Genomic DNA, 57,671 nt, shown 5'->3' with positions numbered 1-57,671 from the left:
GTCGATCCTGATTCCTACCCGGGACCAGTTGCCACTGTTGCAGCGCTGCGTGGAAAGCCTGTTGTCGAAGACCCGCTACCCCTATTTCGAGATCATTCTGATCGACAATGGCAGCGAGACCGAAGAGGCACTCACCTGGCTGAGCGAGATGGAGTCGATTGGAGGTGACAAGATCCGCGTCATCCGCTTCCCCCATCCGTTCAACTTCAGCGCCATGAACAATCTGGCGGCCAGCCAGGCGCGCGGCGAATACCTGGTGTTGTTGAACAACGATACGGCAATCATTCGCGAAGATTGGTTGGACGAGTTGCTCAATCACGCCTTGCGCCCGGAAGTGGGGGTCGTCGGCGCCAAGCTGATTACCCCGGCGGGCACCGTGCAGCATGCAGGCCTGATTACTGGCCTGCGCGGCCCCGCCGGCAGCCCATTCACCGATCAGGCGGCCAACGGCGGCGGCTACATGCAGCGCCTGTTGGTCGACCAGAACACCAGCGCGGTCAGTGCGGCCTGCCTGATGATCCGCACAGCGATCTATCTGGAAGCCGGTGGTATGGACGACGCGCAGTTCCAAGTCACCTGCAACGATCTGGACCTGTGCCTGAAAGTGGCGAACCTTGGCTACCTGAATGTCTGGACACCCCATGCCGTGCTCTTGCATGAGGGTGAAGCGACCTGGTCAAGTGTCGGCAAGGACCCATTCAACCAGCAACGCTTCGCCATGGAACAAGAGCAGGCCTTGAGCAAATGGTTGAGTGTCTTGGCCAATGATCCCGCCTACAACAGCAACCTGTCGTTGCGCGGTGCCGGCTTCGAACTGGAAGCTATCAACGAGTTGACCTGGCGCCCGCTGTCCTGGCGACCGCTTCCGGTGGTGCTGGTACACCCTGCGAAGTCGGCAAAAGCCGCCAATCTGCGAGTTGTCGAGCCGTTCACTGCTTTGCGTGACTGCGGCAAAATCGAAGGCTGCATCAGCAATAGCCTTTTACCGGCAACGACGCTTGCGCGCTACAACCCCGATATCATTGTCTTCCAGCATCAGGCCGACCCGCTGCGTCTGGAGCAGATGCAGCGCATCAATACCCTCTCCAAGGCCTTCAAGGTCCTTGAGTTGGATGCGCTGACGCCAGCGATCCCTGGGTGGGCGACTTCACTGCAACAAGCGGCAAGCCTGGTCGACCGCATCATTGTGGCGACGCCTGCGATGGCTCGAGCCTGTGCCGGACTGCACCACGATATTCGCGTCCTTGAAACGCGTCTGGATGGCAGATGGCGCAATCTCCCCAATGTGCGCCAGGCGTTTGACATGCCTCGCATAGGCTGCGATATCGATCCGGCGCAACCCTTCGTTCAGCCGTTGATCATCGAGCTGATGCAAGCGCTGGCCGGTCAGGTGGAGTGGGTACTGTGGGGTGATGTGCCGGCGTATCTGCAACCGCTGGCCAGCGAGGTTCATGATGACGTTCACGACAATCCCGATGTCATGGCAAGCCTCAATCTTGATATTGTCCTCGCGCCTCGGGGCTTCGGCCAGGCCGACGAAGGCGCAAGTTCACTGGATCATCTGCAGTACGCCGCTTGCGGCTACAGCGTGATCGGCAGCGATACCGCCGATTACCTGGGTGATCTCGCCATCACGCGCGTGGCTAACAGTCGAGAACAATGGCTGGAGGCAATTCGTGATCACCTGGCTGATCGGCAAGCCTCACGGCGCCAAGCCGCGCGACTGCGCGAGCAAGTGCTGGACAACTGGGTCTTCGACGATGCCTATGCGGCGCATTGGATCAAGGGATGGATGCCTGACTGACGCAGACCTCAGAGGCGGCAGGGGAGTGCACCCAGCCGCCCCGGGGGATCAAGGGCTGACACTTGCCACTTACCGGCATAACTGCGCCGGTTTTTCGTCTTTGATACATCCCCACAAGCTCACCACCCCCCTCAAGCCCTTTGTTTACAGGCCTGTGTGGCGTCAGGGAAAAGTTGGTCTGCAAATTGCTTAAGGCTGTGCAACACAGCAGTGGGCGGCAAACGTCCGGCATGCAGAGGAACGACAGTGGACAAGTACCTTTATGTGGCAATGACCGGCGCCAGCCAGAACGCCCTGGCGCAACGGGCCCATGCCAACAACCTGGCGAACATCTCCACCAATGGTTTTCAGAAAGACCTGGAGCAGGCGCGCTCGATGCCGGTGTTCGGTGACAGCTTTCCGGCGCGGGCCTTTGCCCTGTCCGAGCGTCCCGCTACTGACTTCACCCCGGGTGCACTGGTGGAAACCGGTCGTGACCTCGACGTCGCGGTGAGCGGGCCGGGCTGGATGGCCGTGCAGAACCCCGACGGCGGTGAAAGCTACGTGCGCACCGGCAGCCTCAATGTCGACGCCCTGGGCGTGCTGCGGGCCGGCAACGGCATGCCGGTGATGGGCAACGGCGGTCCGATCGCCGTGCCGCCAGAGCAGAAAATCGAAATCGGCCAGGACGGCACCATCAGCATTCGCGCCATGGGCGAAGGCCCGCGGGTGATGGCTGAAGTGGACCGCATCAAGCTGGTCAACCCGGACCTCAAGAACATGACCAAGGGCCTGGACGGTTCGATCCGTACCAAGGACGGCCAGCCGGCGCCCATTGATGCCAACGTGCAGTTGGTGTCGGGTTTCCAGGAGGCGAGCAACGTCAACGCCGTGGATGAAATGACTTCGGTGCTGGCCTTGGCCAAGCAGTTCGAGCTCCACGTCAAGATGATGAACACCGCCAAAGAAGGCGATGAAGCCATGGCTCGGGTCTTGCAGATCTAATCATTAATTACAGCGCTGCGCCGAAAAACAGGCGTACGAGGAGAATCGAATGCTTCCGGCTCTTTGGGTTGCCAAAACAGGTCTGTCCGCCCAGGACACCAACCTTTCCACTATTTCCAACAACCTGGCGAACGTTTCGACCACGGGTTTCAAGCGTGATCGCGCCGAGTTTCAGGACCTGCTGTATCAGGTAAAACGCCAGCCTGGCGCCCAGTCGACCCAAGACAGCGAATTGCCGTCGGGCCTGCAAGTGGGTACGGGTGTACGCATTGTCGGCACCCAGAAAAACTTCAACGCCGGCAGCCTGCAGACCACCGAGCAGCCGCTGGACATGGCCATCGACGGTCGCGGTTTCTTCCAGATCTTGCAGCCGGACGGCACCACGTCCTACACCCGTGACGGTACGTTCCACCTCGACTCCAACGGTCAGATCGTCAACGCCAGCGGTTTCGCCCTGGAGCCGGCGATCGTCATTCCGAACGATGCCCAGACCTTTACGGTGGGCCGTGACGGCACCGTGTCCATCACCGTGGCGGGCAACCCGGCCGCCCAGGTGATCGGCAACCTGCAGACCGCCGACTTCATCAACCCGGCCGGCCTGCAAGCGGTGGGCAACAACCTGTTCCTGGAAACCGCTGCCAGTGGCGCACCGCAAGTCGGCACCCCGGGCCTGAACGGTTTCGGCACCACGCTGCAGAACACCTTGGAAACCTCCAACGTGAGCACCGTCGAGGAGATGGTCAACATGATCACCACCCAGCGTGCCTACGAGATGAACTCCAAGGTGATCTCCACCGCCGACCAGATGCTCTCGTTCGTTACGCAGAATCTGTAATCGTCACAACGTCCGTCACCACGTAGACAGGGCGGCCCCAGGGTCGCCTGCAACACCAAGAGGTAGGGTCATGAAACGCTTCGTATCTGTTCTGGCACTGAGTGGCATCACCGCACTCGCGGGCTGTGTCGCGCCGACACCCAGGCCCAATGACCCGTATTACGCTCCGGTGTTGCCACGCACGCCGTTGCCGGCTGCCGCCAACAATGGCTCGATCTACCAGGCCGGCTTCGAGCAGAACCTGTACAGCGACCGCAAGGCCTTCCGGGTCGGTGACATCATCACCATCACCCTGAACGAGCGAACCCAGGCCAGCAAGAACGCCAACTCGCAGATCGACAAGACCAGCGAGACCAGCGTCGGCCTGACCTCGTTGTTCGGCTCCAGCCTGACCACCAACAACCCGATCGGCAGCAATGACCTGAGCCTCAACGCCGGTTACAGCGCCGACCGGGCCACCAAGGGCGACAGTCAGTCGGGCCAGAGCAACAGCCTGACCGGTTCGATCACCGTGACCGTCGCCGATGTGTTGCCCAACGGCATCATTGCCGTACGGGGCGAGAAGTGGCTGACCCTCAACACCGGTGACGAGCTGGTGCGCATCGCCGGCATGGTTCGCGCCGATGACATCTCTACCGATAATACTGTTCCGTCAACTCGTGTGGCCGATGCGCGCATCACCTATTCGGGCACCGGTGCCTTTGCCGATGCGAGTCAGCCAGGCTGGTTCGACCGTTTCTTCCTCAGCCCGAAGTTCCCTTTCTAGGTGGCCCAGTTGAATCTTAAGCAGCTGTTGATCGGTGTCCTGGTGATGTCCGCCGCCTTTACCGCTCAGGCCGAGCGTTTGAAGGACATCGCCAGCATTTCCGGCGTGCGTTCCAACCAGTTGATCGGCTACGGCCTGGTCGTGGGCCTGAACGGCACCGGCGACCAGACCACCCAGACCCCGTTCACCCTGCAGACCTTCAACAACATGCTGTCGCAGTTCGGCATCAAGGTGCCGGCCGGCTCTGGCAACGTGCAGTTGAAGAACGTCGCGGCGGTGTCGGTCAGTGCCGATCTGCCGGCATTCGCCAAGCCTGGTCAGCAAGTGGATATCACCGTTTCGTCCATCGGTAACTCCAAGAGCCTGCGTGGCGGTACGTTGCTGCTGACGCCACTCAAGGGTATCGATGGCAACGTCTACGCCATCGCCCAGGGCAACCTGGTGGTGGGCGGTTTCGATGCCGAGGGACGTGACGGTTCGAAGATCACCGTCAACGTTCCGTCGGCCGGTCGCATTCCCGGCGGTGCGTCGGTGGAACGTGCGGTGCCGAGCGGTTTCAACCAGGGCAACAGCCTGACGTTGAACCTCAACCGTTCCGACTTCACCACCGCCAAGCGCATCGTCGACAAGATCAACGACATGCTTGGCCCAGGCGTGGCCCAGGCCATCGACGGCGGCTCGATCCGTGTCACTGCGCCGCTGGATCCGAGCCAGCGGGTCGACTATCTGTCGATCCTTGAGAACCTCGAGGTCGATCCGGGCCAGGCGGTGGCGAAAGTCATCATCAATTCGCGCACCGGCACCATTGTCATCGGCCAGAACGTCAAGGTTTCCCCGGCCGCCGTGACCCACGGCAGCCTGACCGTGACCATCACCGAAGACCCGATCGTCAGCCAGCCGGGGCCATTGTCCAACGGCCAGACCGCCGTGGTTCCGCGTTCGCGGGTCAATGCCGAGCAGGAAGCCAAGCCGATGTTCAAGTTCGGCCCGGGCACGACCCTGGATGAAATCGTCCGGGCGGTGAACCAGGTCGGCGCGGCGCCGGGCGACTTGATGGCCATTCTCGAAGCCTTGAAGCAGGCCGGCGCGTTGCAAGCCGACCTGATCGTGATTTAAGGAACGCGGCCATGGTGGATATGCGCAAAGGCGCCTTGATCAGCGGCGATTCGGGGTCCTACTCGGATTTGAATCGCCTGAACCAGCTCAAGGTCGGCGACAAGAACAGCGACGGCAACCTGCGTAAAGTGGCGCAGGAATTCGAATCGCTGTTCCTCGGTGAAATGCTCAAGTCCATGCGTTCGGCCACCGAGGCCTTGGGCAAGGACAACCCGCTGAACACGCCGGAAGCCAAGCAATACCAGGAAATGTACGACCAGCAATTGGCCGTTTCCATGTCCCGCGAAGGTGGTGGTATCGGCTTGGCCGATGTGCTGCTGCGCCAGATGTCGAAGAACAAGCCACTGGCGCCCGGTGAGGCGGCGACGTTGTCGGCGGCCAAACAGCAAGAAGTACTGGACAAGGTCGCCAAGGCGCCGGTCCAGACACCAGTGGCGGCCGGGACCTTGCCCACCGATGGTCCGTTGTCGCGCACCAACGGCCAGCGTCCGTTGTGGGCTTCGCGGGCCGTGAGTGCGCCGCAAGGCGCCGAGGGCGTCCACCGCAACGACATGGAACTGCTCAACCAGCGTCGCCTGGCCCTGCCGCCGAAACTGGCTGACCGCCTGCTCGCCGGGCTGGTGCCTTCGGCCTCGGCCAATGCCGATGTCCCTGCGCAGAACCTGCTGCCGGATCGCGCCATCGCCGCCATCAAGCCGACCACTGGCGAACTGGCCAATGGCGACTGGCTGGCCGCGCTCAAGGCTTCCGAGCCGAAAGGGGACATGCAGGTCTATGGTCGCGCCGTGGCCCAGCCACCGCTGGCACCGGCGCGCAAGGCCTTCCGCGATGCCGATGAATTCGTCAACGCCATGCTGCCAATGGCCAAGGAAGCCGCCGACCGCATCGGTGTCGATCCACGCTACCTGGTGGCCCAGGCCGCCCTGGAAACCGGTTGGGGCAAATCGGTGATGCGCCAGCCCGACGGCAGCAGCAGTCACAACCTGTTCGGCATCAAGGCCAGCGCCAACTGGAAGGGCGATTCGGCGCGGGCGATCACCAGCGAATTCCGCAATGGCGCGATGGTCAAGGAGACGGCCGAGTTCCGTTCCTACGCCTCGTACCGCGACAGTTTCCATGACTTGGTCAACCTGCTGCAAAGCAACAGTCGCTATCAAGATGTGCTGAAGTCGGCCGATAACCCCGAACAGTTTGTACGCGAATTGCAGAAGGCCGGTTACGCCACCGACCCGCACTACGCCAGCAAGATTTCGAACATAGCCCGGCAGATGACGAGTTACCAAAACTACGCTTCGGCTGGTGCCACCACGACTTTATAAGGTCTGAACCATGAGTTTGCTCAATATAGGGATGTCGGGTCTGTCCGCAAGCCAGACCGCGTTGGTGACCACCGGTAACAACATTTCCAATGTCGATACCGCTGGATATTCGCGTCAGCAGACCGTGCAGACCACCAAGGCGTCGAACCAGTACGGCAACGTGTTCATTGGTTCCGGCACGACCCTGGCCGATGTGCGCCGGGTGTACAACGCCTTCCTTGAAGCGCAACTGAAAACCACCACGTCGCTCAACAGCGACGCGGCGGCCTACCAAGGGCAGATCACTCCGCTCGACTCCCTGCTGTCGGACAGCGGCACCGGTCTCAATGGCGCACTGACCAAGTTTTTCGCCTCGGTGCAGAACGTCAATGCCAAGCCGGGTGACGATGCGTCCCGGCAGTTGCTGCTCAGCGATGCCCAGTCTCTGAGCAACCGTTTCAATTCGATTTCCAACCAGTTGACGGAGCAGAGCCAGAATATCAATGGCAACCTGTCGAACATGGTCGATCAGGTCAACAACCTGGCGGCCACCGTTGCGCAGTTGAACAAGAAAATCTCCGAAGTTTCCAACGCCGGTGGCGCCCCCAACGACCTGCTCGATGCCCGCAGCGAAACCATTCGCCAACTGTCGACCTTCACCGGCACACAGGTTGTCGAGAACGGCAGCAGCCTGGACATCTACCTGGGCTCCGGTCAGCCGTTGGTAATGGGCAACATCGTCAATACCCTGGAAGCGGTGCCGGACAAGAACGATCCGGGGCGCATGGGCATCCAGCTCAACAGCGGTTCCAGCTCCATGGACCTGACGTCGGTGCTCACCGGCGGCGAGATCGGTGGCCTGATGCGCTACCGCAGTACCGTGCTCGACCCGGCCATGAACGAGTTGGGGCGCGTGGCCCTGGTGGTCGCCGACCAGATGAACAGCGTTCAGGCCTCGGGCATCGACATGAACGGGGCCTTCGGCTCCAACCTGTTCACTAACATCAACAGCGCCGCGCAGGTCAGCCAGCGCAGCGTTGCGTCGTTGAACAACAGCGCCGGCTCCGGCAACTTCAACATCGCCATCAAAGACTCCGGCAAGCTGACCACCAACGACTACAAGGTGACGTTCACCAGCGGCACGGACTACACCGTCCAGCGCCTGCCCGACGGCACCTCGATGGGCGCGTTCAACACCGCGACCACGCCACCGCCGGTGATCGACGGTTTTTCGATGACGTTCGCCAACGGCACCGCAGCCGCCGGCGACTCGTTCAAGCTCACCCCGACCCGCAACGCGGCGGCCAACATCAAGACCGAGATGACCGACTCCAAGCGGCTGGCGATTGCCGCGCCGTTGGGCGCCGCCATCGTGCCAGGGGGCAGCGGCACGCTGACCATCCCGGCCAGCGGTCAGCCAAGCATGACCACCAAGCTGGACATCTACGACGCAGCCACCACGACCATCATCCAGAACGGCATCAAGAACTCCATGCCGGTCAAGGTGGTGTTCGGCGCGACGTCCGCCGATGGCACCAGCCAGGCTTATCAATTGCTCGATGCCAAAGGTGTTCAGATCAGCAATGGCACGATCAAGCCCGGCGAAAGCAACACCTTGAGCCTGAGCGTTCCGCTCAAGGACGCCAGTGGCAACCCGATCATGGATTCGTCCGTGCCGCCGGTACAACGCACCGTCACGTTCGACATGTCCATTGCCGGTGCTCCATCCAACGGTGCCTCGATCAATGTCAGCCTCAGCCAGGCCGGCAGCCTGGACAACCGTAACGGTACTGTCCTGGCCGGTCTGCAGACCGCCAAGACCGTAGACACCGGCTCCAGTAGCAAGGGCATTTCCCTGAACGATGCCTACGGCAAGCTGGTGGAAGGCGTCGGCGCCAAGGCCGCCCAGGGCAAGCTCGACAGCGCCGCCACTGGGGCGATCCTGGACAACGCCAAGACCGCCCGCGATTCGCTGTCGGGCGTGGACCTGGATGAAGAAACCGGCAACCTGGTCAAGTTCCAGCAGTACTACACCGCTTCCTCGCAGATCATCAAGGCGGCGCAGCAAATCTTCAGTACTTTGATCAACAGTCTTTAAGGAGCCGTAGCCCATGCGCATTTCTACCTCTCAGTTCTACGAAAGCACGGCTGCGAACTACCAGAAAAACTTCGCCAAGGTGGTCAAGACCAGCGAGGAAGCCAGCAGCCTGGTGCGCGTGAACACCGCCGCTGATGATCCGGTGGGCGCTTCGCGTCTGCTGCAGTTGGGCAACCAGGCTTCGATGCTTTCCCAATACGAAGCCAACGTCACCACCATCAAGGCGACCCTGGGCACGACCGAAGCGGTCATGACCAGCATCGGCAACGTGCTGCAGCGCGCCAAGGAATTGGCCGTCAGTGCCGGTAACGCCGCCTACACCGACGCGGACCGTAAAGCGGTTGCCTCGGAACTGGGGTCGATCGAAGATCAGTTGCTGAGCCTGATGAACACCAAGGATGAAAACGGCAAATACATCTTTTCCGGCTCCAAGGGCGATGTCGTACCGTTCACTCGCAACGGCGATGGCACCTACAGCTACAACGGCGACCAGGTGACCCTGGACCTGCCGATCGGCGACACCATGTCGATGGCCACCAACAGCACCGGCTGGGAAGCGTTCCAACAAGCCGTCAACACCAGTCGCACCCAGGTCACCATGACCGCGCCGGCGGTGAATGACGGTCGCGTTGTGTTGAGCAACGGCCAAGTCTCGTCCAGCGTGACCTACAACAGCCAGTTTCGCAGTGGCGAGCCGTACACGGTGGAATTCGTCAGCGGCACGCAGTTGAAAATCACCGATTCGGGTGGCAACGATGTGACCGCTGAAGCCAGCAAGGGCGGTGTCATCAACCCCGACAGCCAGGCCGGGCAAAGCGTGATTTTTCGTGGCGTCGACCTGACCTTGAATGTCAACCTCAATGCGGGCGACGTTGCCGGCACGGTGCTGCCCGGCCACACCTTCACCCTGGCTGCCAAGCCTGACACTTTCACGCCGGCCCGCAGCCCGGGCAACGCCACCGCGACGCAGATCACCGGTAGCCAGATCACCGATCCGGTGGCCTACCACGCCAGTTTCCCGACGGGGGCGGCGGTGCTGAAGTTCACCAGCGCCACGGATTTCGACCTGTACGCAGCGCCGCTGACCGCTGACAGCAAACCGGTGTCCAGCGGCACCCTGGCGGGCAACGTCGCCACCGCATCCGGCGTGAGTTTCACGCTCAATGGTGCACCGGCTGCCGACGATCAATTCAGCATCGCGGTCAATACCCACGAGACGCAGAACATCCTGGACACGGTGAGCCAGTTGCGGACTGCGTTGAACACACCGGTCGATGGCGACAACATCGCCGGCCAGAAATTGAATGCGGCGCTGGCTTCAGCGATGGGTAATCTGGCTAGCGGCACTGATCATTTGACCAGTGCGTTGAGTTCGGTCGGCGGTCGCGGCCAGTCGCTCGATACCCAGAGCGATACCAATCAGAGCTTCGTCCTCGCCAACTCGCAGACCCAATCGGCGATTCGTGACTCCGACCCGGCCGAAGTGATGACGCGTCTGACCTTGCAGCAGACGATGCTGCAGGCATCGCAGTTGGCGTTCAGCAAAATCACTCAATTGGGATTGTTCAACAAAATCTGATCCAGGGCAGGGGCCGTGACACCATGAGCGGTCCCTGACCCGTTCCTTTATACGATTCAGGACGTCCTGCTCTCGCCTGAGTTGACGCCCACCGGTTGAGAGCCATGCGTGTGAAATCAGCTCCTCTTGTCAGCATTGCCATCCCCGCGTTCAACCCACGCTTTTTCCGCCTCGCCTTGCAAAGCGCGCTCGAGCAGACCTACGAGAACCTGGAGATTGTCATCTGCGACGACTGCCGCACCGATGGAGTCGAGCAGATTGTCCAGGAAGTTGGCATGGGCTCCGCTGTGGCGGTGCGCTACCTGCGCAACCCGACCCGGCTGGGATTCCAGCTGAACCTGTTGCGGTGTCTTGAAGAGTCCCGGGGCGAGTTCATCAAGTTCCTGTGCGATGACGACCAGTTGCTAGCGTCCTGCGTCAGTCAGCAGGCGTCCATCTTGCAAGAGCATGCGCAAGTATCGCTGGTGATCAGCAAGCATCATTTAATCGATGCAGACAATTATGCCTTGCCGGTCCGCGTTGAAAACACGGGTATCACGCAGTTCGATGCGATGTTCAATGGCACCGACCTGCTGGCGTATTTTGAAAAGACTACCCGTAATATTCTCGGCGGTTTGAGTGGCGCATTGATGCGCCGTACGGATGTCGAGGCCTTGCTGCCAGCGTTGACGCGGCCCGGCGAAGGCTTCGAGGCGGTCCTTGATTTCGCCTTGTTCATCTGCCTGTTGCGCCGGGGTAATCTGGTCCAGCTTTTCGCCGAGGGAAGTGGCCAGCGGTTGCATCCCGAGCGCCTCGAACGTCAGCACAAGATGGTTGAGGCGGCCGCGGTGGAACTGACATGGCTCAAGGAGATGCTCGCCCAGCGCAGTAGCGAACCGGCGCCAGCCAGCGGCTGGGTGCGTTACCAGTCCCTGGAGCCGAACAAGGAGCAAGGGGAATCCGAATGGGAAGAAATCAACGTCTATTCGATCATTGCGACTCGCCAGGGCGTCATCGGCTCGCAAGTCGGCACTGATATCGAAAGCTACGCGGATCTCTACGCACAATGGTTGACGTGTCGACGTTTCAGCCCATTGCGCAAGCAGGTCTTGTCCCGGCAAATCGCCCGCTGGGCCTATCGTCCAACGATCACCCCCATCATCATCGATGAGCAGGACGATCCTTATGCGTTGGGCATTACCTTGCAGAGTATCGCTGGCCAGGCGTATGCCTGCGAATCGGTGCTGTTGCTGTCCAATGGTCGCCAGGCTGTGGACAACCACGTCCTGCGCCTTGGGCTGCAAGCGAACTGGGTGCAGCAGCTCAACGGGCTGTTGCCTCAACTGGACGGCGCTGACTGGTTCTACCTGCTGCGTGCCGGCGATCGCTTGACCGAGTCTGCGCTCCTGATCATGGCCGACCGGATTGTCAGCTTGCCGGCTGCTGCCTGTCTCTACAGCGATGAAGGTGCGCTGTTGGATGACAAGTCGATGGCGCCGATCTTCAAGCCCGACTTCAATCTCGACCTGATGCGCGGTTATCCCTATGTAGGTCGGACACTGGCCTTCGAGCGTGCCCGAGTTCTGGCCTCGGGTGGATTCGATCCGAGCCTGGGCGAGTTGGCGCCCCATGATTTGATCTGGCGACTGGTGGAAACGGATGGGCCGCAGGTCATTGGGCACATTCCGGAAATCCAGGTCGAATCGACGTTTTCGTTTGCCCAATGGCTGTCGTTGCCTGAGGTCATCGAGCAAAACGCCCAATTGATCGGCGCTCATCTACAGCGTATCGGCGTGCCGCACCGGCTGCACCCAGGGCCTCTCCTGGCGTTGGTCCCGCGTATCGATTACCTGTTCGCCGAGCGCCCCCTGGTGTCTATCGTCATCAGCGTCAAGGATGACCTGGGCGCGCTGGAGCGTTGCGTCAACAGCCTGATCAGTACGACCGCGTATCCGCACTACGAGATCATCATCGTCGATAACGCCAGTGAAAACGCCGAGCTGCAGCATTGGCTGCGGGCCATGGCCGAGCTGAGCAGTGAAAAGTTGCGAATATTCTTGCACCCGGGAAGCGATAGCGAAGCGGTGATCCGCAATTTCGCCGTACAGCATGCCCGCGGCGAATACCTGTTGTTGCTCAACCCCAATTGCATCGTGCTGGAAGCCGCCTGGCTGGAAGAACTGCTCAATCATGGGCAACGTCCCGAGGTCGGTATCGTGGGGCCTCGCACACTCAACCAGCAAGGCCGGGTCATCGACGCCGGCATGATCATGGGACTGGGTGGGCTGGCGGGCAGGGCCTTCGTCAACGAATCGGTCACGTCTGGCGGCTATATGCAACGCTTGCAGACGGTACAGAACTGGAGCGCTGTCGGCGATCACTGCATGTTGGTGCGCAAGCAGGTTCTGAAGGAGGCCGGCGGGTTCGATGAGTCGATCACAACGCAGCGTATCAACGCTCTGGAGTTATGCCAGCAGGTCGGAAAAAACGGCTACCTGATCGTCACCACGCCTTACAGTGATGTCGTGCTGGTGTCCGGCGTGGAAGCCAGTCGTGATCCTTCATGGAAGCAGCGGCTGGAGCACGAACAAGAGGCGTTCTATCAGCGCTGGTTGCCCAGGATCGCCAACGATCCTGCCTACAACCGTAACCTGACCCTGACTGGGAAAAGCTTCAGCCTCGAGCCCGGACCACGCACCGGCTGGAATCCATTGATCACCCGCAACGTCCCTTCGATCCTGGGGCTGGCGGTCAATACCTCGGCGGTGGGGCATTACCGCGTCAGCCAACCGTTATTCGAACTGGAAGCGGCTGGGCGAGTCGTGGGACGTGTTGCCTACGATACGCCCTCGATCATCGACATCGAGCGCCAGTCACCGGATGTGATCGTGCTTCAAGGTCGCTATAACGTGGGTAAGTTCAAGGACATCGCTCAAGTCAAGACTTACTCCAATGCCATGCGCATCTACGAATTGGATGACTACATCGCCAGGGTCCCGGAAAAAAACGAACACCGCCGCAATATGCCGGACAATCTCGAGGACTTGCTACGCCAGGGGATCGGTCTGTGTGATCGGGTGGTAGTGTCCACTCATCCGTTGGCGGATGCTTTGTCGAGCATGCACCACGATATCCGCGTGGTACCGAACATGCTGGCTGCCGGCCTGTGGAACCAGCTCAGAAGCCAGCGTGCGACCTCCAGCAAGCCGCGTATCGGCTGGGGCGGCGGCACCAGTCACCGTGGCGACCTGGAGCTTATTGCCGATGTCGTTCGGGAGTTGGCCGACGAAGTCGAATGGGTTTTCTTTGGCATGTGCCCCGATTTGCTCAAGCCTTATGTCCATGAGTTTCATCCGGGCGTGAGCCTGGCGCTTTATCCGGCAAAACTTGCCAGCCTGAATCTGGACTTGGCCCTGGCGCCGTTGGAATTTCATATTTTCAACGACTGTAAAAGTAACCTCCGCCTGTTGGAATACGGTGCGTGCGGCTATCCGGTCATTTGTTCGGATACCGAGGCTTACCGGGGGCACCTGCCTTGTACCCGGGTCCTCACCAATAGCACCGAAGAATGGCTGGAGGCCATCCGTATGCACCTGGCGGACCCGATTGCCAGCTACCGGATGGGCGACGAATTACGTGAAGTGGTGCTGCGCGACTTTATCTTGCGCGGCGATAACCTGCAGTACTGGGCCAATGGTTGGCTACCGGATTGACGGGGTTGAGTCCCGAAAATCCCAGTGTCGCTGATGTGGCCACCCACTTGTTAAGGAATGAATATGCAAAGCAATGCCCCAACAGAATCGACTGCGCCGTTGAATGAACGGTTTACCCTGGTGCTGCTCGCTCATGACCAGTCGACTGCCCTGCGGCGGGCGTTGCGCCATTACCGCGACAGTTCGTTCGCGGTGCTAGTGATCGACTCATCGAGCCTGATCGATGCTGATATCACAGTCGCATTCCCCGATGTGCAATACCTGCACGCACCCACGGCCACTGGTTTCGGCGATAAGGTTCGCCAGGCCGTCGAGCGAGTCGCCACGCCTTACCTGGCGATGGCCGATGCCGAGAGTTTTCTGCTGCCCCAGGCGCTTGAACAAGCGTTGAGTTTCCTGGAAGCGCACGCTGACTACAGCGCCTGCCAAGGCTACAGCCTGGCGTTCGAGGCCCATGCTGACCGTGTCGACTATTACCTGCTCGATCGCAAGGGTTGTGAGGATTATTCCAGCGCATCGGCCGAAACCCGGCTGGCCGTTTATGCCGAAGACTGCCCATCGCTGGTGAGCGCCCTCACACGCACTGAAAACCTGCGGCGTAGCTACGCTTCGTTGCCTGCCGGCTTTGATTCGTGGTTGCAGGAGGCTGGCCATAGCTTTGGGTTGGTGACAGATGCAAAGGTTCGCCTGCTGGACATTCCTTATGGTGTACACGAGCGCAGGCGCGTGGCGAAGCCTCGGGTCCCGGCTGGCATGGCGCCTGATGCCGAGGAATTGCGAGCAGTCGCTGAACAGGAACGCATGGGCACGATGCTGGGCGGCGCCTTTGGCACGGATGCTTCGGTGCGGGAACATGCCCGGGCCATACTCAAGAAGCTGGTCGAGCGTTCGGTGCCGCAGACTGGGAAACTGTTCGAGTCGACCTGGGATTCGCGGCGCGGCGAACCGGTTCGGCGTTTCGAACCGACGCAATACGTTGAGTTGCCCTTTTATAACCAGGCTTTTTTCGATGTGCTCACTTCGCTGGAATTCCTGCTTCATGCGGCGCCAAGCGGGCAGGTGCAGTTGAAAGAGCTGGAAGCCGTCATGCTCAAGCAGAAGGAGCTGTCTCGCCCCCAGCGAAACACCAGCGCCGAGCCGCTTGATGAACAGCTGGCGAGGGCTTTTCTGAGCTATGCGTTCAACCAGGATCTGGTGAAGCAACTGCTGGAGGTCATGCAGGCCAAAGGTGACAAGCGCTACGTGCAAATGCTCCAGACCTGGGACCAACGGCTAAAGGCGGCGGCGTTTGAAAATACCGCGCGGTTGTTCGACGTCACGCGCTCCGGTCAATTGCTGCGCTGGCTCGAGGCGCGCGAACCGAGCGCCAGTGAAGCCCGGAAAGTGTCCAAATACCTGGCCGCTCGCAACGGTGGCCCGACGTTTGGCATTTTGATCCTGGATCTGGACGCCGACATCTTCAAGATGCAGGCAACCTTCGACAGCGTGATCAATGGCTATTGCCGGGCGTTCAAAATTGTCGTGTTCACCACCGGTGAACTGCCGAGCGAGACTACACCGCAGAACGTCCTGCATTTCGTCAAAGTCAACGAAAGCAATTACATCGACAAAATCAATCAGGTGGTCAGCCAGAGCGATTGCGACTGGATGGTCATGGTCGAGGCCGGCGACGAATTGACCCCCGGCGGGCTGTTCCGCGCTGGGGTGGAATTGCTGGCCGCGCCGCAATGTCAGGCCGTGGCAATGGACGAGTTCCAGCGCCAGCCTGACGGGACCCTGGCCGATGTCTTCCGGCCAGGGTTCAACCTTGACTTGCTGCAAAGTGCCCCGGCCCTGATGGCCCGTCATTGGCTGGTACGCCGCGAGACGTTGGTGAGGCTCGGCGGTTATTCGCGCGAATTCAAGAACGCGATGGAGTTCGACCTGCTGTTGCGTTTGATCGAGCAGGACGGCCTGGAGGGGCTTGCCCACCTGGATGAGCCTCTGCTGATTTGCCAGGCGCTGCCGGTGGAAGACAACGCCGATGAGCGCAAGACTCTGCTGCGTCATCTGGCGGTTCGTGGCTATCAGGCCGATGTGGGCGCGGTCGTGCCGGGCACGCATAAAATCGACTACCGCTTTGCCGAGCGCCCCATGGTGTCGATCATCGTCCACGGTGCCTGCGACCTGACGACCCGACAACGCTGCCTGCTCAGTGTCCTGCAGCGCACGCGATATCAGCGCTACGAGGTATTGCTCTGCGCCGCCGCGGCAGATAATGCTGTGCTGCGTACCTGGCTCCAGGGGCAGGGGCACCAGGCAAGCCGTGTGCGCTTGTTGGATATCGAACCAGGCATGGCGACGGGCGCATTGATCAATGCTGCCAGCCAGGAGGCCAAGGGCGACTATCTGGTGACGCTGGCGGCAGACAGTGAAGTGGTCAACGTCAACTGGATCGAATCGCTGCTCAACCAGGCCTTGCGTCCGGAAGTCGGCGTGGTCGGCGCCAAGCTGGTCGAGCGCGACGGACGTATCACCCAGGCGGGCCTGATTCTGGGCTTGAACGACGAAGTCGGCTCGGCATTCGTGGGCGAGCCGAAGACTGCCAGAGGCTACATGAACAGGTTGGTCGTCGAGCAGAACTGTTCGGCGGTGTCGTTTGCCTGCCTGATGATTTCCAAGCAACTGTTCGAAGCGGCTGACGGCATAGACAGCGATTTGTTCGACGATGCCTTGGGTGATGTGGACCTGTGCCTCAGGGTCGGCCAGGCCGGTTACCTGACGGTATGGACGCCACATGTGCAGGTTATCCAGTCCGGCGTGCTGGCAAGCACGCCACAGACGCGTGCGGCGCTGCGTGAGAAGTGGTCCGGGGCGTTCGCTCAGGATCGGTTCTATAACGGTAACCTGGCGCTGCAAGGCACTGGTTTCACACTGGGGCCGGTGCGCAACGTACCCTGGACCGACTTGTTGGCATAACACCCCGCCTTCCGGGGCGAGCCATCGACGCTGGCAGGTAAAACCTGCTGGCGCTCTCGCTCAATTGCCCCGCCATCCTCAAGGTTCCTGTCCAGCGTCCAATACCGTCGTGGGAAATGACACGGCTTCGTTTGTCATGAAAAAATGCCTCTCCAGGACAAAACAGCGTGACGCATAGGTCATAAAGTGCATCTTCACTGTATTGTATTCCCCGGAGTGGAGGCCTGTTCGTTCGCCTGATAAGGCCTGCGCCCTTGGAAATCAACCATTTTTGACGCGCCCCCGAGCTTTTGGGGGTGAACCTAGTCGCAGTTCATGATCGGGAAGCCATGATGATTGGCATAAAAAGCATAGCGAGTTATGTGCCGACCGCTGGTGTGGATAACTACGCTCAGGGTGCCAAATTCGAGAAGGATGAAGAGTTCATCCTTGGCAAGATTGGTTCGGCGTTCCTGCCGCGCAAAGACGCTGACCAGGAAACCTCGGACCTGTGTGTCGAAGCGGTGAATGCATTGTTTGCCAACAACCCGCAGCTTTCGCGCGAATCCATCGACGCGTTGATCGTTGTCACCCAGAACGGTGATGAAGAAGGCCTGCCGCATACGGCCGCTATCGTGCAGGACAAGCTCGGGTTGCCGACCCATGTGGCGGCGTTCGATATATCGCTGGGCTGCTCGGGCTATGTATATGGCATTTATGCCCTGAAAGGCTTCATGGAGGCCGCAGGGTTGAAGAACGGGTTGCTGGTGACCGCCGACCCGTATTCGAAAATCGTCGACCCTGAAGACCGCAACACAACCATGTTGTTTGGCGACGCCGCCACCGCCACGTGGATGGCCGAGGGCGCCAGCTGGCAGTTGGGCAAGGCCAAGTTCGGCACCGATGGTTCCGGCGCGCCACACCTGAAGGTCAGCGACGGGGTGTTTTTCATGAACGGTCGCCAGGTGTTCAACTTCGCCTTGCTGAAAGTACCGGCTCATTTGCACGAACTGCTGAATGAATCCTCATTGCAAGCCAGCGACATCGATGCATTCTGCATCCACCAGGGCAGTGCGGCGATTGTCGATGCCGTGGCGCGGCGCTTCGAGGGTGAACCTGAGAAATTCATCAAGGACATGGTCGAGACCGGCAATACCGTGTCGTCGAGCATTCCGCTGCTGCTGGAAAAGCACGTCCTGGATGCCGACTGGAAGCGTGTGGCAATCAGTGGTTTTGGTGTGGGCCTGTCGTGGGGGTCGGCGATTCTTTATCGCGATTGACCCAGTGACGTTCTTCTCAATAGCGCTTCAGGCTGGCCTGTGGCGCTATTTTTTTGCCCGCGACTTGATCCTGCGGTTTCTTGGCGCCATTTTTCAGACCTTGGCCCCCCGCTAAACCCTTGTTTTGCAAGGGGTGGCAGTCTGCTAGCAAATTTTTTGAAAAAAGCCCTCAAGCAAGTTCCCAATCCGACGATAACTATTACGAAGGTTCTCTAGGCCACACCCCGGCGGTTGCCAAGGGCCGGAAGCCGCAGTACCCAACCAACGAGGAATTCGTCATGGCTTTAACAGTAAACACCAACACCACATCGCTGAACGTTCAGAAGAACCTGAACCGGGCTTCCGACGCTCTCTCCACTTCGATGACCCGCCTGTCTTCCGGCCTGAAAATCAACAGCGCCAAAGACGACGCCGCCGGCCTGCAGATCGCTACCCGCATGACCTCGCAAATTCGCGGTCAGACCATGGCGATCAAAAACGCCAACGACGGTATCTCCATGGCGCAGACCGCTGAAGGCGCGATGCAGGAGCAGACCAACATCCTGCAACGTATGCGTGAACTGGCCATCCAGTCCCGTAACGATAGCAACAGCGCAACCGACCGTGTCGCTCTGAACAAAGAGTTCTCGCAGATGAGCGACGAACTGACCCGTATCGCCAACAGCACCAACCTGAACGGCAAGAACCTGCTCGACGGTACTGCTAGCACCATGACCTTCCAGGTTGGTTCGAACACCGGTGCCGACAACCAGATCTCCCTGACCTTGAGCGCCAGTTTCGACGCCGCAAGCCTGGGTGTCGACTCGGCGATCACCATCATCGGTTCCGACAGCGCCACTGCTGAAACCAACTTCTCGGCCGCCATGGATGCAATCACCAGCGCGATCGACACCATCAACAGTGCTCGTGCTGACCTCGGTGCTGCACAAAACCGTTTCGCCAGCACCATCTCCAACCTGCAGAACATCAACGAAAACGCCAGTGCTGCACTGGGTCGCGTACAAGATACCGACTTCGCTGCTGAAACTGCACAACTGACCAAGCAGCAGACTCTGCAGCAAGCGTCGACCTCGGTTCTGGCCCAGGCCAACCAACTGCCATCCGCTGTACTGAAGCTGCTTCAGTAATAGCTGGATGAGTTTTAGCGGGGGAGTGCGCTTGCGTGCTCTCTCGCTTTTTCCGTTCAAGAGGTGATGGACATGGATATGAGCGTGAAGCTGAACTTGTCTTATCCAGCGGCGAAGCCGGCACCTACAGTGGTCGACAAGCCAGTGGAGAAGCCTCAAGCCGAAGTTGCTACCGTGACCCCGGTCAAGGAAGCTCCTAAGGACGCTGCCGCCGAGCAGGACAAACTCAAGAAGGCCGTTCAGGAAATCGAGAAGTTCGTCCAGTCGGTCAAACGCAACCTGGAGTTCTCTATTGATGAGCCTTCAGGCAAAGTAGTGGTCAAAGTGATTGCCAGTGGTTCCGGTGAAGTGATTCGCCAGATCCCGAACGAAGAAGTTCTGAAACTGGCCAACAGTTTGAATGATGCAAACAGCTTGTTGTTCAGCGCCGAAGCCTGACAACTGGCACGAATTTTGTTGCTATGTTCTTTTGGGCGTTGTAAGGGTCAAAAGGCCGGCGACACACTGAAGGGAGTCCCACATGGCAAGTCCAATTCTACCTGGCTTGGGTCTAGGCTCTGGCCTTGATACCACCGCGATCGTCAAGGCGCTGGTCGATTCCGACAAGGCCGCCAAGCAAGGTCAGATCACCCGAGCGACGACGACGACTGCCAACAGTATCTCCGGGGTGGGAACCCTGAAGTCGTTGTTGGCAGCTTTCAACACCGCCATGAAGGACTTGTCCAGCACCACGACCCCGCAATTCTCGGGTTTTGCTGCGACATCCTCCTCCCCCACGGTGCTCACGGCTACCGCGAGCAACTCTGCGGTGGGCGGCACCTATGCGATCAAGGTCGACAACATCGCGACGGCTTCCAAGGTCACCTCGGCGGCCTTTGCCGGCGGCACTAGCAGCGCCATTCCGAGTGGCACGTTGACCATCAAGCAGAACGGCATCGACTACAACCTCAATGTTGAGGCCGGTGCGACCCTGCAATCGGTTCGTGATGCGATCAACGCTGACACTTCGCTCAAGGCTGCGGGTTTCAGTGCCAACATCATCACCGACTCTTTCGGTTCGCGCCTGGTGCTGGGTTCAACCACTACCGGCACAGGTTCCGACATCTCGGTGAGCGGTATCGCGGGGTTGGAAATCGATGGGACGAACGTCGTGGGTGCCGGGGGGGCTGCGCTGACGGCCAGTTCGGCGGGCGCCATCGGTGCCCTGGCCCAGGATGCCAAGTTCTCCGTCGATGGCATGGCGTTGACCAGCAAGAGTAATACGGTCAGCACGGCGATTTCCGGGTTGACCTTGAATTTGCTCAGTGGCGGACCGAGCGCCAGTTCAACTGTTACCGTTGCGCCGAACAATGATGGCCTGAAGGCCTCGATCCAGAAATTCGTCGATGCCTACAACGCGATCGCCAATAGCGTCACCGCCCTGACCAAGCCGTCGCTCGACGACGACGGGAAGCTGACGGTGCCGGCGAAATTGACCGGTGACGCATTGCCTCGCTCACTGCTGGCAGCGATTCGAACGCCCTTGTCTGAAACTGGCGCTGGAGACAAGCTGACCTCGCTGGCCCAGTTGGGTATTACCACCGATCAGAAGACGGGGGCGTTGAACTTCAATACCGTCAAATTCACCGAAGCGATGAGCGATAAAAAGCTCAGCGGTGAAGTCCAGACGTTGTTCACTGGCACCAATGGACTGCTGGAGCGCATGGGTAAGGCGATCGAACCCTACACTCAGACCGGCGGCATCCTCGACCAGCGGACCAGTACGCTGACCAAGACCCAGACCCGTCTGAAGAACGATCAGGAGGCCCTGGATCGCCGGGTCGAAACCTTGACCGCTGTTCTGACCAAAAAGTACAACGACATGGATACCCTGGTTGGCAAGCTGAAGGCCACTGCCAGCAACATCACCTCGATGTTCGAGGCGTTGACGGCACAACAGAAAAACAGCTGATTTCCACCGATGCAAAAGGCCCGGCAACGTTTTGACCACGTTCCGGGCTTTTGGCTTTTCGACCTAAAGTTTTTTGACGCAGCGTCGATACGCTATCTATACGAACCGAAGTTTTTTGATGAGGTAGAACATGAATCCGATGTTGGCCCTTCGCCAATACCAGAAGATTGGTGCCCACGCACAAACCTCCGAAGCAAGTCCTCACCGTCTTGTGCAGATGCTTATGGAAGGTGGGCTGGATCGTATCGCCCAGGCCAAGGGCGCGATGGAGCGCAAGGATATTGCAAACAGAGGCATTCTGATCAGCAAGGCCATCGGCATTGTCGGTGGTTTGCGTGAAGGCCTGGACCTGGAAAACCAGGCCGAGTCGGTCACCGAACTGGATGCTCTTTACGCCTACATGATGAAACGCCTGGCAGAAGCCAACGTCAAGGCCGATCCGAAGATCCTCGACGAAGTCGCCGATCTGCTTCGTACGGTCAAGGAAGGCTGGGATGCCATTGCCGCGCCTGGTCCGCAATTCTAAGGAGTGCTCTCATGAGTCTTGTCCTGCAGCGAATCGAACAAACCCGTGATGCCTTGGTTGATGCGCTGGCCGAGCGAAACTGGGAGGCCATCGGACAATTGGACCTGGCCTGCCGTTCCTGCATGGAAGACGTCCTGAGCGAGTCCGAGGTGGATGAGGCGGCGTTGCGTAATAATCTTGAGGAGTTGCTGGGGGTGTACCGGCAATTGCTGGAGGCGGCCACAGGAGAGCGTCAGGCGATCGTCGACGAGATGCAACAGATCCATCAAGCACAGAGCGCCGCAAAGGTTTACCATCTGTTCGGTTAATACTCAGTTAATCCGAGTCCGTTGCGCCATAAATTTGACTGTGCACGGTTTTTTGACTTAACTAGTAGCTGTTTACAGATTTGAGGCGTCTACAGGCATGACAAGTCTGCAAGCGTCTAGCTTGCCCCCTAATTTCGGGCATTGGGTTGACTAGGGAAGTTGCTATTGCATGTGGCGTGAAACCAAAATTCTGCTGATCGATGACGATAGCGTTCGGCGCCGCGACCTGGCGGTGATCCTGAATTTTCTTGGCGAAGAAAATTTACCCTGCGGAAGCCATGATTGGCAGCAGGCTGTCGGCTCATTGTCGTCCAGTCGTGAAGTCATCTGTGTCCTTATCGGGACCGTAAATGCTCCCGCAACGCTTTTGGGCTTGCTAAAGACACTCTCGACCTGGGATGAGTTCCTTCCGGTTTTGTTAATGGGCGAAAATTCTTCCCTTGACTTGCCTGAAGACCAGCGCCGTCGGGTACTTTCCACGCTCGAAATGCCGCCCAGCTACAGCAAGCTGCTCGATTCGCTGCACCGCGCGCAGGTTTATCGCGAGATGTACGATCAGGCCCGCGAGCGCGGCAGGCACCGCGAACCCAACCTGTTCCGCAGCCTCGTCGGCACCAGCCGGGCGATCCAGCATGTGCGCCAGATGATGCAGCAGGTCGCCGATACCGACGCCAGCGTGCTGATCCTGGGCGAGTCGGGCACCGGCAAGGAAGTGGTCGCGCGCAACCTGCATTACCACTCCAAGCGTCGCGAAGCGCCGTTCGTGCCAGTCAACTGTGGCGCGATCCCGGCCGAGTTGCTGGAAAGCGAACTGTTTGGCCATGAGAAAGGTGCTTTCACCGGCGCGATCACCAGTCGCGCCGGGCGTTTCGAACTGGCCAACGGCGGTACGCTGTTTCTCGACGAGATCGGCGACATGCCGTTGCCGATGCAGGTCAAGCTGTTGCGGGTCCTGCAGGAGCGCACCTTCGAGCGCGTGGGCAGCAACAAGACCCAGAGTGTCGATGTGCGCATCATTGCCGCCACGCACAAGAACCTCGAGAGCATGATCGAGGTCGGCAGTTTCCGCGAAGACCTCTATTACCGCCTCAATGTTTTCCCGATCGAAATGGCGCCACTGCGTGAGCGCGTCGAAGACATCCCGTTGCTGATGAACGAACTGATCTCGCGCATGGAACATGAAAAGCGCGGTTCGATCCGCTTCAATTCGGCGGCGATCATGTCCCTGTGTCGCCATGGTTGGCCGGGCAACGTCCGTGAGCTGGCCAACCTGGTGGAGCGCATGGCGATCATGCACCCGTACGGGGTGATCGGCGTGAATGAGTTGCCGAAGAAATTCCGCTACGTCGACGACGAAGACGAGCAAATGGTCGACAGCCTGCGCAGTGACCTGGAGGAGCGGGTGGCGATCAACGGCCACACGCCGGACTTTACCGCCAATGCCTTGTTGCCGCCCGAAGGCCTGGATCTCAAGGATTACCTGGGGGGGCTTGAACAAGGGCTGATCCAGCAGGCGCTGGACGATGCCAACGGTATCGTGGCCCGCGCGGCAGAACGCCTGCGCATCCGTCGCACCACTCTGGTGGAGAAGATGCGCAAGTACGGCATGAGCCGTCGCGAAGGAGATGAACAGGCGGATGATTGACGCCTGTTTTCCAACCGCCTGATTTTCAGGCGGTTTTTTTTCGGCACGGGTATTGCTATAGCCCTCGCAACGTTCCGTTTAACTGACGGTCAGCCAAGCGAGAGAGCACGATGACCCAAGCCGCCCAGATGTCTCCTGTCCCCGAACCGGGACACATGCCGTCCGCCGAACAGGCAAGCCGGCTTGGACTTGAGCAGGCATTTTCGCTGTTCAGCCAGATGTCCAGCCAATTGACGGATTCCTACAGCCTGCTCGAAGCCCGGGTCACCGAGCTCAAGGGCGAGCTGGCCGTGGTCAGCGCCCAGCGCATGCAGGAGCTGGCGGAAAAGGAACGCCTGGCCAATCGCCTGCAAAATCTCCTCGACCTGTTGCCCGGTGGCGTGATCGTCATCGACGCCCACGGCCGTGTGCGCGAAGCCAACCCGGCGGCCTGCGAGTTGCTCGGCCTGCCCTTGGAAGGCGAGCTGTGGCGGCACGTCATCGCCCGCTGCTTTGCGCCCCGGGACGACGACGGCCATGAAGTGTCCCTCAAGGACGGTCGGCGCCTGTCCATCTCGACACGCTCGCTGGACGCCGAGCCTGGGCAGTTGGTGCTGCTCAATGACTTGACTGAAACCCGTCACCTGCAAGACCAGTTGGCTCGCCACGAGCGCCTGTCCTCCCTGGGGCGGATGGTGGCCTCGCTGGCCCACCAGATTCGCACGCCGCTGTCCGCCGCGCTGCTCTATGCCAGTCACCTGACCGAGCAGCAATTGCCGATGGAAACCCAGCAACGCTTCGCCGGACGCTTGAAAGAGCGCCTGCACGAACTGGAGCATCAGGTGCGGGACATGCTGGTGTTCGCTCGCGGCGAGCTGCCGTTGACCGACCGTGTCACCCCCAAGGCCTTGTTGCAATCGCTGCAGGCCGCGGCGTTGACTCATGTGCAGGAGCTGCCGATCCGCTGGCAGTGCGACAGCCATGTCGGTGAAGTGTTGTGCAACCGCGACACACTGGTGGGCGCGGTGTTGAATCTCATCGAAAACGCGATCCAGGCCAGCGGCGGCGACGTCCGGCTGAAAGTGCACTTGTACACACGCGACAACACCTTGCGCCTGTCCGTCAGCGACAACGGCAGCGGTATCGAGCCGGCCGTGCTGGCGCGCCTGGGCGAGCCATTCTTTACCACCAAGACCACCGGCACGGGCCTGGGCCTGACCGTGGTCAAGGCCGTGGCCCGTGCTCATCAGGGAGAATTGCAATTGCGCTCGCGGTTGGGCCGTGGCACGTGTGCGACGGTGTGTTTGCCGCTGTTTTCCAATGCGCCAGGGGTGGAGTGAAAGCAATGGCGATCAAGGTGTTGCTGGTTGAGGATGACCGGGCCCTGCGCGAGGCGCTGGCCGATACCCTGGTGCTGGCCGGGCACGACTACGCCGCCGTCGGTTCGGCGGAGGAAGCGCTGCTGGCGGTGGGCCGGGAAGCGTTCAGCCTGGTGGTCAGTGACGTCAACATGCCGGGCATGGACGGCCATCAATTGCTCGGCCTGTTACGTGCCCGTCAGCCGCAACTGCCCGTCTTGCTGATGACCGCTCACGGCGCCGTCGAGCGAGCGGTGGACGCCATGCGCCAGGGTGCGGCGGATTACCTGGTCAAGCCGTTCGAGCCAAAGGCACTGCTGGATCTGGTCGCGCGCCATGCCTTGGGTAGTCTCGCGGTCGAGGGCGAAGGCCCGGTGGCCATCGAACCGGCCAGTGCGCAACTGCTGGAATTGGCCGCACGGGTCGCTCGCAGTGATTCAACCGTGTTGATTTCCGGCGAGTCCGGTACGGGCAAGGAAGTGCTGGCCCGCTACATCCATCAACAATCCCGGCGTGCCGGGGAACCGTTCATTGCCATCAATTGCGCGGCGATTCCCGACAACATGCTCGAGGCGACCTTGTTCGGCCACGAAAAGGGTTCGTTCACCGGCGCCATCGCGGCCCAGGCCGGCAAGTTCGAGCAGGCCGACGGTGGCACGATCCTGCTCGATGAAATTTCCGAAATGCCGTTGGGCCTGCAAGCCAAGCTATTGCGGGTATTGCAGGAGCGGGAAGTGGAGCGGGTGGGGGCGCGCAAGCCCATCAGCCTGGACATTCGCGTAGTGGCGACCACCAACCGCGACCTGGCCGGCGAAGTGGCGGCGGGGCGTTTCCGTGAAGACCTCTATTACCGTCTATCGGTGTTCCCGCTCGCCTGGCGTCCGTTGCGCGAGCGTACCGCCGATATCCTGCCGCTGGCCGAGCGCCTGCTGAACAAACACGTCAATAAAATGAAGCACGCGGCGGCACGGCTTTCAGCCGAGGCCCGGGCCTGTCTGATTGCCTACCCGTGGCCGGGCAATGTCCGAGAGCTGGATAACGCCATTCAGCGGGCGTTGATCCTGCAACAGGGCGGTTTGATTCAGCCGGAGGATTTCTGCCTGGCCGGTCCGGTGGCCTGCGCGCCATTGCCCGCATTGGCACCGCCACCGACCGCAACCCCCATGCCGCCGATGGACGTCGAGGGCGACTCGGTCGGCGCCTTGGGCGATGACCTGCGGCGTCGCGAGTTCCAGATGATCATCGACACCCTGCGTGCCGAACGCGGTCGTCGCAAGGAGGCCGCCGAACGCCTGGGGATCAGCCCGCGCACCCTGCGCTACAAGTTGGCGCAAATGCGTGACGCCGGCATGGATGTCGAGGCTTATCTGTTCGCCAGTTGAATAAGCACCAAAAACCCCTGTGGGAGCGAGCTTGCTCGCGATAGCGGTGGGTCAGTCAAGCCGAGGTCGGATGTGGTGGGGTATCGCGAGCAGGCTCGCTCCCACAAGGGCTTGTGCGCGCATTTGTTTTCCATCGCCATGGAGCTGGCACCCTTGTTGCTAATACCTGAATACCCGCTGAGTAAGTGTCAAAAAAATGCGGGCCGCCAGAGAGAATAGACCATGAGCCAAGGTATTGAATTTAATCGGTTGATGTTGGACATGCGGGCCATGCAAATGGACGCCATGGCCCAGCCTAAATCGGTCGCGGTCCCCCAGGTGGGTGGCAGCAGCTTTTCCGACATGCTCGGTCAGGCCGTCAATAAAGTGAACGATACCCAGCAGGCGTCGAACCAGTTGGCCAGTGCTTTCGAGATTGGCAAAAGTGGCGTCGACCTGACGGACGTAATGATCTCCTCGCAGAAAGCCAGTGTCTCGTTTCAGGCGTTGACCCAGGTTCGCAACAAACTGGTTCAAGCCTACCAAGACATCATGCAGATGCCGGTTTAAGGAAATTATTGAGTCATGGCAGAAGCAGCCGTTGATAACGTTCCAGCCAAGGCCACTCCGGTAGACGGCAAACCGCCGTTGTTCGGCCTGTCCTTCCTGGAAAATCTCTCCGAGATGACCATGCTGCGTCAGGTTGGCCTGTTGGTCGGCCTGGCTGCCAGCGTGGCGATTGGTTTTGCCGTGGTGCTGTGGTCCCAGCAGCCGGACTATCGTCCGCTGTATGGCAGCCTGGCGGGCATGGACGCCAAGCAAGTCATGGAGACCCTGGCTTCCGCCGACATTCCTTACACCGTTGAACCCAATTCCGGTGCCTTGCTGGTCAAGGCCGATGACGTCGCTCGTGCGCGCCTCAAGCTCGCCGCGGCCGGCGTGACGCCGACCGATGGCAACATCGGTTTCGAGATCCTCGACAAGGACCAGGGCCTGGGCACCAGCCAATTCATGGAAGCGACCCGTTATCGTCGCGGCCTGGAAGGTGAGCTGGCGCGGACCATTTCCAGCCTGAACAACGTCAAGGGTGCCCGGGTGCATCTGGCGATCCCGAAAAGCTCGGTGTTCGTGCGCGACGAGCGCAAGCCCAGTGCTTCGGTATTGGTCGAGCTGTATTCGGGCCGTTCCCTGGAGCCAGGCCAGGTCGTGGCCATCGTCAATCTGGTGGCGACCAGCGTACCCGAACTGAGCAAATCGCAGATCACCGTGGTCGACCAGAAGGGCAACCTGCTGTCCGACCAGGCGGAAAACTCCGAACTGACCATGGCCGGCAAGCAATTCGATTACAGCCGTCGCATGGAAGGCATGCTGACCCAGCGGGTGCACAACATCCTGCAACCGATCCTGGGTAACGATCGCTATAAAGCCGAAGTGTCGGCCGATGTCGACTTCAGCGCCGTCGAGTCCACTTCCGAGCAGTTCAACCCGGATCAGCCGGCGTTGCGCAGCGAGCAGTCGGTGAATGAACAACGCACCGCCAGCAATGGCCCGCAAGGCGTCCCGGGTGCCCTGAGCAACCAGCCGCCGTCGCCGGCCAGCGCGCCGCAAACCACCGGTGGCGCCACGGCCGCCGCCGGCATGGTGCAGCCAGGCCAGCCGCTGATCGATGCCAATGGCCAGCAGATCATGGACCCGGCCACCGGCCAGCCGATGCTGGCGCCGTACCCGGCCGACAAGCGTCAGCAGTCGACCAAGAACTTCGAGCTCGATCGTTCCATCAGCCACACCAAGCAACAACAGGGCCGTTTGAATCGCCTGTCGGTTGCGGTAGTGGTGGACGATCAGGTCAAGGTCAACCCGGCCAACGGCGAAACCAGCCGTGCGCCATGGAGCGCCGACGAATTGGCGCGCTTTACCCGCCTGGTGCAGGACGCCGTCGGTTTCGACGCCAGCCGCGGCGACAGTGTCAGCGTGATCAACGTGCCGTTCTCTTCTGAGCGTGGTGAGGTGATTGCCGATATTCCGTTTTATTCGCAACCCTGGTTCTGGGATGTGGTCAAGCAAGTACTGGGTGTGCTGTTTATCCTGATACTGGTGTTCGGCGTACTGCGTCCGGTGCTCAATAACATCACCAATGGCGGCAGGAACAAGCAGTTGGCCGGCTTGGGTGATGTGGAGCTGGGCGGCATGGGCGGCCTGGATGGCGAATTGGCCAATGATCGCGTCAGCCTCGGCGGGCCGCAGAGCATTCTGCTGCCAAGCCCGAGCGAAGGCTATGACGCTCAGTTGAACGCTATCAAGAGTCTGGTGGCAGAAGACCCGGGTCGTGTGGCCCAGGTCGTGAAAGAGTGGATTAACGCAGATGAGTGATAATCGAGCCGCTGTTGCCAAATTGTCCCGGGTCGACAAAGCCGCGATCCTGCTGCTGTCCCTGGGGTCGACCGACGCCGCCCAGGTGCTGCGCCACATGGGGCCCAAGGAGGTCCAGCGTGTGGGCGTGGCCATGGCGCAGATGGGCAACGTACACCGTGAGCAGGTCGAGCAGGTGATGAGCGAGTTCGTCGACATCGTCGGCGATCAGACCAGCCTGGGCGTGGGTTCCGACGACTACGTGCGCAAGATGCTCACCCAGGCACTGGGCGAGGACAAGGCCAACGGCCTCATCGACCGGATCCTGCTGGGTGGCAATACCAGCGGCCTGGACAGCCTCAAGTGGATGGAGCCGCGGGCGGTTGCCGACGTGATCCGTTACGAGCATCCGCAGATCCAGGCGATCGTGGTGGCTTACCTCGACCCGGACCAGGCTGGCGAAGTGCTGGGCAACTTCGACCACAAGGTGCGCCTGGACATCATCCTGCGCGTTTCTTCGCTCAATACCGTGCAGCCGGCGGCCCTGAAAGAATTGAACCAGATTCTCGAGAAGCAGTTCTCGGGCAACTCCAATGCCTCGCGCACCACCCTGGGTGGTATCAAGCGTGCGGCGGACATCATGAACTTCCTCGACAGCTCGATCGAAGGCCAGTTGATGGACTCGATCCGCGAATTCGACGAAGACCTGTCCGGTCAGATCGAAGACCTCATGTTCGTGTTCAACAACCTGTCCGATGTCGACGATCGTGGCATCCAGGCCCTGTTGCGCGAAGTGTCGTCCGACGTGCTGGTACTGGCCCTCAAGGGCTCGGACGAAGGCGTCAAGGAAAAAATCTTCAAGAACATGTCCAAACGAGCGGCCGAACTGTTGCGCGACGACCTCGAGGCCAAGGGCCCGGTGCGCGTCAGCGATGTGGAAACCGCACAGAAGGAAATCCTCACCATCGCCCGCCGCATGGCCGAAGCCGGGGAGATCGTTCTCGGTGGCAAGGGCGGCGAAGAGATGATCTAAGGTCGTTATGTCTGCCAAGAGTGATGAAGCCCCCAGCGACCTGATCCGCGCCCGGGACGTCGGTGGTTTCGACGTCTGGTCGCTGCCCAGCTTCGACCCCCACGTGCCCGAGCCTGAGCCGGAGCCGGTGGAAGAGCTGCCGGAAATGGAGGAGGTGCCGCTGGAAGAAGTCCAGCCGCTGACCCTCGAGGAAGTCGAGAGCATTCGCCAGCAAGCCTATAACGAAGGCTTTGCCGTGGGTGAAAAGGAAGGCTTCCACAGCACCACGCTCAAGGTTCGCCAGGAAGCCGATGTGGCGCTGACGGCCAAGCTCCGTGCGCTGGAATCACTGATGCTCAACCTGTTCGACCCCATCGCCGAGCAGGACAGCCAGATCGAGAAATCCCTGGTGGGCCTGGTGCAACACGTCGCCAAGCAAGTGATCCAGCGCGAACTGGCCATCGATTCGAGCCAGATCGAACACGTCATGCGTGAAGCGCTCAAGTTGTTGCCGTTGGGTGTGGGTAACGTGCGGTTGTACATCAATCCCCAGGACTTCGAACTGGTCAAGGCCCTGCGCGAGCGCCATGAAGAAACCTGGCGCATCGTCGAGGACGCGGCGTTGCTGCCGGGCGGTTGCCGGGTGGAAACCGAACACAGCCGCATCGACGCCACTGTCGAAACCCGCATCAGCCAGATCATGGCCAAGTTATTCGACCAACTGCACGAACAGGCCCTGCATCCGGCCGCCGCCGACCTGAGCCTGGAGTTGCCGGACGATCCCCTGATCAGTGCCGATGCCACGCCGGCCGATGTGGAACTGGAGCTGCCTGAATTGGACGCTTCTGTACCGGACAACCGCGATGCGCCTTGAGCGAACCAGTTTCGGCAAGCGCCTGGGCAGCTACGCCGAGGCCAGTGAGCTGGCCGGCCAACCGATCCTGGAAGGTCGCCTGCTGCGCATGGTCGGCCTGACCCTCGAAGCCGAGGGCCTGCGTGCCGCCATGGGCAGCCGCTGCATGGTGATCAACGACGACAGCTACCACCCGGTGCAGGTCGAAGCCGAGGTCATGGGCTTCTCCGGCAGCAAGGTCTTCTTGATGCCGGTGGGCAGCGTCGCCGGTATCGCGCCCGGCGCGCGCGTCGTGCCCCTGGCCGACAACGGTCGCCTGCCCATGGGCATGAGCATGCTCGGGCGCGTGCTGGACGGGGCCGGGCGCGCCCTGGATGGCAAGGGCGGCATGAAGGCCGAAGATTGGGTGCCGATGGACGGCCCGACGATCAACCCCCTCAAGCGTGACCCCATCAGCATGCCGCTGGACGTGGGTATCCGTTGCATCAACGGTTTATTGACGGTCGGTCGCGGCCAACGTCTGGGCCTGTTCGCCGGTACCGGCGTGGGTAAGAGTGTGCTGTTGGGCATGATGACCCGCTTCACCGAAGCCGACATCATTGTGGTGGGGCTGATCGGTGAACGGGGCCGTGAGGTCAAGGAGTTCATCGAGCACATCCTCGGCGAGGAAGGGCTCAAGCGTTCGGTGGTGGTGGCTTCGCCTGCGGACGATGCGCCGTTGATGCGGCTGCGGGCCGCCATGTATTGCACGCGCATTGCCGAGTATTTCCGCGACAAGGGCAAGAACGTCCTGTTGCTGATGGATTCGCTGACCCGTTTCGCCCAGGCCCAGCGGGAAATCGCCCTGGCCATCGGCGAACCGCCGGCCACCAAGGGCTATCCGCCCTCGGTCTTTGCCAAGCTGCCGAAACTGGTCGAGCGCGCTGGCAACGCGGAAAAAGGCGGTGGTTCGATCACCGCGTTCTATACCGTGCTGTCCGAAGGCGATGACCAGCAAGACCCCATCGCCGACTCGGCCCGGGGTGTGCTCGACGGTCACATCGTGCTGTCCAGGCGCCTGGCCGAAGAAGGTCACTACCCGGCCATCGACATCGAGGCTTCCATTAGCCGGGTCATGCCGTCGGTGATCAGTGCCGAGCACATGAAACGGGCCCAGCAGTTCAAGCAGTACTGGTCGCGCTACCAGCAAAGCCGTGACCTGATCAGCGTCGGTGCCTATGTGCCCGGCGGTGACCGCGAGACCGACACCGCCATCAGTCTTTACCCGGCCATGGCCGTCTACCTGCGCCAAAGCTTGAACGACAACATCGGCATGGGTGCCAGCGAGGCGCACTTGCAGACTATTTTCGCTCCGGTCTCGGGCACGTAACCGGCCATGGCCACAAGTCGTGCGGCGCGCCTGGCACCCGTGGTGGACATGGCGGAAAAAGCCGAGAAGACCGCTGTCCAGCGACTGGCGTATTTCCAGGGACAAGTGGCCGTTGCCGAGAGCAAGCTGGCAGACCTGGAAAACTTTCGACTCGAATACCAGGAGCAGTGGATTGCCCGAGGCAGCCACGGGGTTTCCGGGCAATGGTTGCTGGGTTACCAGGGGTTCCTGGCACAGCTGGGCACCGCCATCGACCAGCAGCGCCAGAGCCTGGTCTGGCACCAGAACAACCTGGAGAAGGCTCGCCAGAGCTGGCAAGAGGCGTTTGCCCGAGTCGAAGGGCTGCGCAAACTGGTGCAGCGTTATATCGATGAAGCGCGACAGTTGGAAGACAAGCGCGAACAGAAACTGCTCGATGAATTGTCCCAGCGCCTGCCGCGACAGAACCCCTACTGATGCGAAATGAGGATTTTGTCGGATGAACGAGGCAAAACCTTGCTCAGACCTTTACCAGATGCTACACCTTGTACACGTATGTCCATGACAAGGAAGCCGATCATGTCAGTCGTTACCGAAGTATCCCCCGATGGGCATAAGCTGACGATTTCGATCAAGGGTCGATTCGATTTCGGGCGGCATCAGGAGTTTCGTGAGTCCTATGAGCGGCTCGATACGAAACCCGAGTCCATCGTGGTGGATTTGAAGGAAGCCACTTATCTCGACAGTTCCGCCTTGGGCATGCTCCTGCTGTTGCGCGATCATGCTGGCGGCGATGAGTCGGATATCCGGGTCGTCAACAGCAGTTCCGACGTCAAGAAAATCCTCGCGATCTCCAATTTCGACAAGCTGTTCGACATCAGTTGATCGCCATGCAATCGTCGTCGGAGCCACTGACGGTCCTGATTGCCGAAGACAGTGCCGCTGATCGACTGCTGTTGTCGACCATTGTCCGCCGCCAGGGTCACCACGTGCTCACTGCGGCCAATGGCGCCGAAGCGGTCGATATCTATATGGAACAGCGTCCGCACCTGGTGCTGATGGACGCGATGATGCCAGTGATGGACGGCTTCGAAGCCGCACAGAGAATCAAGCAACTGGCTGGGGACCAATTGGTCCCGATCATTTTCCTCACCTCGCTGACGGAGAGCGAAGCCCTGGCCCGTTGCCTGGAAGCGGGCGGCGACGACTTCCTGGCCAAGCCCTACAACCAGGTGATCCTGGCGGCCAAGATCAAGGCCATGGACCGCTTGCGCCGGTTGCAGGCCACGGTGGTGGAGCAGCGCGACCAGATCGCCCGGCACCATGACTATCTACTCAACGAACAACGGGTCGCCAAGGCCGTGTTCGACAAGATCGCCCACTCCGGCTGCCTGAGTGCACCCAACATCCGCTACCTGCAATCGCCCTATGCCTTGTTCAATGGCGACTTGCTGCTGGCCGCGTTCAACCCGGCCGGCGACATGCACATCCTGCTGGGGGATTTCACCGGGCACGGTTTGCCGGCGGCGGTCGGTGCGATGCCGCTGGCGGAAGTGTTCTACGGAATGACGGCCAAGGGCTACGGCCTGGCGCAGATCCTGCGGGAGATGAATGCCAAGCTCAAGCGCATCCTGCCGGTGGATATGTTCTGTTGCGCAACGCTGTTGTGCCTCAGTTTCCAGCGTTGCACGGTGGAGATCTGGAACGGTGGCATGCCCGATGGTTACCTGCATGACAGCCTCAGCGGCGAGCGTACGCCATTGCCGGCGCGGCACTTGCCATTGGGTGTGCTCGCGCCGCACTTGTTCGATGACCGCACCGAGGTGCATTCGATGTCCCTGGGGGACCGAGTGTTCCTGTTGTCCGATGGCGTAATCGAGACCAGTGACCACGATGACCGGCCGTTTGGCGTGGAGCGGTTGCAGCAGGTGTTTTCGGCCAATCGTGAGCCTGACCGTCTCTTCGAGGACATCCAGCAGGCCCTGCGGGATTTTCGCGGTGAGGCCCGTGACGACTTCAGCATGGTCGAGGTGCGACTGGTCGCACCGACGCAACTCAATCCGCCGCCACCGGTCTATTCCGATAGCGGCCAGTCCAGCCCACTGGACTGGTCGGTGAGCTTCGAGTTCCGGGCCCAGACCCTCAAGCGCTTCAACCCGATGCCCTACCTGTTGCAGTTGCTGCTTGAGGTCCATGGGCTCAGGGCCCAGAGTGGCGCCCTTTATAGCGTCATGTCTGAGCTCTACTCCAATGCCCTGGATCACGGGGTGCTGGGGCTCGACTCGAGCCTCAAGCGTGATGCGGCGGGTTTTGCTCGCTACTACAGCGAGCGCAATACACGCCTGGATGAGCTGAGCGACGGTTACGTGCGGGTGCACTTGCACGTTTCGCCAAGCGGCGAGGGTGGTCGCCTGGCCATCGAGGTCGAAGACAGTGGCGAGGGTTTCGATGTCGCCCGGGTGCTGGCACGGCCCGTGGACAGTGATCGGTTGTCGGGGCGCGGCGTGAGCCTGGTGCGCCAGTTGAGCCACCAGGCCCGCTGGTCAGACGATGGTCGTAGTGCGCGCGTGGAGTTTTTCTGGGAGGCTCTGGCATAATTGGCGTCATTCTTGATCAGGGAGCGAACAAGTGAACGACATTCATCTGGACCGCGACGTGCTCAGCACGTTGAAGGAAGTCATGGAGGAGGGGTATCTGGAGTTGCTGGATACGTTTCTCAACGACTCCGAGGCTCGCCTGCGCGTGCTGCATGAAGCGCGGGACGCTGAAAAATTGAGCGCCACCGCCCACAGCTTCAAGGGCAGCAGCAGCAACATGGGCGCCATCCGCCTAGCCGAGCTGTGCGGCGAACTGGAACAGCGTGCCAAGCAACCGTCATTGGGTGGTATCGAGAAACTGGTCAACGAAATCGACAGCGAGTTCGCCCATGTCCGCAAGCTTTGCCGGGAAGAGCGTGAAGGCTTCCACTGCTGAGATTTGACGGCCGGGTAAACGTTGGCCCGTGCCTTGCATTGCCTAGTCTCGACTGTGCAAATGATTCCAGTGCAGCGGAGACCTTTTTATGCCCGTTACCCCCAATTCACTGCTTCAGGCCTCTGTCCAGGCCAAGCCCAAGGTCGCCGTCAATTCACCGGCAGCGGCCCCGGACCTCGGGGATAGAGCCTCCAGCTTCGCTCAAGTCTTCGCCAAGCAAGCGCCTTCCAAAGCGGCGGTGGCCCCGGAGCCCGTGGTGAAATCGGTGCGCGACAAGGCCGCCGATAACACCGTCAAAAAAGACACCGGCAACGAAAGCCCTGCCGCCCCGGAACCGACGGTTGCCGATAGCGGCAAACCCTTGCCCGCGGACAAACCGGCCAGCACCGACGACAAGGCCGCCAGCGATACCAGCGCCGACTCGGCTGAAACGTCCGTGGCGGATGCGGCGCCGGTCGATCCGAGCCTCGATCCTGGCGTGCTGCCGGACATGACGGTGCCGGTCGCGACAGCCCCGGCGGAACCTGCTCCCGTGGCGGTCACGACTGAGGCTCCGGTCGCCACGGCAGTCGCGGCGCCCGTCGTCCCATTGGCCGCCGCGGCCCAGCCTGCGGTCCCGGTCGTCGATCCAGCCTTCGACCCAGAAGCCGACCCTCTCGACGCATTGCCCGCCTTGCGCTTGGCAATGGAGCAGGGCGGTCATGTTTCCGCCACCAGCCAGGCGCAGCCCAAGAGCGCTGCCCCGGTGTCGCTCGACGGTGAGCCGACCTCGGCGCAGACCTTTGCCGCCGGTATGGCCAGCATGCTCAGCGTGCAAGCCGATCAGAACAGCACCGAGTCCGGTAGCCAAGGGGGCGACAAAGCTTTCGGCGGCTTGATCAGCGAGGGCCTCAAGGACCTGGGCGCGGCGTCCAGCGACACCCGCGTGGATGATTTCGCCAACCGCCTGGCCGCGCTGACCCAGGCCGCTACACCCAAAACCGCCAACGCAGTGCCGGTCAACCAACCTATCGCGATGAATCAGAGCGGTTGGACCGAAGAGGTGGTCAACCGAGTGATGTACCTGTCCAGCGTCAATCTCAAGGCGGCCGACATCCAATTGCAGCCCGCGGAGCTCGGACGCCTGGATATCCGGGTGAACATGGTTCCGGACCAGCAGACCCAGGTCACGTTCATGAGTGCCCACTCCGGCGTTCGTGAAGCCCTCGAAGGCCAGTTGCATCGCCTGCGGGACAGTTTTAGCCAGCAGGGCATGGGCCAGGTCGACGTCAGCGTGTCGGATCAGTCCCGGGGTTCGCAGAACCAGGAGCAGCAAGCCCAGCAGCAGGCCCGGGCCGGGCGTACGACGTCATCTGGCGGGCGGGTGGATTCAGCGGAGGAAGCTGGCCCGGTCGGTATCGCTGAAGTGGCCGCCAGTACCACCAGCGTCATTGGCACCAGCGCGGTCGACTACTACGCCTGATCCAACGATGCTCACCCCTGTGGGAGCGAGCTTGCTCGCGATAGCCGATAGTCCAGTCATCCATGCAGAGACTGGTTCATCGCTATCGCGAGCAAGCTCGCTCCCACATTGGTTTCAGGGGGACTGAAGAGCGTATCTGCCCGTCATCCCAGGGACCGACACTTCTGGCATAACACTTGCTCCTGCCTTGCCGTGCAACAGTGAAAACCCCGATTAGTGACGGATTATTGGCATGGCGAAGAGTGAAGCAGCAGCTGTAAAAGACCCTGCAACCAAAGGCAAACTCAAGCTGATCATCATGATCGTGGTGGGTTTGCTCCTGGCGATCGGCGTGTCCGTGGGGGCGACCTGGTATTTCATGCACAGCGCTCAGAGCAAGCCGGCAGCGGCGGTCGAGGCTGCGCCGGTGGGCAAGCAGCCGGCGATTTTCGAACCGATGGCGCCCGCCTTCGTGGCCAACTACACCGTGAACGGTCGTCAACGCTACATGCAGGTCAGCATTACTTTGCAAGGTCGCAACCAGGCTGACCTGGAAGCGCTGCGGGTGCACATGCCGCTGATCCGCAACAACCTGGTGATGCTCTTTTCCGGACAGAATTTCGACACCCTGGCCACGCCCGTCGGCCAGGAAATGCTGCGTCAGAAAGCCACGGCCAGCGTGCAGGAAGTGGCTCAGAAAGAGCTCGGCAAAGTGGTGATCGAACAGTTGCTCTTCACTAACTTCGTATTGCAGTAGGAACACGACATGGCCGTGCAGGACCTGCTGTCCCAGGACGAAATCGACGCGCTGTTGCATGGTGTCGACGACGGTCTGGTACAGACCGAAAACGCTGCTGAACCGGGCAGCGTCAAAAGCTACGACCTGACCAGCCAGGATCGCATCGTTCGCGGACGCATGCCGACCCTGGAAATGATCAACGAGCGTTTCGCCCGGTACACTCGCATCAGCATGTTCAACATGCTGCGCCGCTCGGCCGACGTGGCTGTCGGTGGTGTGCAGGTGATGAAGTTCGGCGAGTACGTGCATTCGTTGTACGTGCCCACCAGCCTCAACCTGGTGAAGATCAAGCCGTTGCGCGGCACCGCGTTGTTCATCCTCGACGCCAAGCTGGTGTTCAAGCTGGTGGACAACTTCTTTGGTGGCGACGGTCGTCACGCCAAGATCGAAGGTCGTGAATTCACCCCGACCGAGCTGCGGGTAGTGCGCATGGTGCTGGAACAGGCCTTCATCGATTTGAAGGAAGCCTGGCAGGCGATCATGGAAGTGAACTTCGAGTACATCAACTCGGAAGTGAACCCGGCCATGGCCAACATCGTCGGGCCGAGCGAAGCCATCGTGGTCTCGACCTTCCACATCGAACTCGATGGCGGTGGCGGCGACCTGCACGTGACCATGCCGTATTCGATGATCGAGCCGGTGCGCGAAATGCTCGACGCCGGTTTCCAGTCGGACCTCGACGACCAGGACGAACGCTGGATCAACGCCTTGCGCCAGGACGTGCTCGACGTCGATGTGCCGATCGGCGCGACAGTCGCCCGGCGCCAGCTGCGTCTGCGGGACATCCTGCACATGCAGCCGGGGGACATCATCCCCGTCGAGATGCCGGAAGATATGATCATGCGCGCCAATGGCGTGCCGGCCTTCAAGGTCAAGATGGGCTCTCACAAAGGCAACCTGGCGTTGCAGGTGATCGAGCCGATCGAACGCCGCTGAGCGGTGTCAACTTCTCAAGTTTGTAACGGATTTTACGTTTTTTACTGATTTTTGCCCGCCGAGGACAAATGATGGCTAACGATATGAACACCCAGGATGACCAGGCGCTGGCCGACGAATGGGCTGCGGCCCTGGAAGAAACCGGCGACGCCGGGCAGGCCGACATCGATGCCTTGCTGGCCGCCGACAGCGGTAATCACGGCTCCAACCGCCTGCCGATGGAAGAGTTTGGCAGCGTGCCCAAGAGCAACGAACCGGTGACGCTGGATGGGCCGAACCTGGATGTGATCCTCGACATCCCGGTGTCGATCTCCATGGAAGTGGGCAGCACCGATATCAACATCCGCAACCTGCTGCAGCTCAACCAGGGCTCGGTGATCGAGCTGGACCGCCTGGCCGGCGAGCCGCTCGACGTGCTGGTCAACGGCACCTTGATCGCCCATGGCGAAGTGGTGGTGGTCAACGAGAAGTTCGGCATTCGCCTGACGGACGTGATCAGCCCGAGCGAACGCATCAAGAAGTTGCGCTGAGTGAAAGGTTTCTTCGCCGCAGCGTCGATGCTGCCATTGAGCGTGCTGGCGGCCGAACCGGTTGCCACGGCGGCCGTTGCGCCGGCGGCAGGCAGTGGGGTCGCCGGACAACTGGCGCAACTGGTGCTTGGCTTGCTGTTGGTGCTGGGCTTGATCTTCTTTCTCGCCTGGTTGTTGCGCCGCGTGCAACAGGCGGGACCAACCGGCAAGGGCCAGGTCATCGATATCGTCGGTTCGCGCGCGCTCGGGCCGCGCGACCGACTGGTGCTGGTGCAGGTCGGCAACGAGCAGATCCTGCTGGGCCTGAGCCCGGGCACCATCACCGCCTTGCACGTCCTCAAGGAGCCGGTGCAGGTACCCTCTACCGAGCCGGCCAGCCCCGAATTTGCCCAGCGCCTCATGGAGCTGCTGGGGAAAGACCAGAAGGATAAAAAGTAATGCCGTTGCGCATTCTGTTGGCATTGGCCCTGATGCTGGCCGCACCGTTGGCGTTCGCCGCCGATCCGCTATCGATCCCGGCGATCACACTGGGGACCAACGCCGAAGGGGCCCAGGAGTACTCGGTCAGCCTGCAGATCCTGCTGATCATGACGGCGCTGAGTTTCATCCCGGCGTTCGTCATGCTGATGACCAGTTTCACCCGGATCATCATTGTCTTTTCGATCCTGCGCCAGGCCCTGGGCCTGCAACAGACCCCCTCGAACCAGATCCTCACCGGCATGGCGCTGTTCCTGACCCTGTTCATCATGGCGCCCGTGTTCGATCGGGTGAACCAGGATGCGCTGCAACCCTACCTGGCAGAAAAAATCACGGCTCAAGATGCCGTGGCCAAGGCCGAGGTGCCGATCAAGGATTTCATGCTGGCCCAGACCCGCAGCAGCGATCTGGAGCTGTTCATGCGCCTGTCCAAGCGCACCGACATTCCCAGTGCCGACCAGGCGCCGCTGACGATCCTGGTGCCGGCGTTCGTGACGTCCGAGCTGAAAACCGCGTTCCAGATCGGGTTCATGATCTTCATCCCGTTCCTGATCATTGACCTGGTGGTCGCCAGCGTGCTGATGGCCATGGGTATGATGATGCTCTCGCCGCTGATCATTTCCCTGCCGTTCAAGATCATGCTGTTTGTGCTGGTGGACGGCTGGGCGTTGATCATCGGTACGCTGGCGGGCAGTTTCGGCGGTGTTTAGGCCTTTTGTGCGGGTAGGACGATATGACGCCTGAAGTAGCGGTAGACCTGTTCCGTGAAGCGCTCTGGCTGACCACCGTGATGGTTGCCATCCTGGTGATCCCCAGCCTGCTGGTGGGGTTGCTGGTGGCGATGTTCCAGGCCGCGACCCAGATCAACGAACAGACCTTGAGCTTCCTGCCGCGCCTGCTGGTGATGCTGGTGACGCTGATCGTCGCCGGCCCCTGGATGGTACAAACCTTCATGGAATACATCCTGCAGTTGTACGGCAGTATTCCGCAGTTGATCGGCTGACCTGATGTCGATGCTCGCGCTGACGGACACCCAGATCAGTTCCTGGGTGGCATCGTTCATCCTGCCGCTGTTTCGCGTCACCGCAGTGCTGATGAGCATGCCGGTCTTCGGCACGACCCTGTTGCCCCGGCGCATACGCTTGTATTTTGCCCTGGCGATCACGGTGGTCATCGCACCCGGGCTGCCACCGATGCCGCCGGTCAGTGCCCTGGACCTCAGCGCGCTGATGTTGGTGGCCGAGCAAATCCTCATCGGTACCTTGATGGGGTTCTCGTTGCAGCTGTTCTTTCAGGCTTTCGTGGTGGCCGGGCAAATCATCTCGATTCAGATGGGCATGGCCTTCGCGTCCATGGTCGATCCCGCCAATGGCGTGACGACGGCGGTGATCGGTCAGTTCCTGACGATGCTGGTGACCCTGTTGTTCCTGGCCATGAATGGGCATCTGGTGGTGTTCGAAGTGTTGACCGAGAGCTTTACCACCATGCCGGTGGGCAGTGCGTTCCTGGTCAATCACTTCTGGGAAATCGCCGGCAAGCTCGGTTGGGTGCTGGGTGCGGCGATGGTGCTGGTATTGCCGGCGATCACCGCATTGCTGGTGGTCAACATCGCGTTTGGCGTGATGACCCGCGCGGCGCCGCAATTGAATATTTTCTCCATTGGCTTCCCGCTGACCCTGGTGCTGGGCATGGTGATTTTCTGGGTCAGCCTGGGGGATATCCTCAATCAGTATCAGCCGCTGGCCACCCAGGCCTTGCAGCTTTTACGCGACATGGCACAGGCTCGCTGAACCATGGCCGAGAGCGAGAGTGGTCAGGACAAGACAGAAGACCCCACGGAAAAGCGCCTGCGCGAATCCCGGGAAAAGGGCGAGATTGCCCGCTCCAAGGAGCTCAACACGTTGGCGATCATGCTGGCCGGGGCGGGCGGGTTGCTGATTTATGGCGGCGGGTTGGCCCTGGACCTGCTGGAAATCATGCGTCTGAATTTCTCCTTGCCCCGCGAGGTGCTGCTGTCTCCGGGGGCCATGTCCCAGTATCTGCTGCATTCGGGCAAGATCGCGATCCTGGCGGTGCAGCCGGTCTTGATCTGCTTGCTGCTGGCCGCTTTCATCGGCCCGATTTCCCTGGGGGGCTGGTTGTTCGCCGCCGGTAGCCTGGCTCCAAAGTTCAGCCGGATGAACCCGGCCGCCGGTCTCAAGCGGATGTTTTCCACCACGGCACTGATGGAGCTGCTCAAGGCGTTTGGGAAATTCCTGCTGGTCCTGTTCGTCGCGCTGACGGTGTTGCAGGCCGGCATCGACGATCTGCTGCGCATTGCTCACGAACCGCTGGAGCAGGCGATTATCCACAGCGTGCAGTTGGTGGGCTGGAGTACGTTGTGGATGGCGTGCGGCCTGATCCTGATCGCCGCCATCGACGTGCCGATCCAGCTGTATCAGAGCAAGCAGAAGCTGATGATGACCAAGCAGGAAGTGCGCGACGAGCACAAGGACGCGGAGGGCAAGCCGGAGGTCAAGCAGCGTATCCGTCAATTGCAGCGCGAGGTCTCCCAGCGGCGGATGATGGCGGCCATCCCCGATGCCGATGTGGTCATCACCAACCCGACGCACTACGCCGTCGCCCTCAAATACGACCCCGAAAAAGGCAATGCGCCCGTGCTGCTGGCCAAGGGCAGTGACTTCCTGGCGCTGAAGATCCGTGAGATCGCCGTGGCCAATGAGGTGATGCTGCTCGAGTCCCCGGCGTTGGCGCGATCGATTTACTACTCCACCGAACTCGATCAGGAAATCCCTGGAGGCCTGTACCTGGCCGTGGCCCAGGTATTGGCCTACGTCTACCAGATCCGCCAGCACCGCGCGGGCAAGGGCAAGCGCCCCGAGCCGCTCAAGGACCTGCCGATTCCGCCGGATTTGCGTCGCGACGCCTGACGAGCGCCTGGTACTCCTGCACCTGTCAGTCCTGACAGTAGACAGCCATTCTCTCTGACCATGTAATGCTCCTGGTGGCTCACTCAACCCAGGGGTATGACATGACAACGCGCGAATACAAAAATCTTGGAGGCATGGAGCTGAGCTTCGTGCTGGGGGTGGTCGAGGCCAATCCCGGCGACCGGGCCATCGCTTGTGCGTTCACCTTTGACCTGGCGCTCGATTTTGCGCGCTTCAAGGAAGCGGCAAACAAGTATGTGCCGAATTACCTGGAGAATGAGATCAATGCCATTCGACCTGAACTGGACGGGCTGGCCTACCACCTCTCCTATGATTACTTCGCCGATCAGGCGGGCAAGATCGTAAATAACGCGGCGCTGTTCCATGTCTTCACCGGTCCTGACAGCTATTTTGACGGGTGGTCGAGTGGTGCCATGGAGCGGCGTTATCACAAACCGGTTTTCCAGATCCTTGACGGCAAATTGAGGCTGGCCGCGCGTACGGATTTTCGCTGGGAGGACCCCAAGCGGCTCATCACGATCGCGGATCTCCCGATCATTCGGTTCCAATGGGCGCTGAATGTGATGGAGGGCCACGACGAAAACGTTCCTGGGCAAACTGGGGCGGACATCAAGGCGCCGTCTTCAATGGTGGTGTTCACGTACACGGGCGAAGACCTGATTGAAGTCGAGGGTCTGCAAATGTACAGGGGGATGCGTTATGTCAGGACTGGGGCACTGGATTTTGGCCCGGTCACACCACAACAGATACTGATAGCGCAGTGACCCACCGGTACGTCGCGCCAAGCTGAATGCATGCTGTTGCGAATGTTGGCAGCAAGTTGGAAGGCTTCTTGCAATACCCCGTCTGCGCCCCCTCCGGGCGTCAAAAGTTTGCTTCACAGGAACGGGGAAAATCGGTGGATCGCTCACAGTTACTCAGCACCGCGCGCAGCAATGTCGTAGACCTCAGCCGGGGTAATCTGGGCGTGCCGCTGTTGCTGCTGGTCATGCTCGCCATGATGATGCTGCCGGTGCCGCCGTTCCTGCTGGACGTGTTCTTCACGTTCAACATCGCCCTGTCGATCGTCGTGCTGCTGGTGTGCGTCTACGCCCTGCGGCCACTGGATTTCGCCGTCTTCCCGACCATCCTGCTGGTGGCTACGCTGTTGCGCCTGGCGCTGAACGTGGCGTCCACCCGTGTGGTGATGCTCCATGGCCAGGACGGGCACGCCGCCGCCGGTAAGGTGATCCAGGCCTTCGGTGAGGTGGTGATTGGCGGTAACTACGTGGTCGGTATCGTGGTTTTCGCCATCTTGATGATCATCAACTTCGTCGTGGTGACCAAGGGCGCGGGGCGGATTTCCGAGGTGAGCGCGCGTTTCACTCTCGATGCGATGCCTGGCAAGCAGATGGCGATCGACGCCGACCTCAACGCCGGCCTGATCGACCAGAGCCAGGCCAAGCTGCGTCGCCTGGAAGTGGCCCAGGAAGCCGAGTTCTACGGTTCCATGGACGGTGCCAGCAAATTCGTGCGCGGTGACGCCATCGCCGGCCTGTTGATTCTGTTCATCAACCTGATCGGCGGCATGGCCGTCGGCATCTTCCAGCACAACATGACGTTTGGCGATGCCGGCAGGGTCTACGCCTTGTTGACCATTGGTGACGGTTTGGTGGCGCAATTGCCATCACTGTTGTTATCCACAGCGGCCGCGATCATGGTGACCCGTGCTTCGGGCTCCGAAGACATGGGCAAGCAGATCGGTCGGCAGATGTTCGCCTCGCCCAAGGCCCTGGCCGTTGCCGCTGGCCTGATGGCGGTAATGGGCCTGGTGCCGGGGATGCCCCATATTTCCTTCCTGAGCATGGCGGCCATGGCGGCCGGTGGCGCCTACCTGTTCTGGAAGAAGCAGAACGCACAGAAGGTCCAGGCCCTGCAAGAGGTCAAGCGTCAGCAGGAGTTGCTGCCGTCGCCGGCCCGCGCCATGGAAACCAAGGAACTGGGCTGGGATGACGTGACCCCGATCGACATGATCGGCCTGGAAGTCGGCTATCGCCTGATTCCCTTGGTCGACCGTAACCAGGGTGGTCAGTTGCTGGCGCGGATCAAGGGGGTGCGCAAGAAGCTCTCCCAGGACCTGGGCTTCCTGATGCCCACCGTGCATATCCGCGACAACCTCGACCTGGCGCCGAGCGCCTATCGCCTGACCTTGATGGGGGTGATCCTGGCCGAAGCCGAGATCTACCCCGACCGCGAATTGGCGATCAACCCGGGCCAGGTCTATGGCAGCCTCAACGGCATCACCGCCAAGGATCCGGCTTTCGGCCTGGAAGCGGTGTGGATCGAAATCAGCCAGCGGGCCCAGGCCCAGTCCCTCGGTTATACCGTGGTGGACGCCAGTACCGTGGTGGCGACCCACTTGAACCAGATCCTGTACAAGCACTCCAGCGAGCTGATCGGCCACGAGGAAGTCCAGCAACTCCTGCAAGTGCTGGCCAAAGGCTCGCCGAAACTGGCTGAAGAGCTGGTGCCGGGCGTGGTTTCGTTGTCGCAGTTGCTCAAGGTGCTGCAGGCGCTGCTGGCCGAACAAGTGCCCGTGCGCGACATACGCAGTATCGCCGAGGCCATCGCCAACAACGCCTCCAAGAGTCAAGATACCGCCGCCTTGGTGGCTGCGGTTCGGGTCGGCGTGTCCCGCGCAATCGTCCAAAGCATTGTAGGCACTGAGTCTGAGCTGCCTGTGATCACCTTGGAGCCAAGGTTGGAACAGATATTGCTCAATAGTCTGCAGAAGGCAGGACAAGGCTCGGAAGAGGGTGTTCTGCTGGAGCCAAGCATGGCCGAGAAGCTGCAGCGTTCGCTGATCGAAGCAGCCCAGCGGCAGGAGATGCAAGGCCAACCGGTGATCCTGCTGGTGGCCGGTCCGATTCGCGCGATGCTCTCGCGATTCGGTCGCCTCGCGGTCCCGGGGCTGCATGTGCTGGCGTACCAGGAAATACCGGACAACAAGCAAGTGACCATCGTTGCGACAGTAGGGCCCAACGGCTGAGGTAGTGGTTTATGCAAGTGAAGCGTTTTTTCGCCGCCGACATGCGTCAGGCCATGAAACTGGTTCGTGACGAGCTGGGCGCTGAAGCAGCCATCATTGGCAACCGTCGTATCGCCGGCGGTGTCGAGCTGACGGCGGCCCTGGATTACAAACTGTCTGCGCTGGCCCCGCGGGTTCCGAACATGGAACTCGAAGACGAGCTGCGCAAGACCCAATCGCGTATCGCCAGCGCCCAGGCCGAACTGAGCCTGCGCAGCAGCGAAGGCGAGGGTGCCCCGGGTACCAATCGTCAATTGTTCGCCGGTCAGCCACTGACCGCCGGCCTGCCGTTGACCGCTGCCGAGCCGCTGATCGAGCAGGCCCAGGCCCAACCGCGTCGTCCGGAGCCGGCACCCGCCGCGCCTGCCCGTGGGCTCGACCCGCGCGCCCTGGACTCGATGCGCTTCGAACTCAACAGCCTGCGCGAGCTGATGGAAGTCCAACTCGGCTCCCTGGCCTGGAACCAACTGCAAGGCAGCCGTCCGGCCCAGGCCAACCTGTGGCGTCGCCTGCAACGCATCGGCTTGTCCGGCCCGCTGTCCCGGGACTTGCTGGCGCTGATCAATGGTATCGAAGAGCCTCGCCAGGCCTGGCGCATGTTGCTGGCGCACCTGGCGCGGATGATCGCCACGCCGGAAGTCGAGCCGCTGGAGGAGGGCGGGGTGATTGCCATGGTCGGTCCTGCCGGCATGGGCAAGACCACCACCCTGGCCAAGCTCGCCGCCCGTTATGTACTCAAGTACGGCGCCCAGAGCATCGCCCTGGTGAGCATGGACAGTTTCCGCATCGGTGCACAGGAACAACTCAAGACCCTGGGCCGGATCCTCAATGTGTCGGTGACTCATGTGGATCCGGGCCAATCCCTGGCCCAGGCGCTGGAGCCGCTGCTGCGCAAACGCGTCGTGCTGATCGATACCGCGGGCCTGCAAGCCAGCGATCCGGCCCTGCGCATGCAGCTCGAAAGCCTGGCCGGACGCGGTATCAGGTCAAAAAATTATCTCGTGTTGGCAACCACCAGCCAGAAACAGGTTCTAACCGCCGCATACCACAGCTACAAACGCTGCGGACTGGCTGGCTGCATCCTGACCAAGCTGGACGAAACGGCAAGCCTGGGCGAGGTACTGAGCCTGGCGATCGGTCATGAACTGCCGGTGGCCTACCTGACCGATGGGCCGCGGATCCCGGATGATTTGCATCTGCCGCGCCGTCATCAACTGGTCAGCCGTGCCGTGAGTGTGCAAATGCAGGAAGAACCCAGCGAAGAAGCCATGGCTGACATGTTCGCTGACATCTACCACAGTCCGACCAAACAGGTCGGCTGAGGTAATCATGAATATTTTTTGTACCTACATCGATGGTCTGCCATGCATTGTTCCTTATGCGAACGCGCAGCCAGTAATGTGGCCTCCGTCTAAGAAGACAAGGTAAAGAACGAACATGGGCAGCATGCATCCCGTACAGGTGATCGCGGTGACCGGCGGCAAAGGTGGCGTCGGGAAGACTAACGTGTCAGTGAACTTGTCCCTGGCTCTGGCAGAGCTTGGCCGACGGGTCATGCTGCTGGACGCCGACCTGGGCCTGGCGAACGTCGACGTGCTGCTGGGGCTCACCCCCAAACGCACCCTGGCGGACGTGATCGAGGGCCGTTGCGAACTGCGTGACGTGCTGCTGCAGGGGCCGGGCGGGATTCGCATCGTGCCGGCTGCCTCCGGCACCCAGAGCATGGTTCACCTGACCCCGGCCCAGCACGCGGGACTGATCCAGGCCTTCAGCGACATCGGCGACAACCTCGATGTGCTGGTGATCGACACCGCGGCCGGCATCGGCGACTCGGTCGTCAGTTTCGTCCGCGCCGCCCAGGAAGTGCTGCTGGTGGTCTGCGACGAACCGACGTCCATCACCGACGCCTACGCCCTGATCAAACTGCTGAACCGCGACTATGGCATGAACCGCTTCCGCGTCCTGGCCAATATGGCCCAGAGCCCGCAGGAAGGGCGCAACCTGTTCGCCAAGTTGACCAAGGTCACCGATCGCTTCCTGGATGTCGCCCTACAATACGTCGGCGCCGTGCCGTACGACGAAAGCGTACGCAAGGCCGTCCAGAAGCAACGTGCCGTTTATGAAGCTTTTCCACGTTCCAAATGCGCGCTGGCGTTCAAGGCGATCGCCCAGAAGGTCGATACCTGGCCACTGCCGGCCAACCCCCGCGGGCATCTGGAATTTTTCGTCGAGCGTCTTGTGCAACAAACAGCAGGGCCCGTGCTATGACAGCCAGCGGTTACAACCATCTCTATAAAAAATCGGCACGGGACGCCCAATACGAATTGATCGAGCGTTATGCGCCACTGGTCAAGCGTATTGCCTACCACTTGCTGGCGCGGTTGCCGGCCAGTGTCCAGGTCGAGGACTTGATCCAGGCCGGCATGATCGGCCTGCTTGAAGTGTCGAACAAATACGACGCCAGCAAAGGTGCCAGTTTCGAGACCTATGCCGGTATTCGCATTCGCGGGGCGATGCTCGATGAAGTCCGCAAGGGCGATTGGGCGCCGCGTTCGGTGCACCGCAATACCCGCATGGTCAGTGACGCGATTCGGGCAATTGAAGCGAAAACTGGGCGTGACGCTAAAGATCACGAAGTTGCGGCCGAACTCCAGTTGAGTCTCGACGATTATTACGGGATCTTGAACGATACCTTGGGCAGCCGCCTGTTCAGTTTCGACGACCTCTTGCAGGACGGCGAACACGAAGGGCTGCACGAGGATAACGCGAGTGCTCACATGGAGCCGTCGCGCGACCTGGAAGATGAACGTTTCCAGAGTGCGCTGGCGGATGCGATTGCCAATTTGCCGGAGCGTGAGCGGCTGGTCTTGGCGCTGTACTACGACGAAGAGCTGAACCTCAAGGAAATCGGTGAGGTTCTGGGGGTCAGCGAATCGCGGGTCAGCCAGTTACACAGCCAGTGCGCGGCCCGTTTGCGGGGGCGTTTGGGGGAGTGGCGAGCGCGCTGACAGGCAGTGTGGGGACACTGCGACGAGGCTGGCTTGGCAAGTGCTGCGCCAGTCTCCATCCGTTGTGCTCCAGACCGTTGTCGAGTGTTGTGCCGGATTGATTGAAATGGCGCGTCCAGGTGCTGGGCGCGTTTAAGACTGCTTGGAGGTCGAATTGGACAAGAACATGAAAATCCTCATCGTTGATGACTTCTCAACGATGCGGCGGATCATTAAAAACCTGTTGCGTGACCTTGGGTTCACCAACACGGCCGAAGCAGATGACGGGACCACTGCGCTCCCGATGTTGCACAGTGGCAACTTCGATTTTCTGGTCACCGACTGGAACATGCCGGGCATGACCGGTATCGACCTGCTGCGCCAAGTGCGTGCCGACGAAAAACTCAAGCATCTTCCGGTGTTGATGGTCACTGCCGAAGCCAAGCGCGAGCAGATCATCGAAGCGGCCCAGGCCGGTGTGAACGGCTATGTGGTCAAACCCTTCACGGCCCAGGCGTTGAAAGAGAAGATCGAAAAAATCTTCGAACGCATCGGTTAACGGCGCCACGGGGGAGCTATGGACAACGAATCTTCAATGGGCGATTTCGAATCGACCCTGAAAAAACATGCCCGCGAACTGGTCGACAGCCTTGAAAAAGGTCGCTTTGGCGATGCGGTTCAAATGATCCATGAGCTCAACCAGACCCGTGACCGCGGTCTGTATCAGGAAGTGGGCAAGCTCACGCGTGAACTGCACAGTGCGATTGTCAATTTCCAGATCGACCCGCACATGCCGCAGGCCGAGGAAGTCTCGCAGATCACCGACGCCACCGAGCGCCTGGGGTATGTGGTCAAGCTGACCGAAGCCGCGGCCAACCGCACCATGGACCTGGTGGAAAGCGCTACGCCGCTGGTCAATGGCCTGAGCGAAGAAGCCCAGGCCTTGAGCACCGACTGGGGCCGGTTCATGCGTCGTGAAGTCGGTGCTGAAGAGTTTCGGGAGCTGGCCCGCCGGGTCGACGGCTTCCTGACGCGCAGCAGCACCGAGAACCGCGCCGTGGCAAGCAACCTCAACGACATTCTGCTGGCCCAGGACTATCAAGACCTGACCGGCCAGGTGATCAAGCGTGTGACCCAGTTGGTCACCGAAGTGGAAAGCAACCTGCTCAAACTGGTGTTGATGGCCAGCCAGGTCGACCGCTTTGCAGGCATCGAACACGACCGTGAAGCGATGCTTGCTGAAAAAGATCCACAAAAACATCTCTCTCAGGGTGAAGGTCCGCAAATTCATGCCGATAAAAGAGAAGACGTTATGTCCGGTCAGGACGATGTGGACGATTTGCTGTCCAGCCTTGGATTCTGAGTTTTAGCCCTGTTTTAGGAGCAGCCATTAATGAGCTTCGGCGCCGATGAAGAGATCCTTCAGGATTTCCTGGTTGAGGCCGGCGAGATTCTAGAGCAACTGTCTGAGCAACTGGTCGAGCTGGAAAGTCGACCCGATGATGCAGACTTGCTCAATGCAATTTTTCGCGGTTTCCACACTGTAAAAGGAGGCGCCGGCTTCCTCCAGCTCAACGAGCTGGTGGAGTGCTGTCACATTGCCGAGAACGTGTTCGACATCCTGCGCAAGGGTGAGCGCCGCGTTGACTCGGAATTGATGGACGTGGTGCTCGAAGCGCTGGATGCGGTCAACAGCATGTTCAGCGAAGTGCGCGAGCGCTCGCCGATCACCCCTGCCACCCCCGAGTTGCTCGCCGCGTTGGCACGCCTGGCCGAGCCGCAATCGGCTGACGAAGCGGCACCGGTTGCCGAAGCGGTGGTTGAAGAGCCGGTCGCCGAAGAATCGGGCGACATCACCGATAACGAATTCGAACAGCTGCTGGACTCCCTGAATACCGTCAAGGCCCAGGCCGAGGCGCCAGCCGCTCAGGTCGCACCTGCTGCACAAGCCGCCGGGGCTGGCAGCGATGAAATCACCGATGCCGAGTTCGAGTCGCTGCTCGACCAGCTTCACGGCAAAGGCCAGTTCGCACCGGATGCGGTCGTCCCGCCGACGGCCCCGGCCGCCCCGAAAGCGGCGGGTGACAGCTCCGACATCACCGACGACGAATTCGAAGCGCTGCTCGACCAGTTGCATGGCAAGGGCACCTTTGCCGTTGACGCGCTGGATTCGGCCATCGCTTCAGCACCGACCCCGGCCAAGCCTGCCGCCGCTGCCGCTGGCAGCGATCTGATCAGCGACCACGAATTCGAATCGCTGCTCGATGAATTGCATGGCAAGGGCAAGTTCAGCGAAGTCGGTACGGCGTCTGCCGCGCCTGCCGCCACTGCGGCGGCACCGGCGAAGGCTGCTGCGCCCAAACCCGCTGCCAAGGCACCGGAACCCAAGGCCGAGCCCGCCAAGCCTGCCGCTGCCGCCGCGGCGCCAGCCCGGGCTCCGGCGGCTGCACCAGCGGAAAAACCGGCCAGCGAAGCCGAGACCACCGTTCGGGTCGACACTGCGCGCCTGGACGAGATCATGAACATGGTCGGCGAACTGGTGCTGGTGCGTAACCGTCTGGTGCGCCTGGGCCTCAACAGCCAGGACGAAGCCATGTCCAAGGCCGTGTCGAACCTCGACGTGGTCACGGCCGATCTGCAGACCGCGGTCATGAAGACCCGGATGCAGCCGATCAAGAAAGTCTTCGGGCGCTTCCCGCGCTTGGTTCGCGACCTGGCTCGCCAGCTCAAGAAAGAAATCAACCTGGAACTGGTGGGTGAAGAAACCGACCTCGACAAGAACCTTGTCGAGGCCCTGGCCGACCCGCTGGTCCACTTGGTGCGCAACGCGGTCGACCACGGCATCGAGTCGCCGGAAGAACGCGAAGCGTCGGGCAAGGTCCGCAGCGGCAAGGTGATCCTGGCCGCCGAGCAGGAAGGCGACCATATCCTGCTGTCGATCTCCGACGACGGCAAAGGCATGGACCCCAACGTGCTGCGTTCCATCGCGGTGAAACGCGGTGTAATGGACAAGGATGCCGCCGACCGCCTGAGCGACACCGAGTGCTACAACCTGATCTTCGCCCCGGGTTTCTCGACCAAGACCGAGATTTCCGACGTGTCGGGCCGTGGCGTGGGCATGGACGTGGTGAAAACCAAGATTTCCCAGCTCAACGGTTCGATCAACATCTACTCGACCAAGGGCCACGGCTCGAAGATCGTCATCAAGGTCCCGTTGACCTTGGCGATCATGCCGACCCTGATGGTGATGCTGGGCAACCAGGCCTTCGCCTTCCCGCTGGTCAACGTCAACGAGATCTTCCACCTCGACCTGTCGCGCACCAACGTGGTCGACGGCCAGGAAGTGGTGATCGTACGGGACAAGGCATTGCCGCTGTTCTACCTCAAGCGCTGGCTGGTCAGCTCCGCGGCTCATGTGGAACAGGGCGAGGGCCATGTGGTGATCCTTTCGGTGGGCACCCAGCGGATCGGCTTCGTCGTCGATCAGTTGGTGGGCCAGGAAGAAGTGGTCATCAAGCCGTTGGGCAAGATGCTACAGGGCACCCCGGGCATGTCCGGCGCCACCATCACCGGCGACGGCCGCATCGCGTTGATTCTCGATGTGCCAAGCATGCTCAAGCGTTACGCCGCCCGGCGTATTTGATTCTGGAGGAGGGCGGCCCAGGGCCGCGCCTCGTCTAACGGAGTGTTTATGGTAGTTAAAGTCCTGGTGGTGGACGATTCGGGTTTTTTCCGTCGCCGCGTCTCGGAAATTCTTTCGGCGGACACGAGTATTCAGGTCGTCGGTACCGCGACTAATGGCAAAGAGGCGATCGATCAGGCCCTGGCACTCAAGCCGGACGTGATTACCATGGACTACGAGATGCCGATGATGGACGGCATCACGGCCGTGCGGCATATCATGCAGCGCTGCCCGACCCCGGTCTTGATGTTCTCGTCCCTGACTCACGAAGGCGCCCGGGTAACCCTCGATGCGCTGGACGCCGGGGCGGTGGATTTCCTGCCGAAGAATTTCGAAGACATTTCGCGCAACCCCGACAAGGTTCGGCAGTTGCTGTGCGAAAAGGTCCACAGCATTTCCCGCAGCAATCGTCGTGTCGGTGCCTACAGCACACCGGCGCCAGCCCCGGTTGCGACGCCAAGCCCTGCGCCAGCGCCGACGGCATCGAGCGGCTTCAATCCGGCCCCGGTACGCAGCGCCCCGGCACCTGCGCCGACGCGTTCGGCACCTGCCAGTGCAACGTCGCCGGCCCCTAAGCGCAAAGCCTACAAGTTGGTGGCGATCGGTACGTCCACAGGCGGCCCGGTGGCGCTGCAACGGGTCCTGACCCAGTTGCCGGCCAACTTCCCGGCGCCCATCGTGCTGATCCAGCACATGCCGGCGGCGTTCACCAAGGCGTTTGCCGAGCGTCTGGACAAGCTGTGCAACATCAACGTCAAGGAAGCCGAGGATGGTGACATCCTGCGTCCGGGCCTGGCCTTGTTGGCGCCGGGTGGCAAGCAGATGATGATCGACGGCCGCGGTGCGGTGAAGATCCTGCCGGGCGATGAGCGCCTGAACTACAAGCCTTGCGTGGACATTACCTTCGGTTCCGCGGCCAAGTCCTACGGTGACAAAGTTCTGGCGGTGGTGCTCACCGGCATGGGAGCCGACGGTCGCGAAGGCGCACGGCTGCTCAAGCAGGGCGGCAGTGCGATCTGGGCCCAGGACGAAGCCAGTTGCGTGATCTACGGCATGCCGATGGCTATCGTCAAAGCCGATCTTGCCGATGCGGTGTACGGTCTGGACGACATCGGTAGACACCTGGTCGAGGCCTGCCTGTAATGGATGTGCTCAGCCTGATTGGCATCATCATGGCGTTCGTCGCCATCATAGGCGGCAATTATCTGGAAGGCGGTCATCTGGGCGCGCTGGCCAACGGCCCGGCGGCGTTGATCGTGCTGGGTGGCACCATTGGCGCGGCGCTGTTGCAGTCGCCCATGAGCGCTTTCAAGCGGGCCATGCAGGTGCTGATCTGGATTCTGTTCCCGCCCCGTGTCGACCTGGCCGGTGGCATCGACCGCGTGGTGAACTGGAGCCTGACCGCTCGCAAGGAAGGCCTGCTGGGCCTGGAAGGGGTGGCTGACGCCGAACCCGACAGCTACTCACGCAAAGGCCTGCAATTGCTGGTGGACGGCGCCGAGCCGGAAGCCATCCGCAGCATCCTGGAGGTGGATTTCTACACCCAGGAAAGCCGTGACATCGAAGCGGCCAAAGTCTTCGAAAGCATGGGCGGCTACGCGCCGACCATTGGCATCATCGGTGCGGTGATGGGCCTGATCCATGTGATGGGCAACCTGGCCGATCCATCGCAACTGGGCAGCGGCATCGCCGTGGCCTTCGTCGCCACGATCTACGGCGTGGCCAGTGCCAACCTGGTGCTGCTGCCCATCGCGGCCAAACTCAAGTCCATCGCGTTGCGCCAGTCGCGCTATCGCGAAATGCTGCTGGAAGGGATCCTGTCGATCGCCGAAGGTGAAAATCCGCGTTCCATTGAGTTGAAGCTCCAGGGTTTCATGGACTGATGGGAGGCATGGGAAATGGCACGTCGCAGGCATCGTGAAGAACACGTCAACCATGAACGCTGGCTGGTTTCCTATGCCGACTTCATCACGTTGCTGTTCGCTTTTTTCGTGGTCATGTATTCGATTTCGTCGGTCAACGAAGGCAAATATAAAGTCATTTCCGAGGCGTTGATCGGGGTCTTTACCGACTCCGACCGCGCCCTCAAGCCGATTCCCATCGGTGAAGAGCGGCCCAAGACCACCACTCCGGCCAAACCCTTGGTCAAGGACAGCGAGCAGGTCGATGCCGGTATCGCCGGCAGTAGCGATCCGTTGAAAAGCATCGCCGACGACATCAGCGCGGCGTTCGGTGACCTGATCAGCTCCAACCAGATGACCGTGCGCGGCAACGAGCTGTGGGTCGAGATCGAACTCAATTCCAGCCTGTTGTTCGGCAGCGGCGACGCCATGCCCAGCGACATGGCGTTCAACATCATCGATAAGGTCGCGACGATCCTCAAGCCCTTCGACAACCCGATCCATGTCGAAGGTTTCACGGACGACCAGCCGATCCGTACCGCGCAATACCCGACCAACTGGGAACTGTCCTCGGCCCGTTCGGCGAGCATCGTGCGCATGCTGGCGATGCAGGGCGTTAACCCCGGTCGCCTGGCCTCGGTGGGCTACGGTGAGTTCCAGCCGGTGGCCAACAACGCCACGGCCGAGGGGCGTGCGCGCAACCGGCGGGTGGTGCTGGTGGTGTCGCGTAACCTCGATGTACGTCGTAGCCTGACCGGTACCGGTACGGCCAATGCAACCCCGGATGCGGCATTGAAGCGGGCTGGCACACAAACTGCACCGGCTCCGGTCAAGTCGCCGGGAAGACAGAGTGCCGTCAATTCTCCGTCACCCGCTTTATAACCGAGCTATTTCTCGGCCGAGCCTGTTTCGGCCGGGAGGAACGATCCGAATGAGAGTCTGGGCAGTCGCCAATCAAAAAGGTGGTGTGGGCAAGACCACATCTTCCATCGCTTTAGCCGGGTTGCTGGCCGAGGCGGGCAAGCGCGTGGTCATCGTCGATCTGGACCCCCATGGCTCGATGACCAGCTATTTCGGCTACGATCCCGACAGCCTGGAACACAGCAACTTCGACCTGTTCCTGCACAAGGGTGTCGTGCCCGAGGGCTTGCCGGGGCAATTGTTGTTGTCCACCAGCGACGAACGGATTTCCCTGTTGCCGTCGAGCACCGCCCTGGCCACCCTGGAGCGACAATCGCCCGGGCAGAGCGGCCTGGGCCTGGTGATCGCCAAGAGTCTGGCGCAGCTGTGGCAGGATTTCGATTACGCGATCATCGACAGCCCGCCGTTGCTGGGATTGCTGATGGTCAATGCTCTGGCCGCCAGTCAGCAATTGGTGATCCCCGTGCAGACCGAACATTTGGCCGTCAAGGGGCTGGAACGCATGGTCAATACACTGGCGATGGTCAATCGCTCGCGCAAACAGACGCTGGCCTTCAACATCGTACCGACGCTGTTCGACCGTCGCACCCAGGCGTCCCTGGGGACCCTGCGGGTGTTACGGGACAAGTACCCGGATGCCATCTGGCAGGGTTATATCCCCGTCGACACCCGCCTGCGGGATGCCAGCCGGGCCGGTGTGACCCCTTCGCAATTCGATGGCAAGAGCCGTGGCGTGCTGGCTTACCGAGCGCTGCTCAAGCATCTGCTGGCCCAACAGCTTGTTTCGCAGCAGGTGGCTTAAGGTGACGAGGCTTTCCACTGGCAGTGTGTTCGCTTGCGAACGCTCAAGTCCTGCCGCATTCATGCCGATAACCTCTTCAAGTGGCGCACTGTTCCTATGAGCCGCCCAGTAAAGACAACCTCGCGTCCGCAAATGGCCCTGCAGTCCTATCTGGATGGGCTGTTGCAGGAAGCGACCGAAGAACTGCCACCGCCGCCAGGCGTGATCGAGGCGTTGCCCGAACACGTCGAAGCCGAGGGTGTGCTGGATGAATTTCAAGCGGCCGTGCTCGAAGAGCAGGCCCGTGACGCACAGAAATCAGTGGTGGCCGCGGCGGTCGAAGCACCGTTCATCAAGCCACAGCTGGCGGTAATGGAGGCACCTGCTCCGATCCTGGCGCCGGTCTCGACCGTTGCCCCGTTGCTGCAAGGGCTGGTGACGCCGGTGGTGGAAGTCCACTTGCCGCCGAGCAACCCACCGCCGCCGGTGCCGGGCGACGACCGTCCGGCCTGGGCCGCCGAGCCGTTCGAGTGTTTGTTGTTCGATGTGGCCGGGTTGACCCTGGCGGTGCCGCTGGTCTGCCTGGGATCGATTTACTCCCTGGCCGGGCAGGAGCTGACGCCGTTGTTCGGCCAGCCGGAATGGTTCCTCGGGATCCTGCCGAGCCAGGCGGGCAACCTGAAGGTACTGGATACGGCACGCTGGGTGATGCCGGACCGTTATCGCGATGATTTTCGCCAGGGCCTGCAATACGTGATTTCGGTGCAAGGTTATGAGTGGGGATTGGCGGTGCACCAGGTCAGCCGTTCGCTGCGCCTGGATCCGAACGAGATCAAGTGGCGCAGCCATCGAGGGCAACGGCCATGGCTGGCCGGTACGGTGATCGAGCACATGTGCGCCTTGCTGGACGTTGCCGAGCTGGCGGAGTTGATCGCCAGCGGCGGGGCAAAACACCTGGGCGGCAGCAAGAAGCCGGTCCAGAAACCGAAATAAGACAACCGGTGGCGCACAGCGTCGCCGGACAGAATACACGCCGCCACAGGCGGTTTTTCGAGGGGTCAAGGTATGAATGATAAGGCGTCGTCTCAAAAGGGTTCTGAAGATCCGATTCTGCAATGGGTGACCTTCAAGCTCGATAACGAAACCTACGGCATCAACGTGATGCGCGTTCAGGAAGTGCTGCGCTATACCGAGATCGCCCCGGTACCGGGTGCACCCAGCTATGTGCTGGGCATCATCAACCTGCGTGGCAACGTGGTCACCGTGATCGATACCCGTCAGCGCTTCGGCCTGATGAACGCCGAGATCAGCGACAACACCCGGATCGTCATCATCGAAGCCGACAAGCAAGTGGTTGGCATCATGGTCGACAGCGTCGCCGAAGTGGTTTACTTGCGTCAGTCGGAAATCGAGACGGCGCCGAACGTGGGTAACGAAGAGTCCGCCAAGTTCATTCAAGGCGTGTGCAACAAGAATAACGAGTTGCTGATTCTGGTTGAACTGGACAAGATGATGAGCGAAGAAGAGTGGTCGGAACTGGAGAGTATCTGATTTGATTCTTGAGGTAGCAGTCATTGCCCTGTTCCTTTTCTGGGCAGGTACGCTGGCGATGTTCCTGGCATACATACGTGGCCAGCGGCAGATTGCCGCTCAGCAGGCCCAGGGCGATGCGCTGCGCGACCAGCGCATCAAGGACCTGGCCAAGCGCGTCGACGATTACCAGAACGGCACCGTGCGCATGGGCGAAGCGCTCCATGAGCTGCGTGCCGTGGTTGCGCCGTTGCCGGACAAACTCGCCCAGTTGGAACAGCGTGACCCCTCCAGCCTGTCCTTCGCCCAGGCCGCCCGCCTGGTGGGCATGGGCGCCAGCGTCGACGAACTGACCCAAGCCTGCGGCCTGACCCAAGCCGAGGCGGAGTTGATGAGCAAGCTGCACCGAGGCGGCTGATCGCTTTCTTCGCAGAACCCATGTGGGAGCGAGCTTGCTCGCGATAGCGGTGTGACCGTCGACAGCGATGT

52 protein-coding genes (1 of these 52 running past the window's edge) are annotated in these 57,671 nt (G+C 60.8%); all 52 read left to right on the top strand.

All coding sequences use genetic code 11. The features are described from left to right. Window positions 1–1,804, top strand: partial view of a glycosyltransferase family 2 protein gene (locus BLO80_RS19655; RefSeq protein ID WP_092331749.1) — the 3' portion only. Its footprint begins 1,703 nt before the window's first position; only the last 1,804 of its 3,507 coding nucleotides appear in the window; its start codon lies beyond the left edge, outside the window; it ends in the stop codon at window positions 1,802–1,804. A gap of 246 nt (window positions 1,805–2,050) precedes the next feature. Further along, window positions 2,051–2,788, top strand: coding sequence for a flagellar basal body rod protein FlgF (locus BLO80_RS19650; RefSeq protein WP_060738660.1), 738 nt, complete (start codon window positions 2,051–2,053; stop codon window positions 2,786–2,788). 49 nt (window positions 2,789–2,837) lie between these two features. Continuing rightward, on the top strand, window positions 2,838–3,623 hold the full coding sequence (gene flgG, locus BLO80_RS19645; protein ID WP_053120245.1) for a flagellar basal-body rod protein FlgG: 786 nt from the start codon (window positions 2,838–2,840) through the stop codon (window positions 3,621–3,623). A 70-nt stretch (window positions 3,624–3,693) separates the two neighbouring features. Next, a complete protein-coding gene (gene flgH / locus BLO80_RS19640; RefSeq protein ID WP_018614454.1) occupies window positions 3,694–4,389 on the top strand; it encodes a flagellar basal body L-ring protein FlgH in 696 nt (231 codons plus the stop codon). A 45-nt stretch (window positions 4,390–4,434) separates the two neighbouring features. Further along, the gene (locus tag BLO80_RS19635; protein WP_162488974.1) at window positions 4,435–5,505 is read left to right on the top strand and encodes a flagellar basal body P-ring protein FlgI; all 1,071 of its coding nucleotides are present in this window, start codon (window positions 4,435–4,437) and stop codon (window positions 5,503–5,505) included. Between the two features lie 14 nt (window positions 5,506–5,519). Further along, a complete protein-coding gene (gene flgJ / locus BLO80_RS19630; protein ID WP_092331847.1) occupies window positions 5,520–6,824 on the top strand; it encodes a flagellar assembly peptidoglycan hydrolase FlgJ in 1,305 nt (434 codons plus the stop codon). A 10-nt stretch (window positions 6,825–6,834) separates the two neighbouring features. After that, window positions 6,835–8,901, top strand: a complete 2,067-nt coding sequence (gene flgK / locus BLO80_RS19625) for a flagellar hook-associated protein FlgK (RefSeq protein ID WP_092331752.1) — start codon at window positions 6,835–6,837, stop codon at window positions 8,899–8,901. A 13-nt stretch (window positions 8,902–8,914) separates the two neighbouring features. Next, window positions 8,915–10,480 (top strand): flagellar hook-associated protein 3, encoded by a 1,566-nt coding sequence (locus tag BLO80_RS19620; protein ID WP_092331754.1) that lies wholly within the window; start codon window positions 8,915–8,917, stop codon window positions 10,478–10,480. Between the two features lie 110 nt (window positions 10,481–10,590). After that, window positions 10,591–14,172 (top strand): glycosyltransferase, encoded by a 3,582-nt coding sequence (locus BLO80_RS19615; protein ID WP_092331850.1) that lies wholly within the window; start codon window positions 10,591–10,593, stop codon window positions 14,170–14,172. Between the two features lie 63 nt (window positions 14,173–14,235). After that, window positions 14,236–17,130, top strand: a complete 2,895-nt coding sequence (locus tag BLO80_RS19610) for a TIGR00180 family glycosyltransferase (RefSeq protein WP_092331757.1) — start codon at window positions 14,236–14,238, stop codon at window positions 17,128–17,130. 332 nt (window positions 17,131–17,462) lie between these two features. Beyond that, complete coding sequence (locus BLO80_RS19605) at window positions 17,463–18,389, top strand: ketoacyl-ACP synthase III (protein WP_163006878.1); 927 nt, start codon at window positions 17,463–17,465, stop codon at window positions 18,387–18,389. Between the two features lie 278 nt (window positions 18,390–18,667). Continuing rightward, the gene (locus BLO80_RS19600; RefSeq protein ID WP_092331762.1) at window positions 18,668–19,516 is read left to right on the top strand and encodes a flagellin domain-containing protein; all 849 of its coding nucleotides are present in this window, start codon (window positions 18,668–18,670) and stop codon (window positions 19,514–19,516) included. Window positions 19,517–19,588: 72 nt separating this feature from the next. Next, window positions 19,589–19,954 (top strand): flagellar protein FlaG, encoded by a 366-nt coding sequence (locus BLO80_RS19595; protein WP_003199070.1) that lies wholly within the window; start codon window positions 19,589–19,591, stop codon window positions 19,952–19,954. Window positions 19,955–20,036: 82 nt separating this feature from the next. Next, window positions 20,037–21,467 carry a flagellar filament capping protein FliD gene (fliD, locus tag BLO80_RS19590; protein WP_092331764.1) on the top strand — a complete coding sequence of 477 codons (1,431 nt, stop codon included), beginning with the start codon at window positions 20,037–20,039 and terminating at the stop codon, window positions 21,465–21,467. Between the two features lie 130 nt (window positions 21,468–21,597). Then, entirely contained in the window at window positions 21,598–21,993 is a 396-nt protein-coding gene (fliS, locus tag BLO80_RS19585; protein ID WP_092331767.1) for a flagellar export chaperone FliS, read from the top strand. An 11-nt stretch (window positions 21,994–22,004) separates the two neighbouring features. After that, the gene (locus BLO80_RS19580; protein WP_092331770.1) at window positions 22,005–22,301 is read left to right on the top strand and encodes a flagellar protein FliT; all 297 of its coding nucleotides are present in this window, start codon (window positions 22,005–22,007) and stop codon (window positions 22,299–22,301) included. Between the two features lie 169 nt (window positions 22,302–22,470). Then, window positions 22,471–23,946 (top strand): sigma-54 dependent transcriptional regulator, encoded by a 1,476-nt coding sequence (locus BLO80_RS19575; protein ID WP_003199076.1) that lies wholly within the window; start codon window positions 22,471–22,473, stop codon window positions 23,944–23,946. Window positions 23,947–24,056: 110 nt separating this feature from the next. Continuing rightward, window positions 24,057–25,265, top strand: coding sequence for a sensor histidine kinase (locus BLO80_RS19570; protein ID WP_092331772.1), 1,209 nt, complete (start codon window positions 24,057–24,059; stop codon window positions 25,263–25,265). A gap of 5 nt (window positions 25,266–25,270) precedes the next feature. After that, window positions 25,271–26,665, top strand: a complete 1,395-nt coding sequence (gene fleR, locus BLO80_RS19565) for a sigma-54-dependent response regulator transcription factor FleR (protein WP_092331776.1) — start codon at window positions 25,271–25,273, stop codon at window positions 26,663–26,665. A gap of 222 nt (window positions 26,666–26,887) precedes the next feature. Then, window positions 26,888–27,214, top strand: a complete 327-nt coding sequence (fliE, locus tag BLO80_RS19560; RefSeq protein WP_003199082.1) for a flagellar hook-basal body complex protein FliE — start codon at window positions 26,888–26,890, stop codon at window positions 27,212–27,214. Between the two features lie 15 nt (window positions 27,215–27,229). Further along, window positions 27,230–29,014 carry a flagellar basal-body MS-ring/collar protein FliF gene (gene fliF, locus BLO80_RS19555; RefSeq protein ID WP_092331779.1) on the top strand — a complete coding sequence of 595 codons (1,785 nt, stop codon included), beginning with the start codon at window positions 27,230–27,232 and terminating at the stop codon, window positions 29,012–29,014. Beyond that, window positions 29,007–30,026, top strand: coding sequence for a flagellar motor switch protein FliG (gene fliG / locus BLO80_RS19550; RefSeq protein ID WP_003199086.1), 1,020 nt, complete (start codon window positions 29,007–29,009; stop codon window positions 30,024–30,026). The genes fliF and fliG overlap by 8 nt, the downstream gene beginning before the upstream one ends. 7 nt (window positions 30,027–30,033) lie before the next feature. Next, window positions 30,034–30,879, top strand: a complete 846-nt coding sequence (gene fliH, locus BLO80_RS19545; RefSeq protein WP_092331781.1) for a flagellar assembly protein FliH — start codon at window positions 30,034–30,036, stop codon at window positions 30,877–30,879. Next, complete coding sequence (gene fliI, locus BLO80_RS19540) at window positions 30,869–32,227, top strand: flagellar protein export ATPase FliI (RefSeq protein WP_092204543.1); 1,359 nt, start codon at window positions 30,869–30,871, stop codon at window positions 32,225–32,227. The genes fliH and fliI overlap by 11 nt, the downstream gene beginning before the upstream one ends. A gap of 6 nt (window positions 32,228–32,233) precedes the next feature. After that, window positions 32,234–32,683, top strand: a complete 450-nt coding sequence (gene fliJ, locus BLO80_RS19535) for a flagellar export protein FliJ (protein ID WP_053182982.1) — start codon at window positions 32,234–32,236, stop codon at window positions 32,681–32,683. A 102-nt stretch (window positions 32,684–32,785) separates the two neighbouring features. Next, the gene (locus BLO80_RS19530; RefSeq protein WP_072408521.1) at window positions 32,786–33,091 is read left to right on the top strand and encodes an STAS domain-containing protein; all 306 of its coding nucleotides are present in this window, start codon (window positions 32,786–32,788) and stop codon (window positions 33,089–33,091) included. 5 nt (window positions 33,092–33,096) lie between these two features. Beyond that, a complete protein-coding gene (locus BLO80_RS19525; protein ID WP_092331785.1) occupies window positions 33,097–34,803 on the top strand; it encodes an ATP-binding SpoIIE family protein phosphatase in 1,707 nt (568 codons plus the stop codon). Between the two features lie 31 nt (window positions 34,804–34,834). Continuing rightward, the gene (locus tag BLO80_RS19520; protein ID WP_092331788.1) at window positions 34,835–35,179 is read left to right on the top strand and encodes an Hpt domain-containing protein; all 345 of its coding nucleotides are present in this window, start codon (window positions 34,835–34,837) and stop codon (window positions 35,177–35,179) included. A gap of 88 nt (window positions 35,180–35,267) precedes the next feature. Next, window positions 35,268–36,641, top strand: a complete 1,374-nt coding sequence (locus tag BLO80_RS19515; RefSeq protein WP_092331790.1) for a flagellar hook-length control protein FliK — start codon at window positions 35,268–35,270, stop codon at window positions 36,639–36,641. Between the two features lie 232 nt (window positions 36,642–36,873). Next, the gene (fliL, locus tag BLO80_RS19510; RefSeq protein ID WP_092204548.1) at window positions 36,874–37,377 is read left to right on the top strand and encodes a flagellar basal body-associated protein FliL; all 504 of its coding nucleotides are present in this window, start codon (window positions 36,874–36,876) and stop codon (window positions 37,375–37,377) included. A gap of 9 nt (window positions 37,378–37,386) precedes the next feature. Continuing rightward, on the top strand, window positions 37,387–38,355 hold the full coding sequence (gene fliM / locus BLO80_RS19505; RefSeq protein ID WP_053120288.1) for a flagellar motor switch protein FliM: 969 nt from the start codon (window positions 37,387–37,389) through the stop codon (window positions 38,353–38,355). A gap of 71 nt (window positions 38,356–38,426) precedes the next feature. Beyond that, window positions 38,427–38,885, top strand: coding sequence for a flagellar motor switch protein FliN (gene fliN, locus BLO80_RS19500; protein ID WP_072408512.1), 459 nt, complete (start codon window positions 38,427–38,429; stop codon window positions 38,883–38,885). Beyond that, on the top strand, window positions 38,886–39,323 hold the full coding sequence (gene fliO, locus BLO80_RS19495; protein ID WP_060738642.1) for a flagellar biosynthetic protein FliO: 438 nt from the start codon (window positions 38,886–38,888) through the stop codon (window positions 39,321–39,323). It begins immediately after the preceding gene. Continuing rightward, the gene (fliP, locus tag BLO80_RS19490; protein WP_092331793.1) at window positions 39,323–40,072 is read left to right on the top strand and encodes a flagellar type III secretion system pore protein FliP; all 750 of its coding nucleotides are present in this window, start codon (window positions 39,323–39,325) and stop codon (window positions 40,070–40,072) included. Before fliO ends, fliP begins: the two co-directional genes overlap by 1 nt. Before the next feature lie 23 nt (window positions 40,073–40,095). Beyond that, window positions 40,096–40,365: a flagellar biosynthesis protein FliQ gene (gene fliQ / locus BLO80_RS19485; protein ID WP_053178505.1), complete on the top strand. Its 270-nt coding sequence runs from the start codon at window positions 40,096–40,098 to the stop codon at window positions 40,363–40,365. A 10-nt stretch (window positions 40,366–40,375) separates the two neighbouring features. Next, window positions 40,376–41,152, top strand: a complete 777-nt coding sequence (gene fliR / locus BLO80_RS19480; protein WP_175459525.1) for a flagellar biosynthetic protein FliR — start codon at window positions 40,376–40,378, stop codon at window positions 41,150–41,152. Window positions 41,153–41,155: 3 nt separating this feature from the next. After that, a complete protein-coding gene (flhB, locus tag BLO80_RS19475; RefSeq protein ID WP_092331798.1) occupies window positions 41,156–42,292 on the top strand; it encodes a flagellar biosynthesis protein FlhB in 1,137 nt (378 codons plus the stop codon). Between the two features lie 101 nt (window positions 42,293–42,393). Next, complete coding sequence (locus BLO80_RS19470) at window positions 42,394–43,077, top strand: hypothetical protein (RefSeq protein ID WP_092331852.1); 684 nt, start codon at window positions 42,394–42,396, stop codon at window positions 43,075–43,077. A 134-nt stretch (window positions 43,078–43,211) separates the two neighbouring features. Next, complete coding sequence (gene flhA, locus BLO80_RS19465; protein WP_092331800.1) at window positions 43,212–45,341, top strand: flagellar biosynthesis protein FlhA; 2,130 nt, start codon at window positions 43,212–43,214, stop codon at window positions 45,339–45,341. Window positions 45,342–45,352: 11 nt separating this feature from the next. Then, window positions 45,353–46,702, top strand: a complete 1,350-nt coding sequence (gene flhF, locus BLO80_RS19460) for a flagellar biosynthesis GTPase FlhF (protein WP_092331803.1) — start codon at window positions 45,353–45,355, stop codon at window positions 46,700–46,702. Between the two features lie 115 nt (window positions 46,703–46,817). After that, a complete protein-coding gene (gene fleN, locus BLO80_RS19455; RefSeq protein ID WP_003184001.1) occupies window positions 46,818–47,648 on the top strand; it encodes a flagellar synthesis regulator FleN in 831 nt (276 codons plus the stop codon). Further along, window positions 47,645–48,388, top strand: coding sequence for an RNA polymerase sigma factor FliA (gene fliA / locus BLO80_RS19450; protein WP_014337177.1), 744 nt, complete (start codon window positions 47,645–47,647; stop codon window positions 48,386–48,388). Before fleN ends, fliA begins: the two co-directional genes overlap by 4 nt. A gap of 166 nt (window positions 48,389–48,554) precedes the next feature. Then, window positions 48,555–48,926 carry a chemotaxis response regulator CheY gene (locus BLO80_RS19445; RefSeq protein ID WP_003199125.1) on the top strand — a complete coding sequence of 124 codons (372 nt, stop codon included), beginning with the start codon at window positions 48,555–48,557 and terminating at the stop codon, window positions 48,924–48,926. Between the two features lie 18 nt (window positions 48,927–48,944). Continuing rightward, entirely contained in the window at window positions 48,945–49,730 is a 786-nt protein-coding gene (locus BLO80_RS19440; protein ID WP_060738635.1) for a protein phosphatase CheZ, read from the top strand. Window positions 49,731–49,760: 30 nt separating this feature from the next. After that, a complete protein-coding gene (locus BLO80_RS19435) occupies window positions 49,761–52,010 on the top strand; it encodes a chemotaxis protein CheA (RefSeq protein ID WP_092331806.1) in 2,250 nt (749 codons plus the stop codon). Window positions 52,011–52,058: 48 nt separating this feature from the next. After that, entirely contained in the window at window positions 52,059–53,192 is a 1,134-nt protein-coding gene (locus tag BLO80_RS19430; protein WP_092331809.1) for a protein-glutamate methylesterase/protein-glutamine glutaminase, read from the top strand. Next, window positions 53,192–53,932, top strand: coding sequence for a flagellar motor protein (locus BLO80_RS19425; protein ID WP_003199135.1), 741 nt, complete (start codon window positions 53,192–53,194; stop codon window positions 53,930–53,932). The genes BLO80_RS19430 and BLO80_RS19425 overlap by 1 nt, the downstream gene beginning before the upstream one ends. A 15-nt stretch (window positions 53,933–53,947) precedes the next feature. Further along, the gene (gene motD / locus BLO80_RS19420) at window positions 53,948–54,832 is read left to right on the top strand and encodes a flagellar motor protein MotD (RefSeq protein WP_092331811.1); all 885 of its coding nucleotides are present in this window, start codon (window positions 53,948–53,950) and stop codon (window positions 54,830–54,832) included. 49 nt (window positions 54,833–54,881) lie between these two features. Beyond that, complete coding sequence (locus tag BLO80_RS19415; RefSeq protein ID WP_092331814.1) at window positions 54,882–55,673, top strand: ParA family protein; 792 nt, start codon at window positions 54,882–54,884, stop codon at window positions 55,671–55,673. Window positions 55,674–55,769: 96 nt separating this feature from the next. Further along, window positions 55,770–56,645 (top strand): CheW domain-containing protein, encoded by an 876-nt coding sequence (locus tag BLO80_RS19410; RefSeq protein WP_092331816.1) that lies wholly within the window; start codon window positions 55,770–55,772, stop codon window positions 56,643–56,645. A 72-nt stretch (window positions 56,646–56,717) separates the two neighbouring features. After that, entirely contained in the window at window positions 56,718–57,203 is a 486-nt protein-coding gene (locus BLO80_RS19405) for a chemotaxis protein CheW (RefSeq protein ID WP_003199144.1), read from the top strand. Between the two features lies 1 nt (window position 57,204). Continuing rightward, on the top strand, window positions 57,205–57,600 hold the full coding sequence (locus tag BLO80_RS19400; protein ID WP_092331819.1) for a DUF2802 domain-containing protein: 396 nt from the start codon (window positions 57,205–57,207) through the stop codon (window positions 57,598–57,600). The last annotated feature ends 71 nt before the right edge of the window (window positions 57,601–57,671 follow it).

The organism is Pseudomonas sp. NFACC56-3, from assembly GCF_900100025.1.
GTDB classification, from domain to species: domain Bacteria; phylum Pseudomonadota; class Gammaproteobacteria; order Pseudomonadales; family Pseudomonadaceae; genus Aquipseudomonas; species Aquipseudomonas fluorescens_AA.
This window is presented reverse-complemented; position numbering and strand designations above follow the sequence as displayed.

What these genes read in the sequence shown, in the direction of transcription:
- BLO80_RS19530 (WP_072408521.1), top strand. Translation starts at nt 32,786, where the DNA reads ATGTCAGTCGTTACCGAAGTATCCCCCGATGGGCATAAGCTGACGATT.
- fliQ (WP_053178505.1), top strand. Translation starts at nt 40,096, where the DNA reads ATGACGCCTGAAGTAGCGGTAGACCTGTTCCGTGAAGCGCTCTGGCTG.
- BLO80_RS19600 (WP_092331762.1), top strand. Translation starts at nt 18,668, where the DNA reads ATGGCTTTAACAGTAAACACCAACACCACATCGCTGAACGTTCAGAAG.
- BLO80_RS19425 (WP_003199135.1), top strand. Translation starts at nt 53,192, where the DNA reads ATGGATGTGCTCAGCCTGATTGGCATCATCATGGCGTTCGTCGCCATC.
- BLO80_RS19405 (WP_003199144.1), top strand. Translation starts at nt 56,718, where the DNA reads ATGAATGATAAGGCGTCGTCTCAAAAGGGTTCTGAAGATCCGATTCTG.
- BLO80_RS19410 (WP_092331816.1), top strand. Translation starts at nt 55,770, where the DNA reads ATGAGCCGCCCAGTAAAGACAACCTCGCGTCCGCAAATGGCCCTGCAG.
- flhB (WP_092331798.1), top strand. Translation starts at nt 41,156, where the DNA reads ATGGCCGAGAGCGAGAGTGGTCAGGACAAGACAGAAGACCCCACGGAA.
- BLO80_RS19580 (WP_092331770.1), top strand. Translation starts at nt 22,005, where the DNA reads ATGAGTCTTGTCCTGCAGCGAATCGAACAAACCCGTGATGCCTTGGTT.
- fliG (WP_003199086.1), top strand. Translation starts at nt 29,007, where the DNA reads ATGAGTGATAATCGAGCCGCTGTTGCCAAATTGTCCCGGGTCGACAAA.
- BLO80_RS19515 (WP_092331790.1), top strand. Translation starts at nt 35,268, where the DNA reads ATGCCCGTTACCCCCAATTCACTGCTTCAGGCCTCTGTCCAGGCCAAG.
- flgG (WP_053120245.1), top strand. Translation starts at nt 2,838, where the DNA reads ATGCTTCCGGCTCTTTGGGTTGCCAAAACAGGTCTGTCCGCCCAGGAC.
- fliN (WP_072408512.1), top strand. Translation starts at nt 38,427, where the DNA reads ATGGCTAACGATATGAACACCCAGGATGACCAGGCGCTGGCCGACGAA.
- BLO80_RS19440 (WP_060738635.1), top strand. Translation starts at nt 48,945, where the DNA reads ATGGACAACGAATCTTCAATGGGCGATTTCGAATCGACCCTGAAAAAA.
- BLO80_RS19525 (WP_092331785.1), top strand. Translation starts at nt 33,097, where the DNA reads ATGCAATCGTCGTCGGAGCCACTGACGGTCCTGATTGCCGAAGACAGT.
- fliM (WP_053120288.1), top strand. Translation starts at nt 37,387, where the DNA reads ATGGCCGTGCAGGACCTGCTGTCCCAGGACGAAATCGACGCGCTGTTG.
- fliI (WP_092204543.1), top strand. Translation starts at nt 30,869, where the DNA reads ATGCGCCTTGAGCGAACCAGTTTCGGCAAGCGCCTGGGCAGCTACGCC.
- fliF (WP_092331779.1), top strand. Translation starts at nt 27,230, where the DNA reads ATGGCAGAAGCAGCCGTTGATAACGTTCCAGCCAAGGCCACTCCGGTA.
- BLO80_RS19595 (WP_003199070.1), top strand. Translation starts at nt 19,589, where the DNA reads ATGGATATGAGCGTGAAGCTGAACTTGTCTTATCCAGCGGCGAAGCCG.
- BLO80_RS19445 (WP_003199125.1), top strand. Translation starts at nt 48,555, where the DNA reads ATGAAAATCCTCATCGTTGATGACTTCTCAACGATGCGGCGGATCATT.
- fliS (WP_092331767.1), top strand. Translation starts at nt 21,598, where the DNA reads ATGAATCCGATGTTGGCCCTTCGCCAATACCAGAAGATTGGTGCCCAC.
- BLO80_RS19610 (WP_092331757.1), top strand. Translation starts at nt 14,236, where the DNA reads ATGCAAAGCAATGCCCCAACAGAATCGACTGCGCCGTTGAATGAACGG.
- flgH (WP_018614454.1), top strand. Translation starts at nt 3,694, where the DNA reads ATGAAACGCTTCGTATCTGTTCTGGCACTGAGTGGCATCACCGCACTC.
- BLO80_RS19415 (WP_092331814.1), top strand. Translation starts at nt 54,882, where the DNA reads ATGAGAGTCTGGGCAGTCGCCAATCAAAAAGGTGGTGTGGGCAAGACC.
- flgK (WP_092331752.1), top strand. Translation starts at nt 6,835, where the DNA reads ATGAGTTTGCTCAATATAGGGATGTCGGGTCTGTCCGCAAGCCAGACC.
- fliL (WP_092204548.1), top strand. Translation starts at nt 36,874, where the DNA reads ATGGCGAAGAGTGAAGCAGCAGCTGTAAAAGACCCTGCAACCAAAGGC.
- BLO80_RS19570 (WP_092331772.1), top strand. Translation starts at nt 24,057, where the DNA reads ATGACCCAAGCCGCCCAGATGTCTCCTGTCCCCGAACCGGGACACATG.
- BLO80_RS19430 (WP_092331809.1), top strand. Translation starts at nt 52,059, where the DNA reads ATGGTAGTTAAAGTCCTGGTGGTGGACGATTCGGGTTTTTTCCGTCGC.
- BLO80_RS19635 (WP_162488974.1), top strand. Translation starts at nt 4,435, where the DNA reads ATGTCCGCCGCCTTTACCGCTCAGGCCGAGCGTTTGAAGGACATCGCC.
- BLO80_RS19620 (WP_092331754.1), top strand. Translation starts at nt 8,915, where the DNA reads ATGCGCATTTCTACCTCTCAGTTCTACGAAAGCACGGCTGCGAACTAC.
- fleN (WP_003184001.1), top strand. Translation starts at nt 46,818, where the DNA reads ATGGGCAGCATGCATCCCGTACAGGTGATCGCGGTGACCGGCGGCAAA.
- fleR (WP_092331776.1), top strand. Translation starts at nt 25,271, where the DNA reads ATGGCGATCAAGGTGTTGCTGGTTGAGGATGACCGGGCCCTGCGCGAG.
- fliH (WP_092331781.1), top strand. Translation starts at nt 30,034, where the DNA reads ATGTCTGCCAAGAGTGATGAAGCCCCCAGCGACCTGATCCGCGCCCGG.
- BLO80_RS19435 (WP_092331806.1), top strand. Translation starts at nt 49,761, where the DNA reads ATGAGCTTCGGCGCCGATGAAGAGATCCTTCAGGATTTCCTGGTTGAG.
- fliD (WP_092331764.1), top strand. Translation starts at nt 20,037, where the DNA reads ATGGCAAGTCCAATTCTACCTGGCTTGGGTCTAGGCTCTGGCCTTGAT.
- fliJ (WP_053182982.1), top strand. Translation starts at nt 32,234, where the DNA reads ATGGCCACAAGTCGTGCGGCGCGCCTGGCACCCGTGGTGGACATGGCG.
- BLO80_RS19470 (WP_092331852.1), top strand. Translation starts at nt 42,394, where the DNA reads ATGACAACGCGCGAATACAAAAATCTTGGAGGCATGGAGCTGAGCTTC.
- fliA (WP_014337177.1), top strand. Translation starts at nt 47,645, where the DNA reads ATGACAGCCAGCGGTTACAACCATCTCTATAAAAAATCGGCACGGGAC.
- fliR (WP_175459525.1), top strand. Translation starts at nt 40,376, where the DNA reads ATGCTCGCGCTGACGGACACCCAGATCAGTTCCTGGGTGGCATCGTTC.
- BLO80_RS19605 (WP_163006878.1), top strand. Translation starts at nt 17,463, where the DNA reads ATGATTGGCATAAAAAGCATAGCGAGTTATGTGCCGACCGCTGGTGTG.
- BLO80_RS19575 (WP_003199076.1), top strand. Translation starts at nt 22,471, where the DNA reads ATGTGGCGTGAAACCAAAATTCTGCTGATCGATGACGATAGCGTTCGG.
- motD (WP_092331811.1), top strand. Translation starts at nt 53,948, where the DNA reads ATGGCACGTCGCAGGCATCGTGAAGAACACGTCAACCATGAACGCTGG.
- flhF (WP_092331803.1), top strand. Translation starts at nt 45,353, where the DNA reads ATGCAAGTGAAGCGTTTTTTCGCCGCCGACATGCGTCAGGCCATGAAA.
- fliE (WP_003199082.1), top strand. Translation starts at nt 26,888, where the DNA reads ATGAGCCAAGGTATTGAATTTAATCGGTTGATGTTGGACATGCGGGCC.
- fliP (WP_092331793.1), top strand. Translation starts at nt 39,323, where the DNA reads ATGCCGTTGCGCATTCTGTTGGCATTGGCCCTGATGCTGGCCGCACCG.